Annotated in this window: 52 protein-coding genes, 1 tRNA gene and 1 pseudogene (2 of these 54 only partly in view); 25 read left to right on the top strand and 29 right to left on the bottom strand. The window is 59.8% G+C overall.

The genetic code is table 11. The features are described 5' to 3' along the window. On the bottom strand, positions 1-1,067 hold the 5' portion of the coding sequence (locus IPK09_14360) for a class I SAM-dependent RNA methyltransferase (GenBank protein ID MBK7984783.1). 67 nt of this gene lie to the left of the window's left edge; 1,067 of the gene's 1,134 nt are visible here — the first part of the coding sequence; its start codon is at positions 1,065-1,067; its stop codon lies beyond the left edge, outside the window. 47 nt (positions 1,068-1,114) lie between these two features. Here IPK09_14360 and IPK09_14355 point away from each other — a divergent pair, with 47 nt between their 5' ends. Next, positions 1,115-1,321: a hypothetical protein gene (locus IPK09_14355; GenBank protein MBK7984782.1), complete on the top strand. Its 207-nt coding sequence runs from the start codon at positions 1,115-1,117 to the stop codon at positions 1,319-1,321. Positions 1,322-1,352: 31 nt separating this feature from the next. Here the strand turns inward: IPK09_14355 and IPK09_14350 are convergent, their stop codons facing one another. Continuing rightward, positions 1,353-2,297, bottom strand: coding sequence for a DMT family transporter (locus tag IPK09_14350; GenBank protein ID MBK7984781.1), 945 nt, complete (start codon positions 2,295-2,297; stop codon positions 1,353-1,355). 236 nt (positions 2,298-2,533) lie between these two features. Here IPK09_14350 and IPK09_14345 point away from each other — a divergent pair. Beyond that, positions 2,534-2,619, top strand: a tRNA-Leu gene (locus IPK09_14345). A gap of 47 nt (positions 2,620-2,666) precedes the next feature. Further along, complete coding sequence (gene hemF, locus IPK09_14340) at positions 2,667-3,626, top strand: oxygen-dependent coproporphyrinogen oxidase (GenBank protein MBK7984780.1); 960 nt, start codon at positions 2,667-2,669, stop codon at positions 3,624-3,626. A gap of 1 nt (position 3,627) precedes the next feature. Here the strand turns inward: hemF and IPK09_14335 are convergent, their stop codons facing one another. Both IPK09_14335 and IPK09_14330 read right to left on the bottom strand, forming a co-directional pair. Then, positions 3,628-5,049 (bottom strand): HAMP domain-containing protein, encoded by a 1,422-nt coding sequence (locus tag IPK09_14335; GenBank protein ID MBK7984779.1) that lies wholly within the window; start codon positions 5,047-5,049, stop codon positions 3,628-3,630. Then, a complete protein-coding gene (locus tag IPK09_14330; GenBank protein MBK7984778.1) occupies positions 5,046-5,756 on the bottom strand; it encodes a response regulator in 711 nt (236 codons plus the stop codon). The genes IPK09_14335 and IPK09_14330 overlap by 4 nt, the downstream gene beginning before the upstream one ends. Before the next feature lie 230 nt (positions 5,757-5,986). Between IPK09_14330 and IPK09_14325 the strand changes: the two genes are divergently transcribed. Both IPK09_14325 and glgB read left to right on the top strand, forming a co-directional pair. Next, on the top strand, positions 5,987-6,544 hold the full coding sequence (locus IPK09_14325; protein MBK7984777.1) for a Spy/CpxP family protein refolding chaperone: 558 nt from the start codon (positions 5,987-5,989) through the stop codon (positions 6,542-6,544). Between the two features lie 177 nt (positions 6,545-6,721). Beyond that, positions 6,722-10,363: a 1,4-alpha-glucan branching protein GlgB gene (gene glgB, locus IPK09_14320; protein ID MBK7984776.1), complete on the top strand. Its 3,642-nt coding sequence runs from the start codon at positions 6,722-6,724 to the stop codon at positions 10,361-10,363. 74 nt (positions 10,364-10,437) lie between these two features. Here the strand turns inward: glgB and IPK09_14315 are convergent, their stop codons facing one another. From IPK09_14315 to mfd, 4 genes are all read right to left on the bottom strand, one after another. Beyond that, the gene (locus IPK09_14315; protein ID MBK7984775.1) at positions 10,438-11,034 is read right to left on the bottom strand and encodes a DUF4347 domain-containing protein; all 597 of its coding nucleotides are present in this window, start codon (positions 11,032-11,034) and stop codon (positions 10,438-10,440) included. A gap of 167 nt (positions 11,035-11,201) precedes the next feature. Then, positions 11,202-11,843, bottom strand: a complete 642-nt coding sequence (locus tag IPK09_14310; GenBank protein MBK7984774.1) for a cyclase family protein — start codon at positions 11,841-11,843, stop codon at positions 11,202-11,204. Between the two features lie 28 nt (positions 11,844-11,871). Further along, a complete protein-coding gene (gene arfB / locus IPK09_14305) occupies positions 11,872-12,303 on the bottom strand; it encodes an aminoacyl-tRNA hydrolase (GenBank protein ID MBK7984773.1) in 432 nt (143 codons plus the stop codon). A gap of 6 nt (positions 12,304-12,309) precedes the next feature. Further along, positions 12,310-15,768 carry a transcription-repair coupling factor gene (gene mfd / locus IPK09_14300; protein MBK7984772.1) on the bottom strand — a complete coding sequence of 1,153 codons (3,459 nt, stop codon included), beginning with the start codon at positions 15,766-15,768 and terminating at the stop codon, positions 12,310-12,312. A 6-nt stretch (positions 15,769-15,774) separates the two neighbouring features. On the opposite strand from mfd, the gene IPK09_14295 reads away from it, so the two are divergent. After that, positions 15,775-16,698, top strand: a complete 924-nt coding sequence (locus IPK09_14295; GenBank protein ID MBK7984771.1) for a hypothetical protein — start codon at positions 15,775-15,777, stop codon at positions 16,696-16,698. 56 nt (positions 16,699-16,754) lie between these two features. On the opposite strand, the gene IPK09_14290 is transcribed toward IPK09_14295, so the two are convergent. After that, positions 16,755-17,714, bottom strand: coding sequence for a hypothetical protein (locus tag IPK09_14290; protein MBK7984770.1), 960 nt, complete (start codon positions 17,712-17,714; stop codon positions 16,755-16,757). A 300-nt stretch (positions 17,715-18,014) separates the two neighbouring features. Between IPK09_14290 and IPK09_14285 the strand changes: the two genes are divergently transcribed. The 4 genes from IPK09_14285 to IPK09_14270 all read left to right on the top strand — a co-directional run bounded on the left by IPK09_14285 (position 18,015) and on the right by IPK09_14270 (position 23,363). Then, the gene (locus IPK09_14285; GenBank protein MBK7984769.1) at positions 18,015-18,536 is read left to right on the top strand and encodes a DUF4440 domain-containing protein; all 522 of its coding nucleotides are present in this window, start codon (positions 18,015-18,017) and stop codon (positions 18,534-18,536) included. Between the two features lie 150 nt (positions 18,537-18,686). Beyond that, positions 18,687-19,676: a VanZ family protein gene (vanZ, locus tag IPK09_14280; protein ID MBK7984768.1), complete on the top strand. Its 990-nt coding sequence runs from the start codon at positions 18,687-18,689 to the stop codon at positions 19,674-19,676. Positions 19,677-19,929: 253 nt separating this feature from the next. Beyond that, the gene (locus IPK09_14275) at positions 19,930-20,463 is read left to right on the top strand and encodes a prepilin-type N-terminal cleavage/methylation domain-containing protein (GenBank protein ID MBK7984767.1); all 534 of its coding nucleotides are present in this window, start codon (positions 19,930-19,932) and stop codon (positions 20,461-20,463) included. A 26-nt stretch (positions 20,464-20,489) separates the two neighbouring features. Then, complete coding sequence (locus IPK09_14270) at positions 20,490-23,363, top strand: EAL domain-containing protein (protein MBK7984766.1); 2,874 nt, start codon at positions 20,490-20,492, stop codon at positions 23,361-23,363. A gap of 268 nt (positions 23,364-23,631) precedes the next feature. Here IPK09_14270 and IPK09_14265 read toward each other — a convergent pair whose 3' ends face one another. The 10 genes from IPK09_14265 to IPK09_14220 form a co-directional block, all read right to left on the bottom strand. Next, on the bottom strand, positions 23,632-26,718 hold the full coding sequence (locus tag IPK09_14265; GenBank protein MBK7984765.1) for an efflux RND transporter permease subunit: 3,087 nt from the start codon (positions 26,716-26,718) through the stop codon (positions 23,632-23,634). Next, entirely contained in the window at positions 26,715-26,936 is a 222-nt protein-coding gene (locus IPK09_14260) for a type II toxin-antitoxin system HicA family toxin (GenBank protein ID MBK7984764.1), read from the bottom strand. The genes IPK09_14265 and IPK09_14260 overlap by 4 nt, the downstream gene beginning before the upstream one ends. Next, positions 26,929-27,150: a type II toxin-antitoxin system HicB family antitoxin gene (locus IPK09_14255; GenBank protein ID MBK7984763.1), complete on the bottom strand. Its 222-nt coding sequence runs from the start codon at positions 27,148-27,150 to the stop codon at positions 26,929-26,931. The genes IPK09_14260 and IPK09_14255 overlap by 8 nt, the downstream gene beginning before the upstream one ends. Continuing rightward, positions 27,135-28,139 carry a restriction endonuclease subunit S gene (locus IPK09_14250; GenBank protein MBK7984762.1) on the bottom strand — a complete coding sequence of 335 codons (1,005 nt, stop codon included), beginning with the start codon at positions 28,137-28,139 and terminating at the stop codon, positions 27,135-27,137. The genes IPK09_14255 and IPK09_14250 overlap by 16 nt, the downstream gene beginning before the upstream one ends. After that, positions 28,136-29,677, bottom strand: a complete 1,542-nt coding sequence (locus IPK09_14245) for an SAM-dependent DNA methyltransferase (protein ID MBK7984761.1) — start codon at positions 29,675-29,677, stop codon at positions 28,136-28,138. The genes IPK09_14250 and IPK09_14245 overlap by 4 nt, the downstream gene beginning before the upstream one ends. Before the next feature lie 275 nt (positions 29,678-29,952). Then, positions 29,953-30,237 (bottom strand): helix-turn-helix domain-containing protein, encoded by a 285-nt coding sequence (locus IPK09_14240; GenBank protein MBK7984760.1) that lies wholly within the window; start codon positions 30,235-30,237, stop codon positions 29,953-29,955. Then, positions 30,237-30,578: a type II toxin-antitoxin system RelE/ParE family toxin gene (locus IPK09_14235; GenBank protein ID MBK7984759.1), complete on the bottom strand. Its 342-nt coding sequence runs from the start codon at positions 30,576-30,578 to the stop codon at positions 30,237-30,239. The genes IPK09_14240 and IPK09_14235 overlap by 1 nt, the downstream gene beginning before the upstream one ends. A 75-nt stretch (positions 30,579-30,653) precedes the next feature. Further along, complete coding sequence (locus IPK09_14230) at positions 30,654-31,835, bottom strand: efflux RND transporter periplasmic adaptor subunit (protein ID MBK7984758.1); 1,182 nt, start codon at positions 31,833-31,835, stop codon at positions 30,654-30,656. 162 nt (positions 31,836-31,997) lie between these two features. Further along, positions 31,998-33,167: an FAD-dependent oxidoreductase gene (locus IPK09_14225; protein MBK7984757.1), complete on the bottom strand. Its 1,170-nt coding sequence runs from the start codon at positions 33,165-33,167 to the stop codon at positions 31,998-32,000. Beyond that, complete coding sequence (locus IPK09_14220; protein MBK7984756.1) at positions 33,164-34,276, bottom strand: glycosyltransferase; 1,113 nt, start codon at positions 34,274-34,276, stop codon at positions 33,164-33,166. The genes IPK09_14225 and IPK09_14220 overlap by 4 nt, the downstream gene beginning before the upstream one ends. 149 nt (positions 34,277-34,425) lie before the next feature. Between IPK09_14220 and IPK09_14215 the strand changes: the two genes are divergently transcribed. The 3 genes from IPK09_14215 to IPK09_14205 are packed head-to-tail and all read left to right on the top strand — an operon-like array spanning position 34,426 to position 36,896. Next, entirely contained in the window at positions 34,426-35,415 is a 990-nt protein-coding gene (locus IPK09_14215) for a polysaccharide deacetylase family protein (protein ID MBK7984755.1), read from the top strand. Between the two features lie 24 nt (positions 35,416-35,439). Beyond that, positions 35,440-36,198, top strand: coding sequence for a hypothetical protein (locus IPK09_14210; protein MBK7984754.1), 759 nt, complete (start codon positions 35,440-35,442; stop codon positions 36,196-36,198). After that, complete coding sequence (locus tag IPK09_14205) at positions 36,195-36,896, top strand: hypothetical protein (GenBank protein ID MBK7984753.1); 702 nt, start codon at positions 36,195-36,197, stop codon at positions 36,894-36,896. The genes IPK09_14210 and IPK09_14205 overlap by 4 nt, the downstream gene beginning before the upstream one ends. Positions 36,897-36,913: 17 nt before the next feature. On the opposite strand, the gene IPK09_14200 is transcribed toward IPK09_14205, so the two are convergent. From IPK09_14200 to IPK09_14190, 3 genes are read right to left on the bottom strand one after another with little or no spacing between them, the layout of a single operon-like run. Beyond that, the gene (locus IPK09_14200) at positions 36,914-38,350 is read right to left on the bottom strand and encodes a hypothetical protein (GenBank protein MBK7984752.1); all 1,437 of its coding nucleotides are present in this window, start codon (positions 38,348-38,350) and stop codon (positions 36,914-36,916) included. Continuing rightward, on the bottom strand, positions 38,350-39,792 hold the full coding sequence (locus IPK09_14195; protein ID MBK7984751.1) for a lipopolysaccharide biosynthesis protein: 1,443 nt from the start codon (positions 39,790-39,792) through the stop codon (positions 38,350-38,352). Before IPK09_14195 ends, IPK09_14200 begins: the two co-directional genes overlap by 1 nt. Before the next feature lie 18 nt (positions 39,793-39,810). Further along, a complete protein-coding gene (locus IPK09_14190; protein ID MBK7984750.1) occupies positions 39,811-41,457 on the bottom strand; it encodes a hypothetical protein in 1,647 nt (548 codons plus the stop codon). 108 nt (positions 41,458-41,565) lie between these two features. Between IPK09_14190 and IPK09_14185 the strand changes: the two genes are divergently transcribed. Further along, positions 41,566-42,279, top strand: a complete 714-nt coding sequence (locus tag IPK09_14185) for a polysaccharide biosynthesis/export family protein (GenBank protein MBK7984749.1) — start codon at positions 41,566-41,568, stop codon at positions 42,277-42,279. A 34-nt stretch (positions 42,280-42,313) separates the two neighbouring features. Here IPK09_14185 and IPK09_14180 read toward each other — a convergent pair whose 3' ends face one another. The 6 genes from IPK09_14180 to gcvH form a co-directional block, all read right to left on the bottom strand. After that, complete coding sequence (locus tag IPK09_14180) at positions 42,314-42,661, bottom strand: hypothetical protein (GenBank protein ID MBK7984748.1); 348 nt, start codon at positions 42,659-42,661, stop codon at positions 42,314-42,316. A gap of 119 nt (positions 42,662-42,780) precedes the next feature. Then, positions 42,781-43,989 carry a cellulase family glycosylhydrolase gene (locus IPK09_14175; GenBank protein ID MBK7984747.1) on the bottom strand — a complete coding sequence of 403 codons (1,209 nt, stop codon included), beginning with the start codon at positions 43,987-43,989 and terminating at the stop codon, positions 42,781-42,783. A 47-nt stretch (positions 43,990-44,036) separates the two neighbouring features. Beyond that, entirely contained in the window at positions 44,037-45,161 is a 1,125-nt protein-coding gene (locus IPK09_14170) for a glycosyltransferase family 4 protein (protein MBK7984746.1), read from the bottom strand. 108 nt (positions 45,162-45,269) lie between these two features. Beyond that, positions 45,270-45,632: a diacylglycerol kinase gene (locus IPK09_14165; protein MBK7984745.1), complete on the bottom strand. Its 363-nt coding sequence runs from the start codon at positions 45,630-45,632 to the stop codon at positions 45,270-45,272. A 160-nt stretch (positions 45,633-45,792) separates the two neighbouring features. Then, positions 45,793-46,293: a thiol peroxidase gene (tpx, locus tag IPK09_14160; protein MBK7984744.1), complete on the bottom strand. Its 501-nt coding sequence runs from the start codon at positions 46,291-46,293 to the stop codon at positions 45,793-45,795. A gap of 201 nt (positions 46,294-46,494) precedes the next feature. Continuing rightward, positions 46,495-46,935, bottom strand: coding sequence for a glycine cleavage system protein GcvH (gene gcvH, locus IPK09_14155; protein MBK7984743.1), 441 nt, complete (start codon positions 46,933-46,935; stop codon positions 46,495-46,497). Positions 46,936-47,473: 538 nt separating this feature from the next. Here gcvH and IPK09_14150 point away from each other — a divergent pair. The 8 genes from IPK09_14150 (at position 47,474) to IPK09_14115 (ending at position 53,711) form a co-directional block, all read left to right on the top strand. Then, positions 47,474-47,941 (top strand): N-acetyltransferase, encoded by a 468-nt coding sequence (locus IPK09_14150; GenBank protein ID MBK7984742.1) that lies wholly within the window; start codon positions 47,474-47,476, stop codon positions 47,939-47,941. A gap of 230 nt (positions 47,942-48,171) precedes the next feature. After that, on the top strand, positions 48,172-48,645 hold the full coding sequence (locus IPK09_14145; protein MBK7984741.1) for a cupin domain-containing protein: 474 nt from the start codon (positions 48,172-48,174) through the stop codon (positions 48,643-48,645). A 71-nt stretch (positions 48,646-48,716) separates the two neighbouring features. Continuing rightward, positions 48,717-49,268 carry a hypothetical protein gene (locus IPK09_14140; GenBank protein ID MBK7984740.1) on the top strand — a complete coding sequence of 184 codons (552 nt, stop codon included), beginning with the start codon at positions 48,717-48,719 and terminating at the stop codon, positions 49,266-49,268. A 92-nt stretch (positions 49,269-49,360) separates the two neighbouring features. Beyond that, complete coding sequence (locus IPK09_14135) at positions 49,361-50,212, top strand: MaoC family dehydratase N-terminal domain-containing protein (protein ID MBK7984739.1); 852 nt, start codon at positions 49,361-49,363, stop codon at positions 50,210-50,212. Positions 50,213-50,317: 105 nt separating this feature from the next. Continuing rightward, entirely contained in the window at positions 50,318-51,304 is a 987-nt protein-coding gene (locus tag IPK09_14130; protein MBK7984738.1) for a zinc-binding alcohol dehydrogenase, read from the top strand. A gap of 93 nt (positions 51,305-51,397) precedes the next feature. Next, on the top strand, positions 51,398-51,799 hold the full coding sequence (locus tag IPK09_14125; GenBank protein ID MBK7984737.1) for a 6-carboxytetrahydropterin synthase: 402 nt from the start codon (positions 51,398-51,400) through the stop codon (positions 51,797-51,799). A gap of 71 nt (positions 51,800-51,870) precedes the next feature. Beyond that, positions 51,871-52,848 carry a glycosyltransferase family 4 protein gene (locus IPK09_14120; protein MBK7984736.1) on the top strand — a complete coding sequence of 326 codons (978 nt, stop codon included), beginning with the start codon at positions 51,871-51,873 and terminating at the stop codon, positions 52,846-52,848. Next, positions 52,845-53,711 (top strand): class I SAM-dependent methyltransferase, encoded by an 867-nt coding sequence (locus IPK09_14115; GenBank protein MBK7984735.1) that lies wholly within the window; start codon positions 52,845-52,847, stop codon positions 53,709-53,711. Before IPK09_14120 ends, IPK09_14115 begins: the two co-directional genes overlap by 4 nt. A 7-nt stretch (positions 53,712-53,718) precedes the next feature. On the opposite strand, the gene IPK09_14110 is transcribed toward IPK09_14115, so the two are convergent. After that, a complete protein-coding gene (locus IPK09_14110; GenBank protein MBK7984734.1) occupies positions 53,719-54,618 on the bottom strand; it encodes a RibD family protein in 900 nt (299 codons plus the stop codon). Positions 54,619-55,061: 443 nt separating this feature from the next. On the opposite strand from IPK09_14110, the pseudogene IPK09_14105 reads away from it, so the two are divergent. The 3 genes and pseudogenes from IPK09_14105 to IPK09_14095 form a co-directional block, all read left to right on the top strand. After that, a pseudogene (locus IPK09_14105) lies at positions 55,062-55,217 on the top strand (NAD(P)(+) transhydrogenase). A gap of 13 nt (positions 55,218-55,230) precedes the next feature. Beyond that, complete coding sequence (locus IPK09_14100) at positions 55,231-56,379, top strand: PilT/PilU family type 4a pilus ATPase (GenBank protein ID MBK7984733.1); 1,149 nt, start codon at positions 55,231-55,233, stop codon at positions 56,377-56,379. Positions 56,380-56,408: 29 nt separating this feature from the next. Next, on the top strand, positions 56,409-57,433 hold the 5' portion of the coding sequence (locus IPK09_14095; GenBank protein ID MBK7984732.1) for a pyridoxal phosphate-dependent aminotransferase. The gene runs 115 nt beyond the window's last position; 1,025 of the gene's 1,140 nt are visible here — the first part of the coding sequence; it begins with the start codon at positions 56,409-56,411; the stop codon falls past the right edge of the window.

The following is a 57,433-nucleotide window of genomic DNA, read 5'->3' as shown; positions in this document are numbered from 1 at the left end:
TACAAGGCGTCCACCGCATAACCCGCCGCCGCCAGCGCCCGTAAATCACGGCTCAGGGTTCCGGCGCTACATGACAGATACGCCAGTCGATCGGGCCGGAACTCCTCTGACGCCCATGCCAAGACCTCCGGTTCCAAACCGGGACGCGGTGGGTTGACATAGAGCAGCCGGCTCCCCGTCAGTTGCGCCCAACCCCGTAACTGCGGGATGCGCTCGGCGCATTTGCCGCGCAGAACCTCAACCTTCGGCGCGTTTAAACGAGCGCATTCCACCGCCTCGCCGCTCAGTTCCACCCCGATCGCCCGCGCGCCGCGCACGCTCCAGCGCCTCAGACTGGCGCCGATCCCGCAATAGAGATCAATGAGGCTGTCGCCTGCTTGTGGCGCTAAAAAGGACTCGGCCGTATCCAGCGCTCGGCGATACAGAGCGGGAAGCAGTTGCTGAAAAGCGGTCGGCCCATAAAGCAAGCCGAACCCATCCCGCGAACGCGGTTGGCCCCACAGCAATTGCCAGCCGTTGCGGGCGAACAGCCGCCGGCCGGCCGCCGGATGCCGGTGCAACCACAAACCGTCCAGCCCGCTGGTCGCCAGTTCCTCACCGTCCCTGTCAGCCAACCCATCGAGCGCCGCACTCTGATGCGCCTTTACAATCAGCGTCGCCTGCGCGCCGGATTGAACCAAGAAGGCCAAAGGAAACAGCGGATAAGGCGGCAACACCCGCATCAACCAGCGCACCAGCGTCCGCACCAGGCCGGCATGAACCGGACAATCGGGAATCGGAATCAGCTCGTCGCGCCGCCACAGACCGAACTGCCAACCGGCGGCCGCGCTCCAAACCGCCGACAGGCAGACCTTGCGCCGATAGCCCCAACGCGCCGTCTCGGCGACGGTTTGCAGCGGCTGCAACCGTTCCGCCCAAGGCGCGAGCTGTCGCCGCAACCAGTCCATTTTTTGCATTTCGCTGGCGGTCGCGCTCAACAGCCGATGGCTGCAACCCGGACAGCGCGCTTCGCATCCGACCGGTAATGGCACGGCGGGATCGCTCGGCGAATGAGACATCACGGACATGGCGGCGATACTATAAAGCAAGTGAGCAAACCAAGAAGGAGGCGGCGATGGTCAGCAGCTATTTGATCTGTGATGTGTGCGGGCGCTTCGGCCCACCGGCCGGTTTCCTGAGCCAAAACGGCTTGCGTCTCTGTTATCAGTGTTGGTTTGAGGAACAGCAGGACCTGCAACCGTCCGCCCCGGAACAAGGGACTGCATCCAGCGAAGCGCCTGACAAGGCTCGGGCATACTCCAAGCCACCCTCGCAGGGTTGAGGTTCTCGCAACCGTGTCAGCGCCAAGGCGCTCAAACCCGTTTGTCGGCGGACGGCGCCGAGGCGACAACCGTTGCTGCTTCGCCCGCCGCGGGCACGGATCGATCTACCCCCAATTGCGACAGCAACATGCCGACGAACATTAGCCCGCAGCCGAACAGGCCGCGCTCCGTCAAGGTTTCGTTCAACCAAAGCCAACCCGCCAGCACCGCGAACACGGTTTCCAGGCTGAGGATGATGGCGGCGTGCGCGGGCGGCGCATCGCGCTGGGCCACCACTTGCAACGTGTAGGCAACCCCGACCGACAACAGGCCGCCATAGAGAATCGGCAGCGCCGCCGCTTCCAACCCTGGCAGGGTGAGCGACTCGGTGGCTATCGCCACGATCAGGCTCAGCACCGCGCAAACGCTGAATTGCAAACACGCCAGCAACACCGGCTCGACGTGTCGGCCCGACAACCAGCCGATCAACAGGACATGACCGGCCCAGAAAAAAGCACCGACCAACACCAGCCCATCGCCTTCGGCCAGCGTGAAAGCATCGGTCACGGTCAGCAAATACAGGCCGATCACGGCCAGCACCGCGCCGGCCCAGGTCGCCCGCGGCGTGCGCTGACCCCATAGCAAGCCGACCAGCGGCACGATGACCACGTACAGCCCGGTAATGAAACCGGCCTTTCCCGCGGTCGTGTACACGATGCCGACCTGCTGCAACGACGCGCCAGCGAACAGCAGCAGGCCCGCCAGCAGGCCCCCGCTCAGCATAGCCCGCTTGTTCCTGGCTCGGGAACGCGAAGCGGCGCGCCGGCCGAGCCACAGCCAGGGCAACAGCGCCAGCGCGCCCAGCACGAAACGGACGCCGTTATAGGTGAAGGGACCGACATGCTCCATGCCCACTCGTTGCGCGACGAAGGCGGAACCCCAAATGACGGCCGCCACCAACAAGAGCAATTCCGCTTTCAACACCTTCGAAGTCAACATGTCGATCATTTCATCAGTTCGGTCCGCTCCGGCGCACGTTGGGGATCAGCGCGACGCACGCGGGCGGTCATGGGAGCGAGCGCGGCATCATACCGGACTTGACGGATTCCGGCATGGGCGCAACGGCTGGAGCCGCTTTATATACGATGAGCGGTCGAACAATGATGGCGTTCGAATGGCAAGTTTGCTTGCCCGGCAGCGGAAAATCCTTATACTTGCAGTTCTCTCTCCCAGCCGGGATGGCGGAATGGTAGACGCAGTGGACTCAAAATCCACCGGTAGTGATACCGTGAGAGTTCGAGTCTCTCTCCCGGCACCAATCTTCAGTCGCTCTGTTCCTTCTCCGCTCGACCAGCGACGACGTTCATGCCCGAACACCCCGCTGTCTCCACCGTTCTTGCTTATTTGCGGGAATTACAGGACCGGCTGACCCAAGCCCTCGAAGCCGCCGACGGCGCGGCGATCTTCGCGGAAGACGCTTGGCAGCGTCCAGCATCCGATGGCGCTCTCGCGGGCGGCGGCCGCACTCGCGTCCTGCGCGACGGGGCGGTGTTCGAACAGGCCGGCATCAACTTCTCGCACGTCGCCGGAACCCGGCTGCCGCCCTCCGCCACCGCCCAACGCCCGGAACTGGCCGGACGGAGCTTCGAGGCCATGGGCGTGTCGTTGGTGGTGCATCCGCGCAATCCTTACGTTCCCACTTCCCATGCCAATATTCGGTTTTTCAACGCGGCGTCCGAGCAGGCCGAACCGGTGTGGTGGTTCGGCGGCGGTTTCGACCTGACGCCGTATTACGGCTTCGAAGATGACTGCATTCACTGGCACCATACGGCTCGCACCGCTTGCGAACCGTTCGGCCCGGAGGTCTACCCCCGTTTCAAACAGTGGTGCGACCGTTATTTCTTCATCAAGCACCGCAACGAGCCGCGCGGCAGCGGCGGGCTGTTCTTCGACGATCTCAACGACTGGGGCTTCGAGCGCTGCTTCGCATTTCTACAAAGCGTCGGCGACCACTATTTGCCAGCCTATCTGCCCATCGTGGAGCGGCGGCGGGAGCTGCCCTACGGCGAACGCGAGCGGGCGTTTCAACTGTACCGACGCGGGCGTTACGTCGAATTCAACCTAGTCTACGACCGGGGTACGCTGTTCGGCTTGCAATCCGGCGGGCGCACCGAATCCATTCTGATGTCGCTACCGCCCCTGGTTCGGTTCGAATACGCCTGGCAACCCGAACCCGACAGTCCGGAAAGCCGGCTTTACGAGCATTTTCTCAAGCCGCGCGACTGGTTGACCTTAGAGGACTACCAAAATGTCGGGGGCGATTGAATCAGCGCGGAAGCTCCACTCGCGCTTCCAACCCACCCCGCGGATGATTGCGCAAGGTCAATTCTCCACCGTGGGCGCGGGCGATGTTGCGCGCGATGCTCAAACCTAGGCCGGTGCCGCCGGTGTCGCGGCTGCGCGAGCTTTCCAGCCGATAAAACGGCTCGAACACCCGTTCCAGTTCCGTTTCTGGAATGCCGGGACCCTGATCGCGAACGCGCAGCGTCACCCGCGCCGGCGTGTCCTGCACGGCGATCTCGGCGCGCTGGCCGTATTTCAAGGCATTGTCCAGCAGATTGGTCAGACAGCGCTTCAAGGCCAGCGGCCGGCAGTGCAGCGGCCGATCGGTTGCGCCGTCGATGCGGATGGCCTGACCGGTGTCTTCGGCGTCCTCCTGGAGCGATTCCAGCAAGGCGTTGAGATCGACCGGCGCGAGCGGTTCGCTGTCTTCGCCGCCGCGTAAAAAATCCAGCGACGCTTGCGCCATTCGCTGCATGTCGTCCAGATCGGTCAGAAATTTCTCCCGCAGTGGCGCATCGTCCAATAATTCGGTGCGCAGCCGCAGCCGGGTGATGGGCGTCTTGAGATCGTGCGAGACGGCGGCGAGAATGCGGTTGCGATCTTCGATATAGCGGATCAACCGTTCCTGCATGGTGTTGAAGGCGCGAGCGGCGCGCTGGACTTCCAGCGGCCCGCCCTCGTCCAGCGGTGGCCGGCGGATATCGCGGCCGAGTTCGGCGGCGGCATCGGCCAGGACGGCGAGCGGTCGGGTGAGCGCCCGCACCGCCAAACCCGCCAAGATCGCCACCGAGGCCAGCAACACCAGCAAGATCAACAACAAACGGCCCGGCCAGGCGATCACCTCCTCCGGCAACACCTGCTGGAAGGTCACCGTCGCGCCATCGCGCAAACGCACCTGCACCACGAAATTGCGCAAGCCCAGCAGCATGGCTTGCATCCGCCAGCGCGGCGGTCGGTCGACTCGGCCCCGCCATGCGGGCGGCTGATCCGAATTCAACCAGTGCGGCCGGTCCCGCGGTGGCGGCGGTGGCGGCAACTCATCGTTGATTTCCAATTGGAAAATCCGATCCGCGCCCAACTGACGCTGCAACAACGCGCGGAACAGCGTTGTGTGATAGCGCTCGTCTGGCTCCACCGTCTGTTCCCAAGGGAGTTCGAGGCTGATGCGAGTGGGCGGCAAATCCAGCGCGGTGACCAGCCGCTGGCGCTCGCTTTCAGTCAGGGTGTCGAGCAGATTGACGATGGCGGCAATGCGCTGGGCGACATGACCGCCGATGGCATGGTACAGCGCCTGATCGCGGTCCTTGAGCAGGATCGCCGCGCTCAGCAATTGGGCGATGATCAGCCCGCCCGCCAGAAACAGCAGCAGGCGGCCGAACAGCGATTGCGGCAACCCGCGCATCAAAACTCCCGGCTGACGTGAGCCGCCAGCAGGTAGCCTTCGTTGCGCACGGTCTTGACGATGGCCGCCTCGCGGGAATCGTCGCGCAAGCGCCGCCGCAGCCGGCTGACCTGCACGTCGATGCTGCGGTCGAAGGGAGTGGCCTCGCGGCCTTGGGTCAAATCCAATAATTGATCTCGGTTCAACACCCGCTGGGGATGCTCCAGAAACACCCGCAGCAGCCGGTATTCGCTGGAACCCAGCGGGACCAGCACCCCATCGGGCGCAACGAGCTGGCGGGCCTCCACATCCAGCGTCCAGCCGGCGAAGTGCAAGCGCCGGGTCTCGCCCGGTTCGGCGGGCGCGCTGCGGGCGCGGCGCAAGATGCTGTTGATCCGCGCCAGCAGTTCGCGCGGGTTGAACGGCTTGGGCAGATAGTCGTCGGCGCCCATTTCCAGACCGACGATGCGGTCGGTATCGTCGCCGCGCGCGGTCAGCATGATGATGGGGACCGGCGAGCGGGCGCGCAGGTTGCGGCATAACACCAGCCCGTCGTCGCCGGGCAGCATCACATCGAGGATGACCAAATCCACCGATCCCTGTTCCAGCGCCGCCCACAGTCCGCGCCCGTCGGCCGCGCCACTCACTCGGAAACCGTTGCGGCCCAGATAGTCGGCCAGCAGTTGGCGCAGTTCGGGGTCGTCGTCCACGATCAGAAGATGGTCGTTCATACCTTGAAGTCGCGTTGAAACTGTTGCGATTGTAGACTGTTCGCAAAACCGGGGTTTTAGCGGATTCGCGATTTTTGCAGCCGATCTGACTGAATCACCGTTCGCCGCCGTACCGTTCGATTTGGCCGTGCTGTGGGGCTGATACAAAGCGTTACAAAATGCCGGTTCCGGCAAAATCCCGGTTACATCCCCAGTGTCTAATAGCCCCAAGCAAACAACAGGAGTCGAAGATGAAACCGTTACGTAAAAAGTTGTTGGTCGCCACCGCTGTGGCGGGTTTGGGTTTGGCCGCGGTCGGATTTGCCGGCCCTTGGGGTGGCCACGGCATGACGGGCGGCGGCATGGGCGATTGCGGCATGATGGGCGGCGGCATGGGGAAAGGGCACGGCCGGATGGGCGGTAACCCGGAACAACGGATGGCGATGATGCAGCAGCATCGCGCCGAACAAATGGAATTACTGGCGGGACGGCTCAAGCTGACGCCCGAGCAGCAGACCGCCTGGAAAGGCTTTCTGGCCGCGCAAGACGCCCATCATGCCGATAAGATGAAAATGTGGCAGAACGCGCGGAACCAGGAAACCGGCGCGGTCGCCCATTTCGAAGGCATGATACAAGGCATGGAGCAGCATTTAGCCAGCCTGAAGGCCATGGCCAAGGCGACTGGCGATCTGTACGCCGCGCTCGATCCAGCCCAGAAAAAAGCGATGGATGATTTCTTCGCCAGTCGACCCATGCACCGCATGATGCGCGGCGGGCCGTCAGCTCCACCGGCCCAACCCGCCCAATAACGCCAAATCCGTCAATTGCTATCAACGGGGCGACACTCGACGCCGCTCGCCCCGATTTTTTTGCAAAGCAGCATCCTTTCCCCTTGCTTTTCTGCTTGGTTGGCCGCCAACTCATTTAAAATAGGGTCGAACACTCCAAGTCGATCAAAGCGGCTAAAGACGAAAAAGGTAAGGGCGATGCTGGAACAACAGATTCAGAAAATCATCGAATTGCGCCATGACGCACCTTACGACATTCTGGGGCCTCACCCAGTCGCGGGGAAACGAGCGCTCACGATCCGCGCTTTTCTGCCGCGGGCCGAACAGGCTTATGTGCTGGCGGATGGGAAAGGCAAGCGCGAAATGCGGCGGCTGCATCCAGACGGCTTGTTCGCCATCGACATTCCAGGCGTCACCGAACTGGAGTACCGGCTGGTAACGGTCGATGCCAACGGCCATGCCGACACCTTTCACGACCCTTACGCCGTCCGTAAGCCCTTCTTCACTCAAGCGGACGGGCGAGCGTTCCAGCGCGGCGCTCTCGATGCGCTATCCGGCAAGTTGGGCGCGCATCCACGGGTCAAAAAAGGGCTGAGGGGGATCAATTTCACGCTCTGGGCACCTCACGCCAGCCGGGTCAGCGTGGTCGGCTCCTTCAATCAATGGGACGGCCGCCGCCATCCCCTGGAGCGGCACGACTCCGGTGTCTGGGAAGTCTTCATTCCCGATCTCGAACTGGGCGAGCTGTATAAATACGAAATCCGCAACGCCGAAGGCGCGGTGTTTCTCAAACCCGATCCGCTGGCTTTTCAGACCGAAATTTATCCGCATAATGCCGCCTTCATATGCGACCTCAAGCGCCATCACGACTGGCACGACAGATTGTGGCTGGCGCGCTTGCAGGAAACCCCAGGCTGGACCTTGCCGGTCGCCGTGCACCGGGTCGATTTCGGCGCGGGCAGCGCCAGCCCGGAGCGCGTCTCCCGCTACAGCCAACTGCAAGAGCTCGTGCTCCCACACCTGCGGGCGCACGGCTCCACTCATGTCGAGTTGGCTTTGTGGACTTTCGACGAAACGGTGTCCAGCTATTTCGCGCCCAACCCGCGCTACGGCCGTCCCGCCGAATTGATGGCCTTCATCGACGCCTGCCACCAGCACGGCATCGGAGTGATCCTCGACTGGATTCCGCCGCTGCTGCCGCGCGAGGGTCAGGAGTTGAGCTGGTTCGACGGTTCGCGGATTTACGACGCTGATGCTCCGGACGCGCCGAACCTGTTGGCTTTCGATCTGGAACGCCCGGAAGTGCGCAACTTCCTGTTGGCCAATGCCCAGTTCTGGCACCAGGTTTATCATGTGGATGCATTGCGGACCGATGTCCGCACCTACGCCGCCCGCCTCAAGGGCCACCCCATGACGGCCGATTTGCGCTTTCTACTGCGGGAGAACGCCGCTATCGGCGCCACGTTGACCGAAACGGAAAGCGCCGTGCTGGCCGGCCATTTGGGCATTGCACCGCCAGAACCCGTTGCCCGCGACACCCTGATGCGGGCCGCCCACGACGCCATCCAGGATGGGAAAGACGCCAGCCACGGCGCTGGAGACGGCGCCAAACTCCAACACGAGGACAGCGGTCCGCTTTGGAAAGAGCCGACAAAGCAGCGTCCCTATATCGCCCGGCGATTCACCGATCCCCACGCCCTGCTAGGACCGCACCCGCTGGCGGAACCCGGTTTGTGCGTGGTTCGCGCGCTGCTGCCGGACGCCGAAGCGCCTTGTTTGCTGCTCGAAAGCGCGCCCAACCTGCTGCATCCGCTGCAATGGGTGCCGGAAGACCGGCTGTTTGAGGCGATCGTCGCCGCCGATCCGACCGCGCTACGCTATCGGCTCAACGCCACCGAACACGGCTGCAACCATACTTTTGTCGATCCTTATGCCGCCACTTTCTCGTTCCTGGGCGATCAGGATTGCTATTTGTTCGCCGAAGGCAACCACTACCAAATTTACGAGAGGCTGGGCGCGCACGTTTGCGAAGTCGACGGCCAAGCCGGGGTCAACTTTGCGGTCTGGGCGCCGAACGCCCAACGGATCAGCGTGGTGGGTCCGTTCAACTACTGGGACGGCCGCCGCCACCCGCTGCGACTGCGGCCGGGTTCGGGCATCTGGGAGCTGTTCGTGCCGGGTCTGGGCGAAGGCGAACTCTACAAATTCGAGATCGTGCCGCGCAGCGGACCCGCGTTTCTGAAAACCGATCCATACGCCTTTTACACCGAGGTTCCGCCCGGCACCGCCAGCGTGGTCTACGACCCCGACGGCAAGTATCCCTGGCACGACGGCGAGTGGGTGGAGCGGCGGGCGCAAAACAAGGTTTGGGAACGGCCCGTGGCCATTTACGAAGTCCACTCCGGCTCGTGGCGACGCAAGGCCGATGGCGAGTTTCTGTCTTACCGCGAACTGGCCGACCAGTTGATCCCCTACGTGTTGGAGATGGGCTTCACCCACATCGAATTTCTGCCGCTGGCCGAACATCCCTACGGCCCGTCCTGGGGCTATCAAATTTCCAATTTTTACGCCCCCACCGCCCGCTACGGTCGGCCGGAAGAATTGATGGAGCTGATCGACCGCTGCCACCAGCACGGCATCGGCGTGATTTTGGACTGGGTGCCGGCACATTTTCCGAAAGACGCCCACGCCATGGCCTGGTTCGACGGCACCTGTCTGTACGAGCACGCCGACCCGCGCCAGGGCGAGCATCCCGATTGGGGTACGTTGATCTTCAATTACGGCCGCCATGAAATCGAAAACTTCCTGATCGCCAACGCGTTGTACTGGCTTAAAACTTTCCATTTCGACGGACTGCGGGTGGATGCGGTGGCGTCGATGCTGTATCTGGATTATTCCAAGAAAGACTGGATTCCCAATCAGTACGGCGGCAACGAAAATCTGGAAGCCATCGAATTTCTCAAGCACACCAACGCGGTGGTGCACGCTCAGTTCCCCGGCGTGATGATGATCGCCGAAGAATCCACCGCCTGGCCGAACGTGTCGCGGCCCACCCACATGGGCGGGCTGGGCTTCGGGTTCAAATGGAACATGGGTTGGATGCACGATGTGCTGTCCTACATGAAAGAGCAGCCCGAGCACCGTCGCCACCACCATCACAAACTAGATTTCGGCCTCAGCTACGCCTTCAACGAAAACTTTATCCTGTCGCTGTCGCATGACGAGGTGGTGCATTTAAAGAAATCGCTGCTGGGCAAGATGCCCGGCAACGAACGACAGCAGTTCGCCAACTTGCGGGTACTGTACGCCTTCATGTACGGCCATCCCGGCAAAAAGTTGATTTTCATGGGCGGGGAGTTCGGTCAGCCGAGCGAGTGGAACCACGATGGCGAACTGGAATGGCCGCTGCTGCGCCAGCCTCACCACCAACGCTTGCAAACCTTCGTCGGTGCTTTGAACCGACTCTACGCCAGGGAGCGGGCGCTGTATCAAGTCGATTTTCGCGGCGCCGGTTTCGAATGGCTGGATGCGGGCGGCGCGGAAACCAGCGTGCTCGGCTTCGTCCGCAAGGCCCGCGATCCGCGCGAGGCGCTGCTGTTCGTGCTGAATTTTTCAGACCGACACTATTCTCACTATCGGATCGGCGCGCCGTATCCGACCACGTATCGGGAAGTATTTCACAGCGACGCCCACGAATACGGGGGTTCCAGCAAGATCGTGCCGGGCTATGCGATCACCGCCGAAGAGGTCTTCAGCCACGGCTTCGCCTTTTCCATCGTGCTGAATCTGCCGCCGTTCAGCGCGGTGGTGCTAAGGCCGGACCCGTTGAAATTGGAATAACTTGGCCCGTTGATCCAAAGTCGGACCCGGCTTGATGCCCGCCGCGACGGGTCTGACCGCCCTCAAAGCGCCGCCTAAGGTCTAGCCACGTTTCGACTGATGCTCCCATCAGGATTGGCGCGCACATAATCCCCGGTGTTTAAGCGGAGAACACTATTGTGGGAGCCCGTGCCCGCATAGACCGGCACGTTGATGATGCGGGCGAAAGCGGCGAGCAATTTCTCGTTGTTACCGATCTCGCAATTTTGCAGATGCACAAAACCGCTTTGATCGAATTTACCTTTGAGCAAACCCAAGATTTTGGAAAAAGAATCGATATTTTTCTCGTCGATGCAATCGCTACCGATTTCCATTTGCTTCGGATTACCGTGATCGAGAATATTGAGCCTGCTCATTTTGCGGTTTTTATTGAACCTGCGAAAAAACTCAAGACGGTCGATCACGTTCTGCACCATGGTATTGGTGTCGGTCATCGTCACCGTGCCTGGCATTTCAACCAAAATATTGTAGGCAGCGAGCGCGCCGCCTACTACGGGTAAGCCGTATAAGCTAAGCAAGGGCATGTTGAGCGGGCCGGTTCGTTGCAGAAACGCCGCAGCCCCGGCCATCGCGGGCAAACTGAATTTTTCTATCCGAACATCGATAGCGGTTATTTCTATGCCCATGGCCATGTCCCCTGAACTCTATCGGCTATGCCGCGGCGGACCTATTCGGTCTTTCAAGATTCAGGGCGATCATCACTTAAAAGAATTTCACAGCCATTTCAGAATCCTGGAGTTTTATTAAGTTTGTAACCAACGTGTAAAAAGCGGCTGGCCCAACGACAAAACACTCTCCGTCAGCCCGCCAAACTTTTGAGTACCGCCCGCGCGGGCGCGCCATCGCCACCGGCCAGCTTGAGCGGTAGCGCGATCAGTTCGTAAGGACCCGGCTCGATCTCGGCCAAATTTAAACCCTCCAGAATCACCACGTCGGCTTCCAACAAAGCGATGTGAGTGTCCGGCCCGTCGTGAAAGCGTTGCACTGATAGATAATCGACGCCGATCAAGCGCAAACCGCGCGCCACCACCCAGCGCGCGGCGTCGGCGGTCAGCGCCACGAAATCTTTGCGGAATTCGCGCTCGCCCTGCCGCCAGCCCTCGGAATTGCGGGTGCGCAGCAACAAACGCTGCGTGTCGGCGGGTAAATCGAGGGCTTCCAGATCGCGGGCGCTAACCGCATCGACGCCCGGCAACGCCGCCACGACCGCCGGCCCGAGCAAGGCATCCAGCGCTAGTTGGGTCACATCCGTACCGTTCGCTAAAAAGTGAACGGGCGCATCGACATGGGTGCCGGTATGGACGCCGAAGCTCAGCGCGCCGTCGTTGACAGGATCGCCCCGCGCCATGTCGCGGCGGCGGGTGAATTCAACGGGCGGACTACCCGGCCAACGCGGCAGCTCGGAGGAAATGGTCAGCGAAATATCGAAATATTGGGTCATGGCTTCAGCTCCACGAAGATAATGCTGTTCACTCGAACTCCCGCGTGGCTCCAACCGCACGACGGGTTTGCTTCTTATCGCCGAGCCGCCGCTTGGCGTCCATGCGCCGCTGCTTGGCGGCGCGCGAAGGCTTGGTTTTAAAGCGCGGCTTGGGAGCCTCGGCCGCTCTTTGAATCAAGTCGATCAACCGTTCGATGGCGTCCTGCCGGTTGCGCTCTTGACTGCGAAAACGGCGGGCGGTGATCAGCAATTCGCCGTCCTGCGTCGCCCGGCTGCCGGCCAGCGCCAGCAACCGCGACCGCACCGCATCCGGCAGCGACGGCGAATGAGCCGCATCGAAACGCAACTCCGCCGCCGTCGCGACTTTGTTGACATTCTGACCGCCGGGGCCGGACGCCAGTTTGAATTGAAAGTGCAGTTCGTCCTCGGCGATGTGGAGCTCAGGCGTTACCTCGATCATGGTGGATTAGCTCCCGATCCCTTCCAATAGCCGCTCCACTGCCACCACTCTGCTCTGAGCATCGGCCAATTCCTTGATAAAACGCAGCTTGTCCTTGCCATCCAGCTTGTAGACGTGGTGTTGCTGTTGGATCAGTTGGACCAGTTTAACCGGGTCCACCTTGGGTTGCGGCCCAAAGACGAGCCGCCCACCTTTGGGACCGGCTTCGATTTTCTTGATCCCGATGGGTGTAGCTTTCAATTTCAAGCCGGTGACCCGGAATAGATTCTTGACCGGCTCCGGCAACAGGCCGAAGCGGTCGATCATTTCGACCTGCAACTCGCGCAGTTCGGCCTCGTCGCGGGCGCTGGCGATCCGCTTGTATAAAATCAACCGGCTGTGGATATCGGGCAAGTAATCGTCGGGAATCAGAGCCGGGCTTTGCAGGTCGATCTCCGGGCCGTGATCCAGCGGCCGATCCAACTCCGGCACCCGTCCGGCCTTGAGCGCCTGCACCGCCCGCTCCAGCAAATCCATGTACAGGGTAAACCCGACTTCATGAATCTGGCCGCTTTGCTGCTCGCCCAGCAGTTCGCCCGCGCCGCGAATTTCCAGATCGTGATTGGCCAGCATGAAACCCGCGCCCAAATCCTCCAGCGATTCGATGGCCTCGATCCGCTTGATCGCGTCCGCCGTCATCGCCTGGCGCGGTGGGACGATCAGATAAGCGTAGGCGCGGTGGTGCGAGCGGCCGACCCGGCCGCGCAACTGGTGCAATTGCGCCAGCCCCAGCTTGTCGGCGCGATTGATGAGGATGGTGTTGGCGCTGGGCACGTCGATGCCCGATTCGATGATGGTCGTACACAACAGCAAGTTGCAGCGGCGATGGTAGAAATCCAGCATCACCTGCTCCAGATCGCGCTCGCGCATTTGGCCGTGGGCGACGGCGATCCGCGCCCCCGGCGCGAGCTCGGCCAACTGCGCGGCCATCCGTTGGATGGTGTCCACCTCGTTGTGCAGGAAATAAATTTGCCCGCCGCGCTTCAATTCACGCTGGCAAGCTTCGCGGATCGTGGCCGGATTCCACTGGCTGACGAAAGTCTTGACCGCCAGCCGACCGGCCGGCGGGGTGGCGATGATCGACAGCTCGCGAAGACCGGCCATCGCCATATTGAGCGTGCGCGGGATCGGGGTGGCGGTCAGGGTCAGCACGTCCACCTCGGTGCGCAGGGCCTTCATCCGTTCCTTATGCTTCACCCCGAAGCGGTGTTCCTCGTCGATGATGGTCAGTCCCAGATTTTTAAAGCGGACATCGTTCTGCAACAGCTTGTGGGTGCCGATCAGGATATCGACCTTGCCCTCGACCAGCGCTTTCAAGGTCTCGCTTTGCTGCTTGGCGGAACGAAAGCGAGACAGCAGTTCGATCCGCACCGGCCAGTCGGCGAAGCGGTCGAGAAAATTTTGATAGTGTTGCTGGGCCAGCAGCGTGGTCGGCGTCAGCACCGCTGTCTGGCGGCCGTCCTGCACCGCCACGAAGGCGGCGCGCATCGCGACTTCGGTCTTGCCGAAACCGACATCGCCGCACACCACCCGATCCATCGGCTTGCCGGCGCGCAAATCGGCGATCACCGCGTCGATGGCTATCTGCTGGTCCGGGGTTTCCTCGAACGGAAAGGCGGCGGCGAAAGCGGCGTAATCGGCTTCGCTTAAAGTGAAGGCGTGACCGGGCCGAGCCTCGCGCCGGGCGTAGATGTCGAGCAATTCCGCCGCCGCGTCGCTGACTTGCTCGGCGGCCTTGCGCCGGACCTTTTCCCACTGGCCGCTGCCGAGTTTGTGCAGCGGCGCGCTTTCCGGCGACGCGCCGGTGTAGCGGCTGAGCAAATGCAGCGAGGCGACCGGTACGTACAGACGGTCGTGGTCGGCGTATTCCACCACCACGAATTCGCCGTCGATGCCGGCGACTTCCAACCGCTCCAGACCCTGATAGCGACCGATCCCATGTTCCTCATGCACCACCGGCGCGCCGGGATTGAGGTCGGTGAGGTTGCGGATGATGGCGTCGGGATCGCGGTTGGCCACCCGCCGCCGGGTCTGCCGCGCCCGCTCGCCGTACAACTGCGGTTCGGCGACGATCGCCAACGGCGGTTCGGTCAGCAGCAAACCTTGCTCCAGCGGCGCGACCGTCAGCGCCAACCGCAAATCCTCGCGCGCCAAAAACTCGGTCCAACTCTCGCAAACCGTCGGCTTGATCCCGTGGCCGCGCAAGGTCTCTAGCAGCACCTCGCGCCGGCCGGCCGATTCGGCGGCGAACAGCACCCGTCCGGGAAAGCCCGCCAAAAAATCCTCCAGCGCGGCGGCCGGTCGCTCGGCGCGGGCTTGAAACGGCAACAGCGGCGGCGGCGCGGTGGGAAAGTTGACCTCGCCATCGCCCGCCTCCCGCAATTCCACCCGCAGGTAACGGGCCAGCGCTTTCTCGACCTGCGCCGCTTCGACAAACAACAGCGGCGGCGGCAACAGCGGTCGTTCGGCGTCGTACCGGCGCTGCTCGTAACGGTCCAGCAACTGCTCTTGAAACCCCGCCATCGCCGCGTCCACCCCTTCCAAGCGCACCGCCAGCGTCGCCTCCGGCAGATAGTCGAACAGGGTGGCGGTTTGCTCGAAAAACAGCGGCAGATAGTATTCGATGCCGCCAGGCGCGTTGCCGGCGCTCACTTCGCGGTAAATCGAGCTACGCTGCGGGTCGCCTTCAAACTGGCGCCGCCACGCCTGGCGAAAGCGAGCGATGGTGTCTTGATCCAGCGCGAATTCTCGCGCCGGCAACAGTTCGATCTGTTCGGTCTTGGCCACCGACAACTGAGTATCCGGATCGAAGTCGCGGATGCTCTCGACTTCATCATCGAACAATTCGATCCGATACGGTCGTTCGGCACCCATCGGAAACAGATCGAGGATCGCGCCGCGCACCGCGAATTCGCCGTGCTCCACCACCTGAGAGACACAGGTATAGCCCGCCGCTTCCAACCGGCGGCGGAAATCCTCCAGATCCAGTCGCTCGCCCACCTTCAGCAGTAGGGCGTAACGATCCAGATAACCGCGCGGCGCTAACCGTTGCAGCAGCGTCGCCACCGGCACCACCAGCACCCCGCGCCGCCGTTGCGGCAGGCGGTAGAGCGCGGCCAAGCGCTGCGACACAATGTCTTGATGCGGCGAGAACACGTCGTAAGGCAGCGTTTCCCAATCCGGGAACGCCAGAATGTCCAATTCCGGCCCGCCAAACACCCGCAATTCGATTTCCAGCCGCAGCGCGGTCTGACTGTCCGGCGCGACCGCCAATACCAACCCGCGATAGCGATTGGCGGTGGCGGCGATGATCAACGCAGCGCTGGCGCCATGCAATTGCCCCCAGTGCAGGGTTTTTCGAGTATCGGGCGGCAGGATAGGTTGTAGCAAATTCGACGCAGCGGCGTCCTCGGTAAGCACGGACATGAAATTTTGGTAAACCGCATTGATAAAGATATCGGTTATTGTCCCATACCCACGTTGCAAACGCGCGAGGCGGCTTTTGATGTATTTATTCCTATACAAATTAACCTTATTAGTCTTCTAAAAGCACCTAAAATAGACATAAGTATTTCTGCAATACGCTTAATTTGCCCAAAAATCGGCCGATATAGCCCTCAACGATTTTCGATGGAGCAGGCTTGCCTGAAATCCTCAGTCATCACCAACAAACCAGAGATACTCATGTCCACTCCTCATCGTACTTTGAGCTGCCACGATCATTGCCATTATCACGCTCACTCCGCTCTCAGCCGGCGTCGCTTCGTCCAGCTTGCCACGCTCGGTAGCGGCATCGCCTTGCTGGGACTAGCGGCTCCCTGGCGGTTGGCAATGGCCGAAGCCGGGCACGGCGCGGCTCCCTCCGCCCAAACCGGGCATGGGGTCGATCCGCAAGCCAACACCGGGCATGGGGTCGATCCGCAAGTCGGTATCGCCCCGGCACACACTGCCGAAGCCCTATTACTGAGTTGTATGGATTACCGGTTGATCGATGACATTACCCACTACATGGACAAACGCGCCATGACCAACCAGTATGACCATATCGTCCTGGCAGGCGCTTCACTGGGTGTACTGTCCGACTATTGCAAGGAATGGAAAGAAACCTTTTGGGAACATCTCAAAATCGCTATCGACCTCCATCACATCAAAAAAGTCATTCTGATGGACCATCGCGACTGCGGAGCTTACAAGGTGATTTTGAAAACTGATTTTTCCAAGGACCAACAGATAGAAACGCGCGTCCACGGCAAATTCCTGCGCGACTTGATGGTGGCGATCCACAAACGCTATCCAGAACTGGAAGTCGAAAGATTGATGATGAATCTTGACGGCACCGTGCAAAAAATAAGCTGAACGGGCCAGAATGAATCCGACTGATGCCGCGCCCTCGCGCGTGGCGTTGCTCGGATTCAGCGAACCTCATCCGGTCGTGGCAAGGTCGGCTGGATGGCGAGCAGCTGATTTTCACGCACCAGCGCGGCGGCCTGTAGCTCGCCGTAATCAGCGGCGACAAAAAAAGCGCCAATCGCTCCTGTCGGCGGTAGAGTTTGCCGAAATTCCAGTAATGCCTTGCAATAGTGCTGGTTGCAAAGGTCCGCCCGCATATCTCGCGACAGGGCGCAGCCGTCGCGTTGATGGAAGATGCACGACCCCTGGTAGCTTCGCCGGCCCACGCGGCTCAGATAAGCCCCCAGCACGTCGCGGGGGCGCTGGTCGGGGTGTTCGGCCCGGTAACGCCGGATGGTTTCGACCTTTAAATAAGCGTGATCCCCTCCACCCTCGCAGCAGCGGCCTTTACAACACGAGCACGCCATACCCAAGACCGCTCGCGCTTCAGGGGTCGGATCGGAAACGACGGGAGGCGCCTTTTCTTGCTTCGAAATCGGTTCGGGCGGCAGCGCGGACTGGTCGATGAGCGCCATCAGATGCTCTCGAAAAGTCCGGCGGCGCTGTGTTGGCAGGCTGACGAGTTTGGCCGTGAAGGCCGGAATCACCACCAGCGGAAAGACCTCCGGTTGGCTGAGTCCAAAATTGCCCATCACCCGGTCGCGCAATTGGATCGCTTCGGCGACCTCTTGTTCGATCAAAGCCTTAGTGCGGGTTTGCCGGCGCTCGGCGACTTGGCGCGAGAATTCCGCAAGGCCGACGCGCTGGCAGTCGAGCGCCGCGCATAGCCGAGTCGGCAATTCCGACAACGCCAGCGGCCGCCCGCACACCTTGCACAACTTCTGCTGTCGCCGCAACAGCGCATACTGCCAAGCGCATTCCCGCCGGCCGCATAATTTGTCGTGCCGCGCGCGCCGCGACACCAGCGGCGCGGCGCATATCAGACAGGCCAAAACCGCGCTCGACTTCGATTTTTCGCTCATGAGGCTTCACCAAACTTTGGGACAACCGCCAGCATTCGATCTTCTGACAGAGCCAAACTCAATCTCCGTTGTAAGGATATTGGCACTCATCCTCTTTGACGATCAGGTTGAAACCAACCCAATTCAGAGCAAGATGTCTTAAAATTGAATCCGACTCACTGGGTGAGTTGGTCCTTCCCAGCAATTTGCAGGCCAGGAGTCTCGCTCAAGCGCGCTCGCGCCTGCGTGTCGGCCAGGACGGCCGCAACTGGAAACCGCTTCGTTGCCTTTCAAAATCATGATTAATTTAGGGGAGCCCTTATGAGGTCAATCCGCATGGTTGTCGCCGCTGTTCTGCTTACCGGATGTGCGTCCCAGCAAATCACCCAACCGGCCCCGTCACCGACTCGAACGGAAACTTGCCATCCGGTGACGGAGCCCGAAATCGCCGCCCTGTTCGATCGTTGGAACAACTCCTTACAGTCGGGCGATCCCCGCAAAGTCGCGGCCAATTACGCCGGACATTCGATTCTGTTGCCGACCCTTTCAAATGAACCGCGCCTGACACCCGAAAAGAGAGAGGACTATTTTCATCACTTTCTAGCCGATCAACCTTCCGGAAAAATTGACTTCCGCCATATCGATTTGAGCTGTAACGTCGCCACCGATTCCGGGCTTTATACCTTTAGCTTCGCCAAAACAGGTGCCGTCGCCAGCGGTCGCTACAGTTTTACGTATGAATGGGACGGCTCGGATTGGTTGATCACCAGCCATCATTCCTCTCTTATGCCGGAGCAAGCCTCGAAGGCCAAAGCGGTTAAAGCGGCGGCAAGAAAACACTGAGCAGGCCCCCTTGGCCCGGAGCCGCTTGAACGGTCTCCGGGAATTCAGGTCATTATGAACCAGTCCTATTGACCCCACCGGATCGGCGCGCTGCAAATCAGCCTCAGCGGCCGGATGGATTTCATTTTTCAGAGCCGCGCTCGACCTCAATTGACTATTTCCATTTCGGCGGAACCCAGCAAGCGCTCGCAGCTTGTTTTGATTGTCGCGGCGCTGGCGTTGATCGCGCTGGTGCTGTTCGTCACCTTACCCTCACGCCTCAAGATTTTGGATGTACTCAACGACACAGCCCATGCTCCGGCTCTGGGCGCGTTCGCGTTTATCGTGCTGCGGTTGGTTCGGTTGGGACAACAACCGATCAAAAGAGCATTCGGTTACGGGATCGCCTTTCTGACCGCCGTTGGCGTTGGCGCTTCAATCGAGATTGTCCAATCCTTCATAGACCGGGATGCCTCGCTGGGCGATTTGGAAACCGACGCTCTCGGCGCGGCGTGCGTCTTGGGAATCGCCGCCGCGTTCGACCGAAAATTGTGGTTGGCCCACCCGCAATCGACTGGCCGGATCGCCACCGCCGTGTTGGGCGTGATCTGCGGCTTGTGGGCCTTGTTACCGCTGGGTCAAGCGGCGGTTGCTTACTTCGATCGGGCTTCAGCATTTCCGATCGTGGCGCGCTTTTCAGCGCCGCGTGATCTGTACTTTATCAGCAGTCCCACGGCAACGCTGTCGCTGCAACCGCTTCCCACACAATGGGCACGACTCGATGACGCTTTGAGCCTGCGCGTCGCTTATCTCGCAGCGACCGTTTGGCCGGGCGCGAGTCTTGACGAACCAGAACCCGACTGGCGCGGTTTCTCAGCGCTACTCTTGGATGTAACCAATCCGGCGGCAACCTCTCTACGGTTGATGGTGCGCGTTCACGACGCAGCGCACGACCAACGGCATGAAGATCGCTTCAATCGCGACTTTGAGGTGATGCCCTTGAGCCGGGCTGTCTTACGAATACCGATCCAAGACATACTCACCGGGCCGGTTGGCAGACCGCTGGACTTAGCGCGGATCGCCGGAGTCGTCATCTTCGCGAACATGGAATCGGTCCCGGTAGGCGGATATTTCTATCTGACTAAAATCTGGCTTGAATGAAGCCGGAATGATCGATGATGGCTTAAAGTATTTTTATTCAATGTTAGTCGGCAGTGTTTTTTCGTTTTTTTATCTCGTAAATGGCGATTCCTGAAACAAATTGGAATCATTCTTGCAAAAACTTCATGCGGCGACGTTGAGATTGATCAGTACACCCCTGATCATGCGTGATGATGAGCTGTTCACCACTCAAAGACGGCAATATATTCTTGAGAGGCAACCTTTAAACCATCGCAGAAAAATTCACTATTTTATGTGGAAACTCACGAGTAGAATTAGTGCCAGCTCAAGCATAAAAAATCGCTATGCTGTAGCAATAATTCAAAGAAATTCATCGAAAAAATACTATGGCTTTACCCTTGTCGAATTGTTGTTAGCACTTACTATAGCTGGAATTTTGGCGATGATTGGCCTAAATTCTTATCGTATTTATTATGACCGTTTGCAAATCAATAATGCAAAAAATGATATTTTAATTATCGAATTGGCAATCCAACGTTTTTATACCATTAATTCTACCTATCCTGAGACTTTAAACGAGCTAACGGAGCAAATCCCTTTATTGGATCCATGGAAAAATCCTTATCAATATTTGACTATGAGTGACGCTAAAGGAAAAGGCAAGGTGCGCAAAGATCACAACTTGAATCCATTAAATACTGACTATGATCTGTACAGTGCCGGAAAAGATGGAAAAAGCGTTTCGCCGTTAACCGCAAAGGCGAGCCAAGATGATATCATTCGTGCCAATAACGGAGGATTTATTGGGTTAGCTTCCGACTATTGATAGCAAGCGACAACCCCATTTGCATTATGAAAATCGAACTGACTTTTCTCCACAGCAAAGTCGCACGAAGAATATTTTTACTATTTATTATCTCAGCGCTAGTACCCGTTATATTACTGGCCGTGTTGTCGTTTAATCAAATAAACAATGTCCTTACCAACCAGCAGTCTGAACAGCTTAAGCAAAAAAGTAAAAGCTATGGCATGGCACTTCTAGATCGTCTGCTATTATTAAAAATACAGTTGGATTGGACCGCTCAAAATTTTCGCCAGAAAGAGCTGACTACAGACTCAAAAACAAACGAATCGATCAACCTGAAAACTGGCGGTAATTTTGAAAAAATAACATTAATGATCGATCCAAAGCAGCCTGTGCCCGCTCTCGCTAATAGCGAAAAACTAAAAAAACTACTTCATGATGGAAACGATCATCTTAAGACAGGCAGCAGCATCCTCCTCAGCGAGTATCAGCCTTATTCGTCGGTAAGAATTTTTCTAATTCAATTGCTTGACCCGCAAGCTCCAGAGAGAGGGTTGCTGATTGGAGAAATTGATTCAACGCATTTATGGGGCGATACTGACTCACTTGGATCTGAAGTACAATTTTGTATTCTCGATGAATCTGGCAGCGTACTGTTCTGCTCTCACCAGAACCATGCAATAAGTTTACAACAACTAAGCGCCCTGAATAAAACGCTTACAAGTCAATTCACCTGGCACGCTCCAAATGACGAAGAATTCTTAGTAAATTATTGGGCAATTTTTTTAAAACCTCATTTCTTCATAGCGAAATGGACCGTGGTAATTACCCAACCAAAAGCCAGCTCATTAATACCCATAAAAGACTTCAGTACTATCTTTGGATTTATTAGTGTATTAACACTCGCTATCGTAGCATGGTTGAGCATTCATCAGATTCGCAGAAACTTAATCCCTCTCGAAAAATTGATGGAAGGCGTACGGCGTATTGCCAACAAAAACTTCAAGAAACCGGTTGAAGTCACGAGTGGCGACGAATTTGAAGATCTAGCTGATTCAGTGAACCATATGGCGGTTCAAATTGACAAGCAGTTTCATATCTTATCCACAATGGCAAATATCGATCAATTGATCCTTTCAACTTTCAAAATTGAGGACATTATTAAAATCGTCCTCACACGCACTCAAGAAATTATCGCATATGATTGTATTAGTATAATAGTAAAAGACGGTGATCAAACCGCAGCCTATCGCGTCTATACTTTGGTTGAGCTATTTAGAGAAACCATCATTTCCGACCTGCTGGAGCTAGCCCCGACAGAGCGCCAGCATCTGTTGGTAAATCAGGATCACTTGGTGGTTTCCAACCAGAATGACTCGCCTGCTTATCTTGCTTCCTTGAAAAAGCTTGGGGCTGTTTCATTTTTAGTGCTTCCTATTGCTCTAAAAGAGGACTTATCCGCTATAATCTGCCTCGGGTATCGAAAATTATCTACTTTAAAGGAAGATGATATTCTTCTGGCCCGAGACTTTGTAAATCGTGTAGCCGTTGCTCTTTCTAATGCAAGCTGGGAAGAGCAGCTCTATTACATGGCTCATTACGATAATTTGACAGGATTACCTAACCGTTTGTTACTCAAGGATCGACTACAGCACGTTCTGGCGCTGGCGGAACGTAAAAAATCTTTTGTAGCCGTTTTATTTATTGACCTAGACCGCTTTAAACATGTGAATGACTCTCTAGGGCATCTGGCGGGTGATTTACTCTTGTGCGAGGTCGCCCAACGATTGGTCAAGAACTTACGCAGGGAAGACACGATCGCGCGACTTGGCGGCGATGAGTTTGTTATTGCGGTTTCCCACTTTGAAAATGTTCAAGAACCGCTAGCGGTGACCACCGCCATTACTAAAAAAATCATATTTGAGCTATCGGCACCTTTCGTTATCGATGACCGTGAAATTTATTCAACAGCCAGTATTGGTATTGCGTGCTATCCCACGGATGGGCAAACCAGTCACGAGCTTTTAAAAAATGCCGATTCAGCGATGTATCATGCCAAATCAATCGGTAAAAATAATTATCAATTTTATTCAAAGATTTTGAATGCCGCTGCCCTAGAAAGATTGGACATGGAGAATAGCCTTCGCCGTGCGTTGGAGCGTTGCGAATTTGAACTTTACTACCAGCCAAAAATCCAAACCACTACTGGAGCAATTTGTGGGGCCGAGGCTTTGTTACGGTGGAATCACCCACAAAAAGGGCGAGTCTCACCCGCACAATTTATTCCTCTTTGTGAAGAAATTGGCTTGATTATTGCCATTGGAGAATGGATCATTCAGACGGTATGCACGCAAGTCAAGAATTGGCACGATCAGGGTTTTTCATCGTTGCGGATCGCCATTAATCTCTCGCCGTTACAATTTCGACAACCTGATTTGATCAAAAAAGTCGAAACCATTTTAGCTATTGCCGGCCTTGATCCCGATAAGTTGGAGTTTGAAATTACTGAAAGTGTGGCCATAGAGGATATCGATAAAACCATTGCAACACTGAAGGCCTTTAAAAATATGGGCTTACATCTCAGCATTGATGATTTTGGCACAGGTTATTCTTCATTAAGTTATTTAAAGCGCTTTCCCATTCATAACCTCAAGATTGACCAATCTTTTATTCGCAACCTTCATACCAGCTTTGAAGATGCAGCCATTGTAAAATCAATCATTACTCTAGCCCATAGCCTAAAACTTAGGGTTATCGCCGAAGGCGTTGAAACGCAGGAACAACTTGCCTATCTTCAAGGTCTTGATTGCGATGAAATTCAAGGGTATTTGTTCAGCCCCCCGATTTCAGCGGATGCATTCAGCAAATTGTTGGCCTCTACAAATACTAAGCTTGTAAAAAAGCTTGCGCAGGATTTCTGATTGTCCCGCTTCCTGCGGCGACTTGTGTCATTTTCTTGTAAGGCCCAACCGGATGAATTAATTTTGAAGAGCCCACCATTGATTAACCGACCGATCCAAGCTTCTTCTGTGCTTTGCGCTGGCCGCTGAGGCGGATGCCGACCGGGTGCGAGAGGAACAAGACCTCGACAGCGCTTGGCAGGCGATGAATGCCAAGTTTTGACGGTCTACATGCCCATAAAGACCACCTGTGCTGGTATTGGCAAACGGATATGAGCCTTCGGCCCGGCTAACCGGGATAGGGTTCCGATCGAGCTTCGGCGGATGTACCCCGCAGCCGAGCCCACCACTGCGCTATATCGTCCACGTAGGTAAAGAAGGCCGGAACCACCAGCAGGCTGAGAAACGTCGAGGTGATCAGGCCGCCGATCACCGCGATCGCCATCGGCGAGCGGAAGCTTTCGTCGGCTCCGCCCCAGCCCACCGCAATCGGCAACATGCCCGCGCCCATCGCCAGGGTGGTCATCACGATGGGCCGCGCCCGCTTGAGGCCGGCGTCCATCAAGGCGTCGAAGCGCGACAGCCCGTGGTCGCGCCGCGCCACGATGGCGTATTCCACCAACAGGATTGAGTTCTTGGTGGCGATGCCCATCAGCATGATCAGGCCAATCAAGGACGGCATCGAGAAACTCTTATTGGTCAGCAGCAGGCCGATGAACGCGCCGCCCAGCGACAGCGGCAGCGCCGCCAGGATGGTGACCGGATGCAGCAGTTGCTTGAACAGCAGCACCAGCACGATGTAGATGCACAACACGCCGGTCAGCATGGCCAGACCGAAGCTGGCGAACAACTCGCCCATCACCTCGGCGTCGCCGACTTCCACCACCCGCACGCCGGGCGGCAGATTCTCGATCGCGGGCAATTCCTTGGCGGCGGCGACCACATCGCCCAGCGGCACGCCGGACAGTTCGATTTCCAGATTGACGTTGCGGGAGCGGTCGTAGCGGTTGATGATCGCCGGGCCGCCGCTGTAGCTCAGGGCGGCGACTTGACCCAGCGGCACCGGCCCTTTCGCGCCCGGCACCGGCAGCCGCGACAGCGTGTCCAGATCGTTGCGGGCCTTGTCGTCGAGCTTGACCACGATGGGGATTTGGCGCTGCGGCAAATTGAGCTTGGGCAGTTGCGCGTCGTAGTCGCCCAAGGTCGCCACCCGCAGCGTGTCGGCCATCGCGCTGCTGGTCACGCCCAGATCGGCGGCACGGGCGAAATCGGGCCGCACCGCGATCTCCGGACGCACCAGGCTGGCGGTACTGGTGATGCTGCCCAAGCCGGGGATTTGCCGCAGGTCGCGCTCCACCGCCCGCGCCGCGCCGAGCAACGCCTGGGCATCGTCGCCTTGCAACACCAGAATGTATTTTTCGCCCGATCCGCCCAACCCAACTTTGCTGCGCACGCCCGGCAGGCTCGCCAGCGCGGCGCGGATGTCTTTTTCCACGTCTTGCTTGCGCGGGCGTTGGCCGCGCGGGCTGAGTTGGATGGTCAGCGTCGCCTTGCGCACTTCGGCGTTACCGGCGGGCGCGAACGGATCGCCGCCCGCGCTGCCGCCGCCGATGGTGGTGTAAACGCTTTTAACGTGCTCCAGCCCGATCAGCCGCTGGCGGGTTTGTTCGGCCACCGCCTGGGTCTCCTTCAGGGTCGAGCCGGGGGTGAGTTCCAGATAAACCTGGGTTTGTGAATTGTCGTCCGGCGGAATGAAGCCTTGCGGTAGCAGCGGGATCAGCATAATCGAGCCGATGAAAAACAGTCCCGATCCGATCACGGTCAGCAGCCGATGGCGCACGCACCAGGCCGCCCAGCGCTGGTAGATGAGCAGCCAGCGCGGCACATGGACCAGATCAGAGGTCGGTTTGATCCAATAGGCCGCCATCATCGGGGTCAGCATCCGCGCCACCACCAGCGAGGCGAACACCGCCAGCGAGGCGGTCCAACCGAACTGTTTGAAGAACTTCCCGGCGATGCCGCTCATGAAGGCGGTCGGCAGAAACACCGCGATCAGGGTGAAGGTGGTGGCGATCACCGCCAAGCCGATTTCGTCGGCCGCTTCCATCGCCGCTTCATACGGGGTCTTGCCCATGTGCAGGTGACGCACGATGTTTTCCACTTCCACAATCGCGTCGTCCACCAGAATGCCGATCACCAGCGACATGGCGAGCAGGGTGACGCCGTTGATCGAAAATCCAAAAACCCAGTGCATCCCGATCAACGCGGGCAACATCGACATCGGCAGCGCCACGGCGGAGACCAGGGTGGCGCGGAGATCGCGCAAGAACAGCCAGACCACCAGCACCGCCAACAAAGACCCTTCCAGCAGCATGTGCAGGGAGTTGTGGTATTCCTCCTCCACCAGGGTGACGAAATCGAAGGCTTCGGTGATCGCCAGATCGGGCCGCGCCTCGCGCATCGCTTGTAGCGCTTGGCGCACGCCCGCGCCGACCTCGATTTCGCTCGCGCCCCGGCTGCGCGTCACTTCAAAACCGACCACCGGCTTGCCGTTCAAGGACGCCGCCGAGCGCGGTTCGGCGAAGGTGTCTTCGATGGTGGCGATCTGATCGAGTTGAATGCCGCGCCCGTCGGGCAGCGCGAGGCGCAACGCGCGCAGTCCGTCGGCGGACGCGACGGTCGCCAAGGTGCGAACCGGTTGCTCGCCCTCGCCCAAATTCATCCGCCCGCCGGCGCTTTCGGTTTGGACCTGACGCAACTGGCGCGAGACCTCGGCGGCGGTGATGCCGAGCGCTTGCATCCGCGCCGGATCGAGCGCCACCCGCACCTCGCGGTTGACCCCGCCGACCCGCGCGACCGCGCCGACGCCCGGCACCGTCAGCAGCCGTTTGGTGATGTCGTTATCGACGAACCACGACAGTTCCTCGTCGTTCAGCTTTTGCGAGGCGATGCTGAAGGCCAGCACCGGCTGGCTGGCGAAATCGAGCTTGTTGATGATGGGATCACGCAAATCGCCCGGCAAGTCGCCGCGCACCCGCGCCACCGCCGAACGCACGTCGTCCAGCGCTTCCTGCGGCGGTTTTTCCAAACGAAATTCCACCATCATCAGCACCGAGCCGTCGCCGATGGTGGTGTAGATGTGCTTGAGGCCCTGCACGGTGGCGATGCTGTTTTCCAGCTTGCGGGCGACTTCGTTTTCCAACTGGCCGGGCGTCGCGCCGGGCAGGGCGGCGGTGATGTTGATGGTGGGCAAGTCCATGTCGGGCATGTTTTGCACCTTCATGGCCTGAAACGCGGCCAGCCCCGCCAAGGAGAGCAGAACGAACAGCATCGCGGCGGCGACCGGGTTACGGATGGACCAAGCGGAGACGTTCATGCCTCGAATTCGCTCCTGGGAATGCCAGACTGCCGGATGATGGATTGAAGCGTACCGATGCGGATTTCCGAATGATTGGGTACGGGTACGGTGATCGTTGAATCCGCAAGCCGTTTTTGCATGGCGATCTGACTGCCGCGTTGACGCGCTTCCACAAAACCATGGCGAGCCAAGATGGCGCAAACTTCCTGGCCGGATAAAATACGCAGCTTACCCAATGGCGATCTCTAACTGGGTGATGTAGACCTCTTCGTGAAAGCGCTGCTGAATTTCTCCAGGTGAGGCGGTTTCAAAAAATAGTTCCAGCGCTTCTTGAAGATTGTCTCGCGCCTCTTGAACCGTATTGCCCTGGCTGGCGATATCGAGTTCGGGACAGAGCGAAACGTAGCCGTCGCTTTCTCGTTCAATAATTGCAGTCAGTCGTCTTTGCACGATTTCGCTCCCAAAGGAACAGGGATTGTAAGCAATTCCTTTGCGTTTATATTTGCCATTCCAATAATAGTCTTACACATATTTCGTAAAATCTTTTTTCCGAATGGGCTATTTAGATATATTCCTACATATTCAGGAACTGCCTTTTCATTAACTCTTAGTCTGACCAGATAACCAGCAAAGGCATATATTGAATTTCCTCGATAAACTCCTGTTTTACCAACGAGATCAGGGCTATTTGTTCGATTGAAAAGTATATCGCCATCTCGGACGGTGTATTTTTCAATATCTAAAGCGGATAGGTCGATGTATTTCAGGCTTGAATAATCGAAAGCTCCAGATTCATTAATGTTACCCATCCGCAGAATGGGAAAATTACCAACATCGCCCGCTTTGGAGCTTGTACCGTATTGGGTTGATGCAGTTAGCTCTTTTATAGTTACTATAGGCCAACTTTTTGGATTAGTAGCAGGATCACCAAACATCTCATAAAAAATCGCCTGCCCAAGCATGTTGAGGCGGTCAATGGCGCGCTGGCGCAGCCTTCGCAACGCATCAGCTTGATCAAGAATTGCGGCGATGCGTTTTTGCTCTTGTATAGGGGGCAGAACAATTTCAGAGTCTTTTAAGTATTTAAAATGACGACTATAACCAGCCTCTGGCATAGGAATCGTCTGGAGAAAATAGAATAAATATTTCTCATGTGCTTCTATTTTTGGACGGAGAATTTTTGTTCCATCAGCTCCTAAACAAAAAGGAAAATCGATATATTTAAAGCATTTGGTATGATCGCCAAATAAAATTACAGGTATTTTTGATTTGCAAAGCCGGTGTTTATCATTAGTGTATCCAGCAACAAAGCTTTTACCTTGATCAATGATTGGGTATAAACCACTAGATTGAAAATCACCTTGGGGGGATTTTACATTACCACCTGTTTCATCTGATACAACATCCTCAAAATGAATTTTTCTCCAACCTGATTTCACCCCAGTATCTCCTCAATTTGTTTCAGTCCTTTTAAAATCTCCTCCTCAATTTCCCGAAGCTCCCGAATAATATCCGCAGGTGCATCATGATTTTGCTCCTCGTGTTCGACCTCTCGATAGCGATTCAGTGAAAGATCATAACCGCCGGTCGCAGCAATCTCGGCTTTGGGCACGCAAAAACTCTGCCCCGTGCGCGGGTTCTCGCGCTCGCTACCGGCCCGCTGCCGCCAACGCGCCAACACATCCGGCAGATTATTTTTAACATGTTCCTCAACGCTCAACGCCTCGGTAGGAATCGGCCCCAGTTTCTCCGCTGGCAACAATGGATTCCGCTTATCATCCAAAGAAAACCCATCAGCTTGCAGATCGTAAAACCAAACCTGATCGGTGCCGCCGACACCGGTTTTCGTGAACAACAGAATAGCGGTCGATACGCCCGCATACGGGCGAAACACGCCGGACGGCAGCTTGACCACCGCATCCAGCTTGTGCTCCTCAACCAGCATCCGCCGCAATTCCCGATGCGCCTTGGACGAGCCGAACAACACCCCATCCGGCACGATCACCGCCGCCCGACCGCCGACCTTCAACAGCCGCAAAAACAACGCCAGAAACAACAATTCGGTCTTTTTGGTCTTGACGATCTGCTGAAGGTCTTTGGCCGTCGATTCATAATCCAGCGATCCCGCGAAAGGCGGATTCGCCAACACCAGCGAATAAGCCCCGGCGTCGGCGGCATGATCCTGGGCGAGGCTGTCGCGGTTGGTGACATTGGCGTTTTCGACGCCGTGCAGCGTCATGTTCATCGCCCCGATCCGCAACATGGTCGGATCGAAATCGAAACCGTGAAACAAGCCCTGATGAAAATGGCGGCGCTGCTTCTCGTTGCGGAACAACCCCGGATGGCAGCGGCGCAAATACTCGCCCGCCGCCACCAAAAAACCGCACGTCCCCGCCGCCGGATCGCAAATCACCTCCTCCGGCGTCGGAGCCGCCATCTCCACCATCAACTGAATGATATGGCGCGGGGTGCGGAATTGACCGTTCTGCCCGGCGGTGGCGATTTTGCCGAGCATGTACTCGTAAACGTCGCCCTTGGTGTCCCGATCCTCCATCGGGATTTTATCCAGCATCTCCACCGCCCTGGCGAGCAGGCCCGCATTGCTAAAACCAAGCCGGGCATCCCGCATGTGACGGTCGTAGCTCGATCCCTCCACGCCCAGAGCGCGCAGAAAGGGAAAGACGTGTTCATCCACCACCGTCATCATCCGGCGCGGCTCGAAATGTTTGAAATGCGACCAACGCAAATCGGCGTAAGGGCAGCCCTTCTCGTCCGCGCCTTGTGGGAAAATGCGCCGCTCCAAAGGAAGGCCGAGCGTTTGCGCCTTGTTCTCCTCCAGCGTCTGAAGATCATCCAGCCGCTTGATGAACAGCAGGTAAGTAATCTGCTCGATCACCGAAAGCGGATTGGAAACCCCGCCCGACCAAAACGCATTCCAGATTTGATCGACCTGATTACGAATTTCACCGGTCAGCACAGCATTGTCCTGTTTGCAAAATGAGAAAGCGCCATCGCCCCGCGCTTGGGTCGATGATCTGCGCAGCGAGAAAGAGGCCCTTCAGCGGGCTGGAAGGCTATTCGTGGCGGATGTCGGAGCGGTGTCGGCGCTGATTTGCACCAAATCCCCATCGTTGAGAAACGCCGCGCCGCGCACCGCCACCGTCTGATCCGGCAGCAGACCTTCCTTAATCTCGATGCGATTTTCACTACGACAAGCAGCCAGAGTGGCCAGTATTGCCTATTGGCGAATTGTCAGGCCAGAGCACGGAGCACGGCTTGCGGCTCTTTGGCCACCACATGCAGCAACGCCAGTGCCGGACCATGCGGTTTACGATCACCGCGCTCCCAATGGCGAAGGGTGGCCAGACTAATACAGAATTTGGCCGCAAATTCGGCCTGAGTCAGGCCCAGACTATGCCGCAACTGGGCAACATCGATTTTTTCTGGACGATGTACCTGAACCGTGATCGATTTGCCCTCATTGAGAGCAATAGCTTCTTTTAACCCTTGGGCAATGGTTTCGTACGCCTTAGACATTATGATTTCTCCAATGCAAGCCCGACGAGCGCATCAACCAGTTTAGCGAGATCGTTTCGTTCTGCCTTCGATAGGTTAGCTCGTTCATTCTTTCCAAAAATAGTGAGCAGATAGAGTGGAATAGCTGCACTGTGGTAATAGTAGATGATGCGGACTCCGCCACTCTTCCCCCGGCTTCCACGACCCCATCGAAGCTTTCGAATTCCGCCGGTTCCCTCCATAACATTTCCAGAACAGGGATGAGCCGCAAGGTAGTTGATGACTAATTGCCGCTCCGTTTCGCTGAGAAGATCAGTTGAGCGACGGATGTACTCCGGCAATTCGGTGACTGTGGTAAGCATATCTTAGGAAGTAATCCAATGGATTATTTCGTCAAAGCTACCAAAGAATTCGCCTGCTTCCGACCATTTTCACCTTTAACGATTTGCTGAGGGGACATTAACAGAGTTCGTTGTAGAACCCTCCGCGCTGACCTGCACCAAATCCCCGTCGTTGAGGAACGCCGCGCCGCGCACCGCCACCGTCTGATCCGGCAGCAGACCTTCCTTAATCTCGATTCGATTTTCCACCATCCGCCCGGTTTGCACCCGCTTGAGGCTGAGCCGCCGATCCGCGCCGACGACCAATACATGGGCGAAGCCATCGCGCATCACCACCGCCTCTTGTGGAACGGTCAACGCCCCGGTCTCGCCCAATTCAAAAACGCCCTGGGCAAACATGCCGGCCCGCGCCGCCGAGCCGGCGGGCAGATCGACATACGCGATGGCATAGCGGGTTTTGGGATCGACCGTCGGGGCCAGTTGGCGCAGCGTGCCTTGCGTCTCGCTTCCGCCCGGCAAGGTCACCCGAGCGCGCAGACCCGGTTTTAGACGCGCCAAATCGGCGGCGGTGACCTCCGCCCGCCATTCCAGCCGCCCGCGCAGCACCAGCCGGAATAATTCCGCGCCGGAAGCGGCGACCGCGCCCACCGTGGCGTTGCGGGCCGAGATCACCCCGGCATCCGGCGCTAACACCTGGGTATGCTTGAGCCGTAAATCCTGGCTTTCGACCAAGGCGCGCGCCGCTTTGACGCGGGCTTGGGCGGTTTTTTCCGCCGTCAGGTATTGGTTGACCTGTTGCTTGCTCATCGCGCCGCTGGGGGCAATCGCCCGCGCCCGGTCGGCGTTGCCGCTGGCGTCGATTAAAGCCGCTTCCGCCTCCGCCAGACCGGCGCGCGCCTGCGCCCGATCCGCTTCCACTAGATCGGCGTCGAACACGGCCAGCACTTGGCCCTTTTGCACGTGATCGCCGACATCCACCCGCACCTGCGCCAGACGCAAGCCGTTGACATCCGCGCCGATGCTAGCCTCTTGCCACGGGGCGATGTCGCCGTTGGCCGCAAGCTGTTCGGCCAAGACCATCCGCTTCGGCGCTTCTGCGGTGACGGTGAGCGCTGGACGGAGGGCGCTGGTGGCCCCTGTGGGGTTTTCGGCGCGCTTTGGCTGTTCCGAGGGTTGAGATAGCGAGCGGTTGACAAACCAGGCCGCACTCCCGATCAGCGCGAGCGCGAGCAGGGCGAGAATGGGCCAGAAAGAACGGCGGACAGGCAATTCAGACATGGAGTCAATTGATTGAGCAAAGATTTTAGAAAGCTAGCCGCTATTGAAGCCTAACCACTTTCTAAAAATTAAAAATTATACCGTGGCCGACAAGCTAATGCGCCTGCCCCTCAACGCCGTGAGCCGGTAGGCGATGACGGGTTGGACCGCTTTTGGAAGCGTTTAGCTCCGGCCAGTCAGCCGACGCCACACCGCGCCTAGCGCGCGATGCGGGTATGCGTACAGCGCCGGCAGCGGATCGTCGCGCCGCCAGAAGCCGTCCATCACGGGGGCGTCCGCCGACGACCAAAGCCCGATTTCCGGCTGGGCGCGCGCGGCGGCGGTGTCGGCCAGCCAGTCGCGCCGCCACAGGGTGCGGGATCGCGCTGTCGGCGGCGGCGGCTCCTCGCCAATCAGCCAGTGATAAGCGGCCAGCGCTAGATTGGTGCCGTTCAGGGTGGCGATTTCACCCAGCATCTCGGAACGCCCCGCCGAAGGCTCGATCATTACGAAACGGCCATCGCGCGCATCCCGTTTGTATTCCATGGCCGCCCAACCCTCCAACTGGCAAGACTGAAAAAACCGCGTCGTCACCGGTTCCAGTTCGGCGGCCATTTCTGGCGCGGGACCACAGCGAGCCGCGACCCCGATGCACGCCGGCCACGAGCGAATCTTACGCCCGGTGAACGACAGCGGCGGCCGGCCGCCGCCCGGATGGTATTGCAGCACGAAGTAAAGCGCGTCATCGCTACCTTCTATCCACTGCTGCAAGAGCAAATCGGGCATCACCGGCAGAATCCGCTGGCAAAGGTCTTTCGCCTCGGCAAACGAGTCGATTCGATACGCCTTGGCGAACTGGCGATCGTAAGCCGCGTTGCGCTCGCCGGGCTTGAGCGCGCAGGGGTAGGGCAACGCGGCCAGCTTTGGCAGATCGGCTTCGCCGGTGACATGGACGCCGGGCGGAACGGGAAAGTTGCCCTGTTGGGCGAGCGCTTGAAAACCAGCTTTGGTGTTCAGCGCGGTGGTGATAGCCGGCGGCGGCAACTGGAACCGATAATGCGGGGCTAAGGTTTCGCGATGCGCCGAGATGGTCTTGACCGTGTCATCGCGCGTGAGGAACAGCACCGGGCGTTGGTCCAGGCTCCGCGCCAGGGCGAGCAGATCCTCCACTAATTCAGAACCTGTCAAGGCGCGCAGCCCCAGCTTGCGGCCGTGCCGGGTACGCATGGCGGGCTGGCGCGGATTGGCGTCGGCGGCGATCAGCGGCACATCGCCCAACGCCAGACTGCGCAGGACGCCGAGGCCGTTGACTTCGACGCCGACGACCACGGCAGCGGCACGGGAAGCACTCACTTCGGCGGCTTCAAGCGGTCGAACAGTTCCAGGTACCGGTCGACCACCGTCGCCAGCGTGTAATCCTGGGCGCGCTGGCGCAGACGGTCGCGGTCGGGAACATCCGCCAGCGTCTCCAACATGGCGGCGGCCAACCCCTCCGCATCTCCGACCAATGCCAGCCGGCCGTACACGCCGCGCGCGAGGATTTCGGCGGGACCGGTCGGACAGTCCGTGCTGACGACGGGCGTTCCGCAGGCCAGCGCCTCGACCAACGTCAGCCCAAAGCCCTCAAATTGCGAGCTGACCACCACGGCGGCGGCGCGGGCGAACAGCGGCAGCGGGTCGGGATAAAAACCGGGAAACTCCACCGCCTCATCCAATCCCAACCGGGCGCGCAAGGCGAGCAGCGCCTCTCGTTCCGGCCCTTCGCCGATGACCAGCAACCGGGTGGGCGCGCGGCGTCGGACGCTGGCGAACGCCTCTAGCAGCGTGGCAAAATCCTTGAGTGGCACCAGCCGGCCGGCGGCGACGAACACCGGTGAACCGCCGTCCGCCAGCCAGGGATGCGGGCTGGGCGCGGCCATGCGTTGCGGATAATCGGGGGTGACCACCGGGTTGGGAATCACGTTCATGGCGCTGCGCGACAAACCCGCGTAACGCGCCAGATCGTCGGCCGCGCCGGCGGAAACCACCACGATGGCCGCCGCTTGCGGATAAGTCCAACGACACAGCGGCGCCAGAACGCGGTATTGCCAACCGGGCTGGGACGCGGCTTGCGCCGAAAGCACGGTATGCTCGGAAACGACAACCCGCGTGGCGGTCCGGGCCAGCGCCCGCGCCCACACGGCGACGAGGTTGTTATGCGTGATCGCCGAAAGCAACACATCGGGCGTATTATGCCGCAACCAGGCGCTCAGCTTGGGAAACGCGTTCAAGGTTCGGTCGGCGTGGAGAATATCCAGCGCCAAACCGCTGTCCCGCACGGTTTCCAATAACCCCCCTTCGGGTCGATCCACCACCAGCCGTACCGCGCAGCCTCGCTCCTTGAAGCCCGCTGCCAGTCGCAAAAAGGTTCGTTCCGCGCCACCAGCGGCGAGATTGGGTAGGTAAAAGGCAACGCTTTTCATCAATTAAAAAACAGCAAAGCTATACTAGACCATTGGAAAGCCAATAGAATATAACTTTATTTACCAAAGATGTTAAATAAATGAAAACAATCGGCACTCGCAATAGCACTGATCGTCAGGCGGCTGCGAGCGGAATGGACTGGCGAGGCATGATAACCGCGTTGGGGGCTGATCGCTGGGTGCGACGCTGGTGCGGCGGACGCGGGGCGATCCTGATGCTGCATGGCCTTCAAGAGTCTGAGACAGCGGATTGGCGAGGAAATCCGGGCCTGACCATCACCAGCCGCCAACTGACCGCCATCGTGGAGACCTTGCGCTCGGAAAGCTACGAGCTGGTTTCGCTCGATGTCGCTCTGGAGCGTCTGGCCGCGCCGCGCGCCGGTGCCCGCTTCGCCTGTCTGACCTTCGATGATGGCTACCGGGATAATTACCAACTGCTCTATCCCTTGTTGCGCCAGTTGGCCGCGCCGGCCACGATTTACGTCACCACCGGTTTCATCGATGGCGAGGCCGCGGCCTGGTGGCACGGCATCGAAGCCATTCTCCGTCGTCATCCGGCGCTCGACATGTCTTTGGCGGACCGGCATTATTCGTTTTTCGCCGCCACGGCAGCGGAGCGCGATTCGGCTTTCCAACAGACGTGCGACTTGTTACGGAAAGCCACCCCGGCCGCTCGCGCCAAGGCGCTGTCACAACTGGAACAAACTTACGAGATCGATTTTAGGGTGATCGATCGGGAACGGATGATGACGTGGGACATGATCCGGGAAATGGCCGCCAGCGGCCTGGTCGAATTCGGAGCGCATACGGTCACCCATCCGGTGCTGCGCGACCTACCGCAAGCCGAGGCGCGTCTGGAAATGATCCAGAGCCGGCAGCGGCTGGAAATCCAACTGGAGCGGACCATCCGCCATTTTGCCTATCCTTACGGCGATCCGTCGTCGGTGGACCCAGCGGTTGCGGCGCTCGCGCGCGACTGCGGTTTCGCCAGCGCCGTCCTGGCCTACGGCGGCCCGCTACACGCCGGCGCTGGCTTGCACGCCTTACCGCGCATCCCCTTCGGCGGCGGCGATACGGCGGAGGACTTACGGATTCGTTTGAGCGGGGCTAGAGCCGCGCTCGCACCCGCTTATGAGTAGTTTGCCGACAACAAGGGATCGTTCATGCCGACACCGTCCGTTTCTTCCGCCCCCTTACCGCGCGGGTCCGACCGCAGAGGATTCAACGACCTATTTTTCAACGCCGCCGAAATCAAACGCTTGTTCAGTCTGATGAATCCGGTTTTCGTTCCCGGCGAGGGCCTGGTGGTCGAATTCATCAGCGCCAATCCCGGCGAAGGCGTCTCCACCCTGGCGCGAGACTTCGCGCTGATGGCCTCTCAATACGTGGACGGTCGCGTGCTGCTGCTCGATTTCGACTGGCGGCGCGGCGAGCATTATCATTTTTTTCAGAGTATGGCCCAGGACGATCCGACCATCGCACCGGGACCGCCGCTAGCGCTGGGGGTCGATTTCGGCCGCTTGCTCCGTTCGTCGCAGCGCAGCGAAACCGAGGAACGCGCCCTGCCGCTGACCTTTCATCAGTTGGGCGACACTTCACTGATCGTCAGCCAGCCCGTCCGAGATTTGCACGATACGCCGCGCGTCGTCAACCAGCCGGACTTTTGGGCTGATTTACGGCGCTCGGTCATGCTGACGGTAGTGGATGCGCCCCCGGCCGCCCACTCTTTCGACGGTATCGTCATGTGCGGGGCAATGGATGCGGTCATCTTGGTCGTGGCGGCTGAAACCAGCCGAGTGCCGGTGATTGTGGAACTCCACGAAAAACTGATGGGCCAAGGCGCGCCAGTGGTGGGTGCGATCCTGAACAAACGCCGTTTCTATATTCCGAAGTGGGTTTACAGTTTTCTGAGCCGCGTATGAGAGTTCTCGCCAAGCCAATCCGGCGGCTTTATGAGACGAGCGCCCTGCTTGGCGGCTTGATCGTCTATCCCGCTTTAGGGGTGGCGCAAATCGTGGATCACTTCGTGGAGGAAGTCCCCACCTATCAGAACGTGCCGCACAACCTGCCGCGCGAACCCTTGAACGTCCATGAAGACGTGCGCGGCGAGCTCAGCCCCGACCCACCTCGGCGTTCGTATTCTTTCGTGGGCCGGGACGACCAGCAGGACCCGCCGCCTCCCTTCGTCTATCTGGTGGGGCGCGAAATCGGTCGCGACCTGGCGTCCGCCACCCGCTCCTTCATCGGCGATGGCGTCCCCGACACCTGGCTGCGCCTGAATGCCCGCAATCTGGGCTTTTATATCGGCCGCGGCGGCGGCTATCACATCATGGCGTTTATTCTGCGGACCAAGGGCCAGCCGTTCCGGCGCTGGGATACGCTACCCAATAGTTCCTACCCTCTGTTGCAAGTCATCCACAACGGCCGGCGCCTCAACCAGGCCGACGGTAACATCGCCGGCTTCAATCCACCCCGCCATGAGGTGATCGATCTTTACATCGGCGACGACGGCTTGCTGGCGGCCCGACACACGCCGCTGGAATTGACCGTCGTCACGCTGGATGGCGAATACCGGATGGAGGTCGGCTTGTTCAATATGTGGGACAACAAGATCGACTGACGCCGGCTCGCGGCGGCTCAGCGACCGTTCCCGTTCAGATGGGTGCGGCGCAGCAGCTGGAAACCGCTGCGCCGGGGTGGGCCGGATGGTGTTTCGCCGGGGGTCTGCTGGCGTTCGGCGGGCTGGACTACCGCCTCGCTGGCCGCCTCGCGCCGGGTGATGGCCGCCGCCCCGGTCAACATGGCCACCAAAATCGCCAGACTTTGGGTTTTGGTGGCCAGCGAGTTGCTGCCGGAGGCGAGGATCAGGAAATTCAGCGCCGCCAGCCGCAGCGGGGTCGGCCCTGGCCAAGCCAGACTGAACACGGTCGCCAGCAGCGAACCCGCCAGGAAGATGAAGGGGATGGCACCAACCTGCAACAACAGTAGAATCCAGAAATTCTCGATATCGTTCAGGGTGGTGGACCCCTTGAGCTGATCCAGCGCCCACTCGATGCGCGCCGGCCCCATCCCCCACAGCAACTCTTCCAGCGACGGAAAGCTGAAGATGTGAAACGCCAGCAGCCGCGACTGAGCGCTGTCATCCCAGTAAAACTCCTGCAAGACGCGCTCGCCCAGCCCCAAACTCAGGCCCAACGCGCCGACCGCCGCCGGCAACACCAACACCAGCAGCGGAAGACCTAGCGCCAGCCGCAAATCGAAATGCCGGGCGACGATGCCCCGCATGAAAGAGAACCCGCCCCACACGCCCAGCAGCAGCAGGCTGGTCGCCAGCGCCGAGCGGCTGCCGAACGCCAGCAGGGCAATGGCAAACAGCGGAATCAAAGTCAACCGGAAGCGGGCGGGCAGCACCAGCACCACGAACATCAACACCGCCGTGCGCAGCGCGTTGGTCAGGGGATGCCCGCCTAGCGCGGTGGCCCGGAAAAACTCCTCGACCAACAGCTTGTCGCCAGCCATGTAAGGAACCAGCCGGTTGCCGACAGCGGCTTCGCCGATCCCGATCACCGCATTGCACGCCGATAGCCCCAACACGATCCAGAACACCACCGGCCGCCGCTCGCTGGGCGCTTGCAGCACGATCAGGCCCAGCAAGGCCGGCGCCAGCAGCGTATCGATGAAAAAGCCGCTGCCGGACGCGCCGAACCGAATCAGGGCATAGACCATGATCACCGTCGTCACCAACGCCAAGCTGCTGAGCGCCGGTGCCAGCTGAAGCAATTTGCCGAGCCGCTGCCAGGGATTGCCGCGCAACAACAGAACGAAACCCAAGCTGATGAAGTAGGTTCCCGGATGGATCTTGAACGGGAAAGCGCCGCGCGGAACGTTGTAGGGGATGCCGAGCGTGACCAGCAGGTTGTCGGACAACAGCAGATAAAGGATCAAGCCCAGGCAAGCCAATGCCAAAGGCCAGCGCCAGCGTTCGTCGCGCGCCGATTCGGTCTGAGCGGTCGCCGCAGCCGGCGCGCGCAGCAGAAACGCGGAGCGCCGCGCCGGCGGAACACGCCTCTCCATCAGCTAGAACCCCAATCGAACCAGCGCGCCGGCACCCAGCGCCGCACGCCGGAAACATTCAAGAGCAGCGCCGCTACCCCGTAGCACGCCATGCCGGTCGCGACGGCGGCCAGCAAACCCGCCCAGGTCGGCGGCCAGGGAATCGCCGCCAGCACCGCCCACATCAGCGCGCAAGCAGCGAGGCCCTTCATTAAATCCGGTAAGGCTAGAGGAATGGGAAAACGCGTGCGCATCAGCAGCAAGCGCGCGCCCAAGCCGACCGCATAGGCGACGATGGTGGCGGCAATGGCCCCGTTCAAACCCCAGACTGGAATCAACAGCACGTTGAGGGTGACGTTGACCGCCGCCGCCAGCACGGTCGTTCCCAGCAAAGCTCGGGTGCGGCGGGTGATCAGAAAGGCATGGGCGGCGTAATGGACCATCGCGCCGTTCAGCAGGCCCGCCAACGCGATCCAGGGCACGATGTGGGCCGTAGTGGCCCGAAAATCGGGGCCGACCACCACCACCGCCAGCGGCGCGGCGGCGGCGGCCAGACCGACCGCCGCGGGCAAGGCCAAGAGAATCAGGCTTTTGGCGGCATCGCTCATGACCTGGCGCGCTGCGTTTTCCCCGCTGCTGGCCAGCGCGGAAAACGCCAGCGGCACGGTCGCCATCCCCACCCAATTGAACAGTATGGTCAAGGTGCGATCGGCCAGGGCATAGGCGACGGCGTAGACGCCCACCGCGCTTTCATCCATCAACCACGCGATGAAGAAACGGTCGGAGCCCGCCACCACCAGCCCGAACAAGAAGGAAAAGGTCAACGGCAATCCATAACCCGCCAGCAGCCGCAAATCGTCCCGCGACCAGGCCAGACCCTCCGTTTGGCGCGCCAGATAAGGGATATCCGCCAGCAGGACCGCCAAATTGCCCAGCGCCAACCCCAACAACGGCGCGGGCGCGCCCCAATCCAAATAGATGGCAAAAAGCACGCCCAGCAACAGGCTGAGAAGGTACTGCACGCCTTCCAGCCAGGCGTAACGGCGCACCCGATGCGCCGCCCGGTGAAAATCCAGTCCGACCGCGAACAGCGACCGCGCCAGCAGCGCCGCCAGACCCGCTAGGATCAAGGGGCGATAGACGCTGAATTCCGCAACGATCAACCCGATCCCGCCGAGCAGTATCACCATCAGGATGGCGGCAACATATGCAGTGGCCAACAGGCGCGGCAGCCGCCCGGCGTCGCGGGCGGTATCGTGGAAGCGGGAGATGCCGGTTTGCAGCCAGTAGAACAGCAGGGTTTGGACCCAGAGCATCAAGGTGGTGGCCAGCGCATAATGGCCGTACTCCGCCGGCGTCAGCAGCCGGCTGAACACCATGACCGCCCCCAGGGTGATCGCGGCCTGCAACAGATTGACCGGCAGGTAGCCCGCGAGCAGGCGCTGGAGTCCGGGTGGCGCCATGATGGCTCGCGCGTTCGCTCAGGCGCGAGCCGGGCGCGCCGGCAGGGTTTTCAGCGGCACCGCCACCAGCACCGGCAAGCCCAACACCCGCTCGGTGTCTTCCGGCGAGATCAAGACTTCACGGAAAAAATCCTTCAAGAACGCCAGCGCCAGCGCCGCCACCAGCCCGCCGATCAGCGCCAGCCCCAACACCATCACTCGCAAGCTTTTGCCCTCGCGCGGGATTTGCGCCTGCTCGATGACCCGCACGTTGGCGGTTTTCTGCCGGTCGAGCTCTTCCTGAATCAACGACTCTTCCGCTTTCTGCGCGTAAATCTGTAGGTTTTTCTCCAGCAAGGTGCGTTGCAACATCAGCGTGTTGTAATCGCGCTCCAGCCGGTCGAACGCCCCCAGCCGTTCGGTGATTCGCGCCAGTTGCCCGTCGAGCGATTTTTGCCGCGCTCGCAGCGCGGCGGCTTCGTTCTCGCGGCGGACCTGCTCGGTCCCCAATTCATCGTAGAGCGGATTGCGACCGCTGCGGCGGCTGATCGACTCCTTGGGCGGCGTGCCGCTGATGATGGCGCGCAATTTGGCGATTTGATGGTCCAGATCGGTGATGAACCGGCTGGTTTCGCTGAACTTGGTCAGCAGCTCGTTGCGGCGGGCTTCCAGCGTCACCAAGGTGGCGCGGGCGGTGTCGCGGGCGTCTTGCTGGCCGCTTTCCTCGTACAGCGCGATATCCTTGGGAACGCTGGTCAGTTGCTCGCGGACCGCCGCCAGTCGCCCTTCGATTTCCCGCAGGCGGGTGCCGGTATCCATCTTGTCGTTCTGAATCTCCGCCTGCTGGCGCAGCACCATCGTTTTCTGATCGGCAAACGCGCTGAAGTCGTTCTTGAGCTTGAACGCTTCCAGCTCCTGCTCGGCCTTGCCAAGACGCTGGGAGAAATTATCGCGCTGCTGGGCGAACACCTGGGAACGGGACAGCGCGAAGACCTCATAACGCTGTTCCAGGTAAGCCTGAACCAACCGATTGAGCGCATCGGCGGCGATGGTGGGGTCCGGGTGGGAGAAGGTCAGGTGAATCACGCTGGAATCCTTGACCGGCAACACCTCCAGCTTGGAAATGAAGCGCACCACCGCCTGATTGAGCCGCTTGCGCTCCTGTTCGGTCAGCGGCTCGACCCCGGACTCTTTGCCTGTCTCCACCGTTTCAGGACCCCTGAAAAGCTCCGTGAGCGCCCGCCAGCCGCGCGGCAGAAAGGAGCCTTGATTCCCCGCGCCGGAGGCGATATCGGGATAAAGCCGCGCCAGCCCGATATCCTCGACGACGCGCTCGACCAACTGGGAGTTGTTGAAAATCTCGGTTTCGGAGCGCACGATTCGATCATCGCCCAGCGCCATGTTGACGCCGGTTTCGCCGACATCCTGCCGCATCACGTAATCGCGGCTGGGCAGCACCAGCAGGCGCGCTTCGGCGGTGTAGGTCATGCCCAGCTTGAGGGACACCAGCAGGCCGATCGCTAGAATGAGACTGAAAGTTAAGATAATCAGGCGACGCTCGCGAAAAATGACGATCAGGACATCGCGCAAGGTATGACGGGAGGCAACATGCGGCGCCAGCGGGGTCAGGCGCGGCCCGTTGCCCCCGCGCTGGCCTGCGTCGTTAGCGGGTTCAGGGGAGCTCATGCGAAATTACTCGTTGACAAATAATCCATTGTTTCCTTCCATTGGGCAGATGCCAGAATATCGCATAATCTTAAACAATAAACGCCAAAGAAGCTGACAGCCTTACCAATGTCCCAACACGTTCGCATTCTGACCCTGCTTTGCTGCCTGCTGGCCAGCGCTTGCGTCTCTCCGCTCCGTCCTGAAGAACAGCAGCCGCTCGGCTTTGAGATGTGGCGCGACGAGCTTCCAGACTACGGTTTCCTGCCGGGCGACGAGTTGGATGTCAAACTGATTTATAACCCGGAGTTCAGCGACCGCGTGATCGTCTCGCCGGATGGCTTGATCCATTTGTCGTTGATCGGCTCGGTCAAGGTGCTGGACCGCACGCCCGGCGATATCGCCGAGGAGTTGCGCCAGCGTTACGCTACCGAGTTTCGCCACCCGGAAGCGATCGTGGTCCCTCGCATGTTCAGTTCCGAAATCATTTATGTCGGCGGCGAAGTCCAGCGGGCCGGCGTCCTCAAACTGGCGCACCGCATGGGCGTGCTGGAAGGAGTGCTGGAAGCGGGCGGTTTCCGCGAAACCGCTCGCATGGACCGGGTGATCCTGCTCCGTCGCACCCGTCAAGGCAAACCGATGCTGAAAGTGGTGAACGTGCGGCGGATCATCGAGGGCGGCACCGAACAGGACGTGCCGCTGCGGCGTTTCGATATGATTTACGTACCGCGCTCCGACCTCGCCGAGGTCAACCTCTGGCTCCACCAACTGATTTACAACAATCTCGCGCTTTCAACCAACTTCGGCTACACCATCAACCGCAACACTAGAACGCAGTATTAGCTCATCCGGGCGGCTCGGCTCGCCGGAAACCCTCTCAGCGGAAGCATTGTCCTTCCAGGCGAGCGCCGAGCTTGAAACAGGCAAAGCGCGGCAGACAATCCTGGGTGAACTGACAGGGAAAACCGACGCCGCCCCGCTGGCTCAAGGGTACCGATTGGCTCGCGGGCGCTGACGGTTGGGCGGGTTTGGAGATCGGCTCCAAGGAAGGCGACCAACTGGCGCACACGCCTTGCGGGCGCTCGCGGGCAAACAGGCAACGCAGTCCCGGCTTGCAATCGCTGTCACTCTGGCAAGCGGCGACGGCCGTGCCCGGTCCTAAAAGCCCTCCCACTAGAACCAGTGCCGCCCATCCGGTCGGTGTTCGATGCCAGTCGATCATCATGGTGACTCAGATTTTACACTCTTTACCGGCCAGGAATCACTGAGCGGCGGCATTCCGCTGCCTGCTGGCGAATCCCGCGGACTACGGGCTTTAGCGCCAACCTCCCGCACTCGAATGTCTCACCGTTCGACAACGCGCAACAACCCCGGCGGCGGAACGTCCATGACCAACGCGGCCACGCTACCGGCGTCGAGCAGGCGCGCGGGATTTTGTAAATCACCAGGGATCACCGCGCCATCGGCGGTCGAGCTTATGTTGCCCGTCGCCGTGGCGATTCCAAAGAAATCCGCATAATCCCACACGCTCCAGCCGACGCCCGCGCCTTCCAGGGCGGTACGAACATCGCGCAGCCAGAGGTTGCGGGATGTGGCGTCGAGCGAGGCGCGCAACGCTCCAAATTCGGTGCACACCAGCTTGACTTGGTAACGCTTGGCCCAGGCAGCCGCTTTGGCAATCTCCTGAGCGATGCGCGAGGAGTTCCATTTTTCGGCGACGTACTGAGTTACGGCGTCGTTAGCCGCTTTGGCGTCGGCTCCCGGCACTACTCGGAAGTTGGCCAGCGCCTGCGGGGAATCGGACGGATACCCCAAGCCCGCGATCATCCCTTGCGGCCCGGACAGGAACGGCTCCCACGGCGCATTGAGATGGGTGAACAACATCGGCTCGTAAAAATGGAAGACGTAGCGTATCCGGGGATCGGTCAGCGGCGACATTGACTCCAGCCCGGCGATACTGCCACCGCGCGTGCCGGACAGCAGAATCCAATGGGATGGTGCTTGCTGCCGTATCGCACCGACCACATCGCTTTGCAAGCGCCGCCAGCGGCTGGCGCCATCGAGTTGATAATATTGGGGTTCGTTTAACGGTTCGAAGGTCAACCGGTCGGCGGGCCGATTCGCGTAACGCGCCGCCAGCATCCGCCACGCCTCCACGAAAGCCTTGCCGACCGGCGATTCTTTTTCAATCCGGTCGCGCAGCGCGCCTTCTGGATGAAAGTCCACAATGACCGCCAGCCCCGCCGCCAGCGAAGCATCCACGGCCTGATCGAGTTCGGCAAGCCCCGGCCAGGCATTGGCGGCACTGCCTTGCGCGTCGGGGTTCCAACCCAAGCGCGCCGGGTCGAAGGGAATACGGACATGATCGAAACCGGCCTTGCGGATCGCGGCCAAATCCGCTGACGTGACGGGCTGGCGGCCCTGATATTGCAGCCAGTGGCTCAAATTGACACCCCGGCGCAAGGCGGGAAGATCCTCAGCCGCCGCCACACCGTGAAACAGCGCGACGATCAACCCCACGACGACAGCGCGCCAGAACCGAACACCCCACATACCCTTTTCCTTTGCGCCGCACCGGCGGCGAATTCATAAATACTCTTTTACATCAGCGACTCCCGTACAGGCTGGGCCGCGACGCGACGATACAGCGCCGCTATTTTCTCGGCGGTGCGTTCGATGGTGAAACGCTCCTCGAAGCGCCGGCGCGCCGCCTCAGCCAGCCGCGCCCGCAAGGCGGGATCGCGCAGCAACCGAGCGATGGCCTGCGCCAGCGCGGGGGCATCACCCGCCGGCACCAGCAAGCCGGTGACGCCCTCTTCGATGGCGTCGGTAATGGCTCCGACCGGCGTGGTGATCACGGTGGCGCCAATCGCCATCGCTTCCAAAATCGCCACCGGCAGCCCTTCCATGCGCGAAGGCAACAGAAAAATGCCGCTTTCGGCCAACAAGCGCCACGCCCGCGCGCTTTCGATCCAGCCGGGCAATTCGACCCGCTCCGCCAGATTCAGGCGTCGCGTCTCGTCCCGATACGCCTCCACCGGCCCGTTGCCCGCCAGGACGGCCGACCAAGCCAGCTCGCGCACCTCGGGCGTGGCGAGCGCCGCTAGCACCTCGGGTGTCCCCTTGCGCGGCCCTAACTCACCCAATGACAGCAACCGATGATCGGCACGGCTGGCGGTGCGCTCGGCGATGCCCGCCTCCCGCAGCGGATCGGGAACACCGTTGTGGATCACCACCACCCGATCCGTTGGAATCCCCAAAGATTGGGTCACATAATAACACCAGTAATCGCCGATTGCCACTAGATAGGTAGCACTTTTAAGACGATTGATAAAAAAATAACGCATAAAAACTGGCAGGCGATCCATGAACTCCACAAAGTCGGCGCCGTGCAAATGGACGAGCACCGGCACGCTGAAAGCGCGGGCCACCATTAACAACAGTATCTTGCGCAAGATGCTGCCGTAAGCGGCCATGTGCAGATGGACCAGATCGATCCGGCCCAGCGCCGCGTTCCAGCCCAACCGCCACAACGCGATGCCGAACCAGAAGGGCATTTGCCAGAATGCGCCCGGCCCGTAGCTATCGATGACCTGACAGTTCAGATCGGGATTTTCCCGATTCAGCGTCGGGATCAGATACGCCAGGAAGCGTCCCATGCCGCCGCGCCCGCGCGTGCCGCCGGGACCGAAGTGCCAAGCCCGGATTGGTCGTTGGTCAGTCATAGTGGTTCCAAAAGTTGTCAAGCGTGCAGCCCTTCGAGCACGCCTTTAAGGAGAGAAATAGGTAGGAACTGTAACAGATCGCCAAGCAAAGGTCAGCGTCTGCCTACGTTACGATAATAACAGGAGTAGCCACACCAGAGCGGCGTTGAGCAGCGCGACCGACACCGCCGCCGAACCGATATCCTTGGCCCGACCCGACAGTTCGTGCCGTTCCGGGCCGATGCGGTCGATGGCCGCTTCGATGCCGGTATTGAGCAGTTCGACGATCACGATCAACAGCAGGCTGCCGACCAACAACGCGCGCTCGACCGCATTGTCGCCCAGCCACAAGGCGAACGGTGCCAGCAGCGCGCACAACAGGCTTTCCTGACGGAACGCTTCCTCGTTGCGCCAGGCCGCTTTAAGCCCCGCCCAAGAATAGCCGGTCGCATTGATCAGCCGCCGCCAGCCAGTGTGGTTTTGAAAGGCCATGACGGCTCAGGACCTGACCGGCCGCCGGACCGGTTTGCTGTGGCGAACGGAGGGACTTTGGCTCAAGCGCCGCGACGGGCCGGGGGCGAAGCTGGTTTCGGGCGCGGCGGGGTTATCCCACCGCCCGTAACAGGAGGGATCGAAGATCGGCATGGACCGGTTAGTTCAGCGCCGCCAGCGCCGCCGCGTAATTGGGTTCTTGGGCGATTTCCGGCACCAGTTCGGTGTAGCGAACCCGGTTGTTTTCATCCAGCACCACCACGGCGCGGGCGGTCAGCCCCGCCAGCGGGCCGCTTTCCTGCAAGACGCCGTAATCCTTGGCGAAGTTGCGCGAGCGCATCATCGACAGCGGCACCACGTTGCTCAAGCCTTCATTGTCGCAAAAGCGCTTTTGGGCGAAGGGCAGATCGGCTGAAACGATCAGCACGACCGCATCGGGATGTTTCTTCGACTCTTCATTGAGCTTGCGGGTGGACAGGGCGCAGACCGAAGTATCAAGGCTAGGGACAATGCTCATTAGCTTTTTCTTGCCGGCGAACGCGCTCAAACCGACATCGCTCAGATCGCCCTTGACCAGCTTGAAATCGGGAGCGGCGGCGCCGACGGCCGGAAGGTCGCCGTTGGTGGTGACGGGGTTGCCTTTGAAGGTGATGGTAGCCATGAATTTCGCTCCTCAAAACGGGTTGGGAAAATCAACGGACAGCACGGACCTTCTGCATAGCTTAGACGATACCGTTTCAATCCGCCGCTGACAAACTCGGTCGCGCAGTTGCACTACTCGGATGGCCTTTGGCGAAATCGGCGGCGCGGGCGGCGGCCCGGTGGGCGCGGCTGCCCTCGCGCACGTCGCGCTGGTCCGGTCTCAAATCAAGGCCGGATTGGCCAGCGTGCTCGGGAACTCACCGTTTTCTTCGTCGTCGGCGCGAGCGAGGGCTTCGTAGGCGATGGCGTCCAATAAGCCATCCAACGTAGCGGTAGTCTCGATCCGAAGAATCCACCCTTCGCCGTAGGGATCTTGATTGACCAGTTCCGGGTTATCCGCCAGGTTTTCGTTGACTTCGACGATCACGCCATCCAGCGGGCTGTACACATCGGAAGCGGCCTTGACCGATTCGACCACCGCGCAGCTTTCGTCAGCGGCGACCGCGCGGCCGACTTCCGGGATTTCGATGAACACCAGATCGCCCAACAGATGTTGAGCGTGGTCGGTGATGCCGATCAGGACGGTCCCGTCGGTGCTGGCCAGCACCCATTCGTGATTTTCGGTATAGCGCAGGTGTGTGGGAATGATGCTCTTGCTCATGTTCGGCTCCTCAACTTCGGTTCGAAGTAGATCTCAGTCGATCAGGAAAACCCCGTTAGCATGAAGGCATCATGTTAGCCCGAAATGGTCGGCGGCAGATATATCGATCAGGGAGTTGCCCGAGGTCAACAGAGGTTTTGCGCGATGCCCCGATCAGCGGCATAGCGTTGTTGGAAAAAGGATTTTTTATCGCCTATCATTCAATCAATGCGCGTGTCCGCCCGTTTTTACCTATAAAAAACACGGAAAGTTTGATTTTTAATGCATGAATACCGAAACACCTACTGCGCTTGAGAGGCTTGGGCCACCCCACTACAACAAAAAGGAATCATCATGCTTATATTTAGGGCGCGTGGTATCTTGCATTATTATAACTCATTTAATATTGCATTATTTATTTGTAAACACGAATTTGTACACCATCATGGTGTGAAAAAACATACCTTTTAGGGTGTCTAATTAATAGTTAGCCTTTAAAAAGCATGAGACCCGAAACTTGAGTGAATGGAACATCCGACTAGAGCAGTCCACAGACATCATGGCTATTACTCATGTAACGGAGTTGGCGTTTCGGTCAGTTTCGCATAGCGACCACACTGAGCAGTTCATTGTTCTAGCTCTGCGTCGTGCCGAGGTGCTTTCTGTTTCTCTCGTCGCCGAGCATGCAACTCAGGTGGTGGGCCATATTGCTTTCTCACCCGTGCAATTCTCAGATGGTTCGTTGCATTGGCATGGTCTTGGCCCAGTATCTGTTCTGCCAGAGTTTCAGCGCCGAGGTATCGGTAAGGCACTCATCAGCAGCGGCCTTGCTAGGCTTCGCTTGCTTGGTGCAGCTGGCTGCGTTGTGCTGGGCGAGCCGAGCTATTACGGGCGGTTCGGCTTCAAAAACCGGCGTGGGTGCGTATTGGAGGGTGTTCCCCAAGAGTATTTCCTGTCGTTGGCGTTTGGGCAGCATTCTACAGCGGGTAAGGTTACTTACCATGAAGCATTCGATGCAAAGGGCTAACAATGCGCTCAAGCCGACCCGCTTCCGCTACTCTCCAGCGGTCGGCGGCGAGGAGCGGCACAAGGCTGCCTCACGGCAGCCGAAAGACTTCCTGGATTACCAACCCTTACTGTACCGGCCCATCCGCATATCGGCGCGGCGCACCGCGCCGGCTAGATTTACGTGGTTATGAAAGCATCCGTTACATACACCTCTACACAGAATATTGATCGATTTTTCGATGGTGCTTTATGGATACTAGAAAACTACTGCTAAAAGCAGCCGATATCGAGAACATGATTGGCAATAAAAAGACCCACTTTCTCAATCCTAATGCTGTGCGTATCAATAAATCGCTTGGGGATGCGGTCGGCCTAAATCACATTGGCGTGCATATCATCTATGTTGAGCCTGGAAAGGATACCACCGAATACCACAAACACTATTACGAAGAAGAATGCATTTATATTCTTTCTGGAAACGGCTTACTGGTTATCGAGGGAGATCAATACCAAATGGAGAAAGGCGATTTTGTGGCCTTTCCACGCAACACCGCCGCTCACAGCCTCGCGAACAAAGGACAAGAAACCTTGGTTTGCTTAGTAATGGGGCAGCGGCTAGCACAAGATGTCGCCGATTATCCGAATAAGCAGAAGCGCCTTTATCGCAACAGCGGCGAGTGGAACCTGGTCGATTTGAAGGCTATTACGAATCCAAAAAAATGAAGATCAAGCCAATGCTTACTGGACTCAAGCGCCAACAGCCTACCCCGCCTCGCGACGTTGCCAAATAACTCATGCGCGTGCAGTTTCATAAGACAGGAGAACGCCGTTATTCCGTCGTCGTGCTCCGCGACGGTACGGAACCGCCACGCGTCGATTCAGCGCCCGGCTACGATCCGCTCCTCCCCCATGATATGCAACACTTCATCGTGGAGCAGGAACTGGGGATCAAATGGGGGATTTTCGGTCAGGTGGCGGCCGGGGGTACCGCGCGAACCTTTCACCATCGACATACCACCCCAAACCGCAGGACCTCACGAACGGATCGCCGCTCCATGAAACGGGGAACATCCTTGGCCGACGCCGGCTATAAGGATGCCATGCGCTCCGAGCGGGCCACTTATGTCTGCTGGTTCAACTGGCTGTCCGCTTCGCCCAAACCAGCGCTAAAAGACCGCGCCAAGAAAATGGTCGATACCGCCAAGAGCATCCTGGCCGCAATGCCCAACAACGAGCGCAACCAGTACTCGCCCGAAACCATTGCAAGAATCAATACAAAAATGGAAAGTGTCAGCCGACAATGGGCCGAGCTTCGAGTCGGCCAATACCTTGAGCTGACGTGGTAGCCGAACCGAATATTCGTTGCCTATCCTTGCTTGACGGCCCAACACCGTCCACTACCCGACCATGCAGCACCCACAACAAGGAACGAGAGCCCATGAGCGAAATCGATCTCGACCACCTCAGAACCTGGATCGGAAAATCGCGCGCCGACGAGGATTTAATCGCAGCCCGTCACGCCCGGCTGATGGCCGCGACGGTCGATTACTGGGCGACGGAGCGCATTCGCGACGGCGAGCGCCTGCCGCCATCATGGCATTGGCTCTATTTTCTGGATGGACCGCCGACCAGCCAGCTCGGCGGCGACGGCCATCCCGCGCGCGGCGGGTTCCTACCGCCGGTGCCGCTATCCAATCGCATGTGGGCCGGCGGCCGCGTATCGATCCAGGCGCCAGCCACCATCGGCTCTACCGTGCGCAAAACATCAACCATCGTGAAAGTCGACCACAAACAGGGCCGTTCCGGCGACCTGGTTTTCGTGACCGTGATCCACGAGCTGCACACCGTGCAGGGCGAGTTGCTGATTCGCGAGGACCAGGACATCGTTTACAAGGATTTCACGCCGCCGGGTCAAAAAACCAGTGCTCCGCCTGCCCCGCCGCCCGCGCCGCACACTAAAACATACACGCCCACCTCAACCATGCTGTTCCGCTATTCGGCGCTGACCTTCAACGCCCACCGCATCCATTACGACATGGACTATTGTCGTGAGGTCGAAGGCTATCCAAGCCCGGTGGTTCACGGTCCGCTGAACGCCACCCTGCTGGCCGATTACGCTGAAGAGCTCAGCGGCGGTCGGGTGCGCGAATTTCGTTATCGCGGTTTGGCCCCCGCGACGCTCGGCCACTCCATCACGCTCCATGCCACTCCTGGGGAAAAGAGCACCGCCCTTCAGGCGCGACTCGACAACGGTACGGTCTGCATGGAGGCCGAAGCGATTATCGGCTGAAAAACCGCAACCGCTCCAGCGCGCTGGGACACCGGCTCATATCCGTTGAGCATTCATGCTAAGCGTGTGGAACCGGAACGCCGACCCGTCTAAAGATCGTTTTCGATGCCCCAAAAGAACCTGACCGCCCGCGCGTTTTGGGTGACGGCGCCCGGTCGTGGCGAGCTTTTGGATGGGCCGTTGTTCGATCCTAAGCCCAATGAGGTATTGATCAGAACGCTCTACACCGGCATCAGCCGCGGCACCGAAAGTCGGGTGTTTCGCGGCGAAGTGCCACCCAGCCAGTATCAAGCCATGCGCGCGCCCTTTCAGGAAGGCGATTTTCCAGCGCCGGTGAAATACGGCTATTGCAACGTCGGCGTGGTCGAGAGCGGTCCGGCGGCTTTGCGCGGGCGAACGGTGTTTTGCCTCTATCCCCATCAGGATTGCTATGTCGTCCCGGCGGCGGCGGTCACGCTAGTTCCAAGCCGGATTCCGCCCGGCCGGGCAGTGCTGGCCGCCAACCTGGAAACTGCCCTTAACGTATTGTGGGACGCTTCACCCCGGCTGGGAGACCGCGTCACGATCATCGGTGCGGGTGTGGTTGGTTGCCTGATCGCCCGACTGGCCAGCCGGTTGCCGGGCTGCCAGATTCAGTTAGTAGACACCGATGCGGCTAAGGAAACAGTGGCTGAAGCGCTGGGCGTGCGCTGGGTCGCGCCAGATCGGGCGGAAGGCGGGCAAGATCTAGTGCTCCACGCCAGCGGAGCGCCGGAGGGCTTGGCGGCGGCGCTGCGGCTGGCCGGTTTCGAAGCGGTGATCGTGGAAGCCAGCTGGTTCGGCACTCACCCGGTCAATTTACCGCTCGGCGAGGACTTCCACGCCAAACGACTGACGATCCGCAGCTCTCAAGTCGGCGCCATCGCTACCGCGCAGCGCCCCCGCTGGAACCACCCGCGGCGCATGAGCACGGTCATGGAGCTACTGGACGATCCGGTGCTAGATGCGGTCTTCAGCGGCGAAAGTCCCTTTGTGGAATTGCCGCGCGTCATGGCCGAACTCAGCCACAATCCGCAAGGTGTGTTATGCCATCGTCTGGTCTATACCCAGTAGTGGCTATTTTTGTTGCAATCAGTCGTCATAGGGGCTCCAATAACCTGTCATCCCGAGATACTTCACCTCCAACCCCAAGGTCGAGCCATCATGATGTACACCGTCTGCGTCCGCGATCATTTCATGATCGCCCATAGCTTCCGGGGAGAAACCTTCGGTCCCGCCCAGCGTTTGCACGGGGCCACCTATGTCGTCGATCTGGAGTTGCGTCGTCCCGAATTGGACCCCGAGGGCGTGGTGGTGGATATCGGCAAGCTGGGGACTTGCCTGCATTCGGTGTTGGATGAATTGAATTACCGCAATCTTGATGAGCTGCCGCAATTCAAGGGCCGCAACACCACCACCGAATTTCTGGCGCGCGAGATTTTCGACCGCGTTGCCGCGCGTATTGAGGAGGGTCAACTGGGGGCCAACACGGCGGGACTCAGTTCCATGCGCGTCGCTTTGCACGAATCCCACGCCGCTTGGGCGGCTTATGAAGGTCCGCTCGCTTGAAATCAGTTCATTTTCTGATTCCTGGCGACCCGGATACCCGCACCGGCGGCTATCTGTACGACCGCCGGATCATGACCGGCCTGACGGCGCTAGGCTGGCAGGTCGAGTTGCATCGGCTCGACGCATCGTTTCCAACGCCGACTCCGGCCGCGCTACAAGCAGCGGTCGCCGTACTGGCCGCGTTGCCAGCGCGAGCGCTGGCGGTCGTGGACGGCTTGGCGTTGGGCGCGATGCCAGCGGCTGTCGTCCCCCAGCGAGAGCGGTTGCGGCTGGTGGGACTGGTCCATCATCCGCTGGCGCTGGAAACCGGCTTGGACGAGGCGCTGCAACGACAGCTTTATCGCAGCGAATGCGAAGCCCTGCGCGCCGTCCGACAAATCATCGTCACCAGCCCCCACACGGTACGAACGCTGGCGGATTACCAAGTCGCTCCCGAACGCTGCCTCGTGGTTCTGCCCGGCACCGATCCGGCTCCGCTGGCGACCGGCTCGACCGATGGAACTCCGACGCTGCTTTGCGCGGCGAGCTTGACGCCCCGCAAGGGCCATGCCGTGCTGTTGCGGGCGCTGGCGCGGCTCAAGCAGCTACCTTGGCGCTTGGGCTGCGCGGGCAGCGCAACGCTCGATCCGGTCACCGCCGCCCCCTTGCAAACTCTGACGGGCGACCTGGCGCTGACCGATCGCGTGGCGTGGTTGGGCGAATTGAACGCCGAGGCGCTGGCCGCCCGCTATCTGGAAGCCGATCTTTTCGTCCTGCCCTCTTTTTATGAAGGCTACGGCATGGTGCTGGCCGAAGCGCTGGCGCGCGGTTTGCCCATCGTCAGCACCACCGCCGGCGCGATTCCCGACACAGTGCCAGCGGACGCGGGGTTGCTGGTTCCGCCCGGCGATGAAGTGGCGCTGGCCGCCGCTCTATCGCGCGTCTTGACCGAACCGGAATATCGTCAGCAGCTCGCCGCCGGCGCGCGCGCGGCGCGCGCGGCGCTGCCCGACTGGCCGAGCGCCGGCGCGCAGTTCGCCGGCGCGCTCGATGCGGTGCCCGCCGCATGACGGATTTCGCGGCGGATTGGCTCGACCTGCGCGAACCGCTGGATGCGGTTGCCCGCGATCCGGAATTGATCGCGGCCTTGATCGCGTGGAGCCGACAACGAGACGCGCTCTCGGTGCTGGATTTGGGCTGCGGGACCGGCGCGAATTTTCGGATCCTAGCGCCCTTATTGAGCCAAGAACAAGACTGGCGGCTAGTCGATCATGATGCGGATTTGCTGGCGGGCGGCGACCGGCGGCTCCAACAGTGGGCGGCGGCGCGAAAGCTGTCGGTCCGCGCCGAGGCGGCCACGCTGACGCTTGAAGGCGCGGAGCGCCGTTATCGCCTCGAACGGATCAGGCTGGATTTGACTGACAGGTGGGAGCGATTGGAGCGGCGCGCCGACGCTTTGGTCACCGCCTCCGCCTTATTGGATTTGACCTCGGCGGCTTGGCTGGACCGTCTGGCCCAGCAGTGTCGGGAATGGCGGGCGGCGGTGTATGTGGCCCTCAGCTACGACGGCCGCACCCGTTGGGAGCCCGAGCTGGAACAGGACGAGTGGGTGCGCGAACGGCATAACCGCCACCAGCGCACCGACAAGGGGTTCGGTCCGGCGCTCGGACCCGACGCGCCGGCGACGCTGGCGATTCGGTTGCGGGAACTCGGGTACCGGGTGATGTTGCGTCCCAGCCCCTGGCGGTTGGGGCCAGAACACGACGCCATGCAAACGACGTTGCTATCGGGTTGGAGCCGCGTCGTCCGCCAACTCGACCCGCAAACGACGAATTGGCTGACGGCTTGGACCTCGGAGCGCCAGCGCCTCATCGACCGCAAAGCCTCTCGCCTTAACGTCGGACACTGGGATTTATTCGCCCGACTGTGCTAGTCGGCCTTCAGTCCCGCAACTGACACTCGAACAACACATCCTCGCCCAGCGCGTAACGCCGGCAGCGGGGCCGCAGTCCCTGCTCCAAATCCCGAACCGCCGGCAGGGTGATGCCGGGCCGACCGGAGCCGATGATCAAGGGGGCGATGGTGATTTGCAGCCGATCCAAAAGCCTTTGCTCCAAAAACGATGAAACCGTCAGCCCGCCGCCTTCCACGAAAACACTGAAGAAACCGCGCGTGTGTAATTGGTCCAAAACCGCGCGCAAATCGAGAGACCGACCGCGCCGGGGCACACCGATGATTCGGGCCTGACCCGGCCCCGCGCCTTCGGTCAACGCCTCGTCGCAAACCAGCCAAGTCGGCGCCGCCCGGTCTTGAAACACCTCATGACCGGCAGCCAACCGGCGACTTGGATCGAGAATCACCCGCGCCGGATTGGGACCCGCCGCCTGCCGGGTGGTGAGTCTGGGGTTATCACATTCCACGGTGTTGGCGCCCACCACGACGGCATCGCACAGCGCTCGCATTCGGTGCAGGTGCAGCAGATTTTCCGAGCCGTTCACGTAGCGGGAAGCACCCTCCAGCGTGGCGATGCGCCCATCCAGGCTTTGCCCCAGATGCGCCACCGTCAGCGGCCGCGCCCGGCAGGCCAGCGCCACCGCTAAATACAAATCGAACAATTCCGCGCCGAGCGGGTCCAATGGAGTCCGGGCCAGCCATCCGCCAGCGCTGGCGATGCCGACCAGGGCGGCGGGATCGGTGGCGGACAGTATCGTCGGCTGACCGTCCGCATCGAGCCCAACTCCCAAGCGGACCAGGATCTTGGATGATTTCCGAACGTGGCGGCGCAACGCCAGCAGCAGCGTCCAAACGTGTTCCGGCCCGAGCGCTGAGGGCGGCGTCATGCCGACGACCGTCCCAGCCATGGCTTGAAACGCAACCCCGAACCATTCACGGTCATTCGCCCACCAAACGTATTAGCTCTCAACCACAACACCTGAACCACGTTGTAGCACCGTCACCCCTAAAATGCAGCTAGCGACGAAAATTGGCCAGCATGTCCTGTTATCCACTTCCCAGCTATTTTTGCTTGATGTAAAATCAAATATACTATTCACCCAAAATGACAGGCCTTGTAGGATACTGATTGGTTTACTCTGCCACGACCCCGACGAGCCCCATAATGAACGATCGGAAATACGATGTCATCGTGATCGGTACCAGCCCTAGGGGCGGAGGAGCCACCATGAAGGCCACCAAGGAAGGCCGATCGGGCGCGGTAACCCACCCCGACAGTTTAAAAATTCGTCGCCGCAACAGTGAATCCGGCGCTCGCTGTCGCGGCGGCCAGGCCGCGGAGATCGCCTACATCGGTCAGGCGATCATGGCCCAGCAAGGGGCGGCCAACACCCTTCACTATTTCGTCAATACCACGTTCAACTATCCGACCATGGCCGAAGCGTACCGGGTCGCGGCGTTGGACGGACCGAACCGGCTGGCCTGAGGGAGGGCCTCGCATGGACATCACTCCGTATCTCAAACTGATGGTCGACAAGAACGCATCCGACCTGTTCTTCCACGTCGGAGCGCCGGTGAACATCAAAATCGGCGGCGTGGTGCGCCCGATCGGCAACAAAGTGCTGGGACCGGGCCAAGTGCGCGAGATCGGTTATTCGGTCATGAAGGACGACCAGATCAAGCAATTCGAACACGACTGGGAATTGAATTTCGCCATTCCGCTGCACGGCGTCGGCCGCTTCCGCGCCAACGTGTTCAAGCAGCGCGGCGAGGTGTCCATGGTGATCCGCTACATCAAAGGCGATATCCCACAGGTCGAGGAACTGGGCCTGCCGGCGCTGTTGCGGCAGTTGGTGATGGAAAAACGCGGCCTGATCCTGTTGGTCGGCGCCACCGGCTCCGGCAAGTCCACCACCCTGGCGTCGATGATCGACCACCGCAACGCCAGCGCGCCGGGCCATATCCTCACCGTGGAAGACCCCATCGAATTCACCCACCAACACAAGAAATCGGTGGTCGGCCAGCGCGAGATCGGCATCGACACCCACAGCTACGAAAACGCCCTGCGCAGCGCCATGCGCGAAGCGCCCGACGTGATCCTGGTCGGCGAGGTCCGCGAGCGCGACGTGATGAAATACGTGCTGACCTTCTCCGAAACCGGCCATCTGGTGCTGTCCACCCTGCACGCCAACAACGCCAACGGCGCGCTAGAGCGCATCGTCAACTTTTTCCCCGAGGACGCCCGGCCGCAGTTGCTGATGGATCTGTCGTTGAACTTGCGCGCCATCGTCTCGCAGCGCTTGATCCGCGCCATCAACGGGGGGTTGGTGCCGGCGGTGGAGGTGTTGCTCAACAGCCCCTACATCGCGGATTTGATCCAGAAGGGCAAGATCGATTACGTCAAGGACGCCATGGAGCAATCGACCGAATCGGGCATGATGACCTTCGATCAATCACTGTTCAAATTGTATAAAGACGGCAAGATTTCTCGGGAAGAAGCCATCAAGAACGCCGACTCCAAGAACAACGTCGGCTTGCAAATCCGTTTGTCCGAAGGGTCCGGTGTCGGCGCGAGCCCCGGTGCCGGCGCCAGTTCCATCGATCTGACCATCCGCGAGGAAGACACCAACCGGGGTCGGATGCTGTGACCGGGCGATTCCGCGCGCTGGCCCGCCGGATGGCGGACATCGCGCCGTTTCACGTCATGGCGCTGCTGGCCCGCGCCAAGGAGCTAGAAGCGGAGGGCCGCTCCGTCATCCACATGGAAATCGGCGAGCCGGATTTTCCGACCGCCGCCCCGATCGTCGCCGCCGGCCAGCGGGCGCTGGCGGAGGGCCGCACCCGCTACACCGCCGCCGCCGGCTTGCCGGAATTGCGCCGCGCCATCAGCGACCATTACCGCCTGCGTTACGGGGTCGAGGTGCCGGCCCGACGGATTCTGATCACGCCCGGCGCTTCGGGGGCCTTGCAACTGGCGACGGCGCTGTTGGTCAATCCGGACGACCGGGTGCTGCTGGCCGACCCCGGCTATCCCTGCAACCGCCATTTCGTGCGCTTGGTGGAAGGCGAGCCGGTCGGCGTTCCCGTGGGATCGGACAGCGGCTATCAATTGACCGCTCAATCGGTGGAGCGTTATTGGGACCACCGGACGGCGGCGGTGCTGCTGGCCTCGCCGGCCAATCCCACTGGCACGGTGGTCGCACCCGATGAGTTGGCGGCCATTGTCGCGATGACTGAGAAGCGCGGCGGCCGGGTGATCGTGGATGAGATTTACCACGGCTTGAGCTACGGGGCCGCGCCGCAAACGGCACTGGCGTATTCGGAACGGGTGCTGGTCATCAACAGCTTTTCCAAATACTACGGCATGACCGGCTGGCGGCTCGGCTGGCTGGTCGCTCCGGACGATTGCGTCAACGACGCCGAGAAGCTGGCGCAAAATTTGTTCCTGGCCGCCTCCACCCCGGCGCAACACGCCGCGCTGGCCGCCTTCACGCCGGACGCCCAGGCGATATTCGAGGAGCGCCGCGCGCAATTCCAAGCGCGGCGGGACTTTTTGTTGCCGGCGTTGCGCGAATTGGGCTTCCGAATTCCCGTCACCCCGGACGGCGCGTTTTATCTCTACGCCGATTGCGGCCGCTTCACCGACGACAGCTACGGTTTCGCCTTGCGCCTGCTGGAACAAACCGGAGTGGCGATCACGCC

Source organism: Candidatus Competibacteraceae bacterium, assembly GCA_016713505.1.
Taxonomy (GTDB): Bacteria; Pseudomonadota; Gammaproteobacteria; order Competibacterales; family Competibacteraceae; genus Competibacter_A.
Note: the sequence above shows the minus strand (reverse complement) of the source record. Positions and strands in the feature narration are given on the sequence as shown.

Bases quoted from the DNA above. Each gene is read 5' to 3' on its own strand.
- IPK09_14145 (MBK7984741.1), top strand. From the start codon at position 48,172: ATGGATACTAGAAAACTACTGCTAAAAGCAGCCGATATCGAGAACATG.
- IPK09_14185 (MBK7984749.1), top strand. From the start codon at position 41,566: ATGTCCCAACACGTTCGCATTCTGACCCTGCTTTGCTGCCTGCTGGCC.
- IPK09_14285 (MBK7984769.1), top strand. From the start codon at position 18,015: ATGAGGTCAATCCGCATGGTTGTCGCCGCTGTTCTGCTTACCGGATGT.
- arfB (MBK7984773.1), bottom strand. From the start codon at position 12,303: ATGATCGAGGTAACGCCTGAGCTCCACATCGCCGAGGACGAACTGCAC.
- IPK09_14130 (MBK7984738.1), top strand. From the start codon at position 50,318: ATGCCCCAAAAGAACCTGACCGCCCGCGCGTTTTGGGTGACGGCGCCC.
- IPK09_14310 (MBK7984774.1), bottom strand. From the start codon at position 11,843: ATGACCCAATATTTCGATATTTCGCTGACCATTTCCTCCGAGCTGCCG.
- mfd (MBK7984772.1), bottom strand. From the start codon at position 15,768: ATGTCCGTGCTTACCGAGGACGCCGCTGCGTCGAATTTGCTACAACCT.
- tpx (MBK7984744.1), bottom strand. From the start codon at position 46,293: ATGGCTACCATCACCTTCAAAGGCAACCCCGTCACCACCAACGGCGAC.
- IPK09_14110 (MBK7984734.1), bottom strand. From the start codon at position 54,618: ATGACGCCGCCCTCAGCGCTCGGGCCGGAACACGTTTGGACGCTGCTG.
- IPK09_14330 (MBK7984778.1), bottom strand. From the start codon at position 5,756: ATGAACGACCATCTTCTGATCGTGGACGACGACCCCGAACTGCGCCAA.
- IPK09_14100 (MBK7984733.1), top strand. From the start codon at position 55,231: ATGGACATCACTCCGTATCTCAAACTGATGGTCGACAAGAACGCATCC.
- IPK09_14355 (MBK7984782.1), top strand. From the start codon at position 1,115: ATGGTCAGCAGCTATTTGATCTGTGATGTGTGCGGGCGCTTCGGCCCA.
- IPK09_14140 (MBK7984740.1), top strand. From the start codon at position 48,717: ATGCGCGTGCAGTTTCATAAGACAGGAGAACGCCGTTATTCCGTCGTC.
- IPK09_14125 (MBK7984737.1), top strand. From the start codon at position 51,398: ATGTACACCGTCTGCGTCCGCGATCATTTCATGATCGCCCATAGCTTC.
- IPK09_14240 (MBK7984760.1), bottom strand. From the start codon at position 30,237: ATGTCTAAGGCGTACGAAACCATTGCCCAAGGGTTAAAAGAAGCTATT.
- IPK09_14200 (MBK7984752.1), bottom strand. From the start codon at position 38,350: ATGGAGAGGCGTGTTCCGCCGGCGCGGCGCTCCGCGTTTCTGCTGCGC.
- IPK09_14265 (MBK7984765.1), bottom strand. From the start codon at position 26,718: ATGAACGTCTCCGCTTGGTCCATCCGTAACCCGGTCGCCGCCGCGATG.
- IPK09_14180 (MBK7984748.1), bottom strand. From the start codon at position 42,661: ATGATGATCGACTGGCATCGAACACCGACCGGATGGGCGGCACTGGTT.
- hemF (MBK7984780.1), top strand. From the start codon at position 2,667: ATGCCCGAACACCCCGCTGTCTCCACCGTTCTTGCTTATTTGCGGGAA.
- gcvH (MBK7984743.1), bottom strand. From the start codon at position 46,935: ATGAGCAAGAGCATCATTCCCACACACCTGCGCTATACCGAAAATCAC.
- IPK09_14190 (MBK7984750.1), bottom strand. From the start codon at position 41,457: ATGAGCTCCCCTGAACCCGCTAACGACGCAGGCCAGCGCGGGGGCAAC.
- IPK09_14195 (MBK7984751.1), bottom strand. From the start codon at position 39,792: ATGGCGCCACCCGGACTCCAGCGCCTGCTCGCGGGCTACCTGCCGGTC.
- glgB (MBK7984776.1), top strand. From the start codon at position 6,722: ATGCTGGAACAACAGATTCAGAAAATCATCGAATTGCGCCATGACGCA.
- IPK09_14230 (MBK7984758.1), bottom strand. From the start codon at position 31,835: ATGTCTGAATTGCCTGTCCGCCGTTCTTTCTGGCCCATTCTCGCCCTG.
- IPK09_14315 (MBK7984775.1), bottom strand. From the start codon at position 11,034: ATGGCCATGGGCATAGAAATAACCGCTATCGATGTTCGGATAGAAAAA.
- IPK09_14215 (MBK7984755.1), top strand. From the start codon at position 34,426: ATGATAACCGCGTTGGGGGCTGATCGCTGGGTGCGACGCTGGTGCGGC.
- IPK09_14135 (MBK7984739.1), top strand. From the start codon at position 49,361: ATGAGCGAAATCGATCTCGACCACCTCAGAACCTGGATCGGAAAATCG.
- IPK09_14175 (MBK7984747.1), bottom strand. From the start codon at position 43,989: ATGTGGGGTGTTCGGTTCTGGCGCGCTGTCGTCGTGGGGTTGATCGTC.
- IPK09_14120 (MBK7984736.1), top strand. From the start codon at position 51,871: ATGACCGGCCTGACGGCGCTAGGCTGGCAGGTCGAGTTGCATCGGCTC.
- IPK09_14325 (MBK7984777.1), top strand. From the start codon at position 5,987: ATGAAACCGTTACGTAAAAAGTTGTTGGTCGCCACCGCTGTGGCGGGT.
- IPK09_14115 (MBK7984735.1), top strand. From the start codon at position 52,845: ATGACGGATTTCGCGGCGGATTGGCTCGACCTGCGCGAACCGCTGGAT.
- IPK09_14275 (MBK7984767.1), top strand. From the start codon at position 19,930: ATGTGGAAACTCACGAGTAGAATTAGTGCCAGCTCAAGCATAAAAAAT.
- IPK09_14220 (MBK7984756.1), bottom strand. From the start codon at position 34,276: ATGAAAAGCGTTGCCTTTTACCTACCCAATCTCGCCGCTGGTGGCGCG.
- IPK09_14165 (MBK7984745.1), bottom strand. From the start codon at position 45,632: ATGGCCTTTCAAAACCACACTGGCTGGCGGCGGCTGATCAATGCGACC.
- IPK09_14235 (MBK7984759.1), bottom strand. From the start codon at position 30,578: ATGCTTACCACAGTCACCGAATTGCCGGAGTACATCCGTCGCTCAACT.
- IPK09_14205 (MBK7984753.1), top strand. From the start codon at position 36,195: ATGAGAGTTCTCGCCAAGCCAATCCGGCGGCTTTATGAGACGAGCGCC.
- IPK09_14170 (MBK7984746.1), bottom strand. From the start codon at position 45,161: ATGACTGACCAACGACCAATCCGGGCTTGGCACTTCGGTCCCGGCGGC.
- IPK09_14210 (MBK7984754.1), top strand. From the start codon at position 35,440: ATGCCGACACCGTCCGTTTCTTCCGCCCCCTTACCGCGCGGGTCCGAC.
- IPK09_14150 (MBK7984742.1), top strand. From the start codon at position 47,474: ATGGCTATTACTCATGTAACGGAGTTGGCGTTTCGGTCAGTTTCGCAT.
- IPK09_14290 (MBK7984770.1), bottom strand. From the start codon at position 17,714: ATGAGCGAAAAATCGAAGTCGAGCGCGGTTTTGGCCTGTCTGATATGC.
- IPK09_14270 (MBK7984766.1), top strand. From the start codon at position 20,490: ATGAAAATCGAACTGACTTTTCTCCACAGCAAAGTCGCACGAAGAATA.